Genomic DNA, 57,671 nt, shown 5'->3' on the forward strand with positions numbered 1-57,671 from the left:
CCGTCGGCGTTGAGGCGGGCGATGCGGGACACGCCCGTGGCCGTGCCGTTATAAGAGGTGAAGGCCCCGCCCACCAGCACCTTGCCGTCGGGCTGCAAGGCCAGCGCGCTCACCGTGGAGTTGAAGCCCGCGCCCGTCGCGAAGCTCGCATCCAGGCTGCCGTCGGCGTTGAGGCGGGCGATGCGGGACACGCCCGTGGCCGTGCCGTTATAAGAGGTGAAGGCCCCGCCCACCAGCACCTTGCCGTCGGGCTGCACAACCAGCGCGCTCACCGTGGAGTTGAAGCCCGTACCGGTGGTCAGGCCGGCCAGCACGGCGGCGGCCGTGAGCGTGACGCGCCCCCCGGCCGGAATGGTCGTGGGGCCGTTGGCCGTCAGCGTTACCTTGCCCGCCGCGCATACCGGCGCGGTGAAGTAGCCCAAGCTGGTGCCCGTGCCCGCAAGTGTGGTAACCGAAACCGGCGCCTGCACCACCCCGGCCGGCACGGATACCGTAATCTGGGTGGGCGAGTTCAGTAAGAAGCCCGGCGCGGCAGTGTTGCCGAAGGCCACGCCCGTGGCATTGGTAAAGTTGGTACCCGTGATGGTGACCACGGTGCCCGCCGCCCCGCTGGTGGGCGTGAAGCTGCTCACGACCGGCACCGGCACCGCAAAGCTGGTGGCACTGGCGGCCGTGCCTGAGGGCGTGGTCACCCGAATCAGGCCGGTGCTGGCCGCGGTGGGCACGCTCACCGTAATCTGGGTGGCCGAGTTCACCACGAAGCCCGGCGCGTTTGCATTGTTGAAGGTCACGGCCGTGGCCCCCGTGAAGTCGGTGCCCGTGATGGTGACCACGGTGCCCGCCGCCCCGCTGGTGGGCGTGAAGCTGGTGATGACCGGCACCGGCGGCAGGTTCAGCCGCAGATACAGGCCGCCGGTGCCGTTCGGGTTGGCCCCGGCCAGGTCCAGGTCTCCGTCGTTGTCGAGGTCGGCCATCGCGAAGTAGAACACGGAGGTAGGCGCCGCGATGATGGTGGCGGCACCGAACGTACCCGTGCCGTTGTTCAGGCGCAGGAAGAAGCCCGTGGTGCCGCGGCTGCTGGCCACCAGGTCCAGGTCGCCGTCGGCATCCACGTCGCCCGCGGCCGCGCCCGAAGTGCTGGTGGGCATGCCCACGTTCACGACCGGGCCAAAGCCGCCGGTACCGTCGTTGAGGTTGGTGCGCAGCGAGAACTGAGTCGTGTTTTCGCCCCCCGTGCCCAGGTCGAGGGCCCCGTCGCCGGTAAAGTCGGCCAGCACCACGGAGTTGGGCTGGCTGTTCATGGTCAGCACGCTGGTCGTGAAGGCCAGGCCGGTGCCATCGTTCCGGCCCACCACCACGCTGCCGTTGGCGTAGTCGCTCACGGCAAAGTCCAGGTCGCCGTCGTTATCCACGTCGCCCAGCACGGCAAACACGGCATTGGCCGCAACGCCATTGATGGCAACGGCCAGCGTGAAGGCCCCGCTGCCGTTGTTGGTGTACACCGTGATGGTGCCGCCGCCCGCCGAGCTGGGCACCACCATATCCAGGTCGCCGTCGCCGTCGAGGTCGCCCAGGGCGGCCTTGCGCGGGTCGCCGCTGCTCACGGGAGCCGGGGCCAGCAGCGTGAAGGCGCCCGTGCCATCGTTTTGCAGCACCGATACTGTGCCGCTGGTGGTGCCGTTAGTGCCATTAGTGGGCACCACCAGGTCGAGGTCGCCGTCGTTGTCGAGGTCGCCGGCCGTGAGGGAAAAGAAGCCGCCCGCGCTGGCATACGCCGTGGGGGCGGCGTAGGTGCCGCCACCCGTGCCCAGCCGCACCTGCAGGCCCCCGCCGGTATCGGCCAGGTCCAGGATGCCGTCGTTGTTAAAGTCGGCGGCCACTACCTCGCCCGCAGTGGGATTGGTCAGCGTGGCACCGGGCAGGAAAAGGCCCCGCCCGGTGCCCCCCGTGGCGGCCGTAAACTGCGATACCCGCGCCGTGGCCAGCGCGCCCCCGGCGCTGGCGGCCGCCGTGGTCACGGTGCTGCTCACAGTTTCGCCCGGCAAAAAGCTATAGGCTGAAGGCGTGAACGTGAGCGTGCTGCCGCTCACCACGGCCGGGGCGGCCACGGTGCGCAGGCCCCCGCGCTGAGCCGAATGCACCTTTAGCGCCGGGGCCGAGCCGGCCGTCAGGGCCTGGTCGAAGGTGATGGCCACGGGGCTGGTGCGGGCCGCCGCGCGGGCATTGGCCAGCGGGGCCACCGCCGTGATGGTGGGGGCCTGCGCTCCGGCCGTCCAGGGCAGCAGCGACAGCAGCAGCCCTAGCAGCGGCCGGCAGACGGAGGGTACGGACGTGGGCCAGCCCATGCGGGCCACCCGCCCGGCGGCAGTGTAGGAGTTTTCCATAAGCAAGAAAGAGAGTCAGTCGGGTAATTATTGGGGGTCCGCTTCCTGACCAGGAAAGCCTGCCGTAATTAATTAGTGATATATAGACACTACCACAAAGGTAGCGGCCTCCAATACGCCCCGATATGACATGAACATGTCATATTTGAGCCAGGCAGCGCCGTACTACCGGCTACCATGCAGCCCCCGCGCCGGGAGGCACGGGGGCTGCATGGCGACTATGGACGCAGCTTCTTACTCCACCGTCAGGCGTAGCACGCTGGCCCCGACGCGCACCACGTACACGCCCGTGGGCAGCCCGGCCGGCAGCATCAGCGCGGCCGTACCGGTGGCATCGGCCGGGGCCGTGGTGACCAGCCGGCCCTGCGCGTCGAACACCGTGACCACCGTGCCGGGCTGCGCGCCCGTGAAGGTGGCTGCGCCCGCGTGGGCCGGGTTGGGGTACAGGGCCAGACCGGCAGCCGCGCCCGTCAGGGGCACGGTACGCACCGGCGAGTAGGCAAACGTGCCGTCCAGGTCCACCTGCCTGAGACGGTAGTAGAGCCGGGCCGCACCAGCGGGCAGCTTGGCGTCCAGCAGCTCGTAGCGGCGGGTGCAGCTGCTGCTGCCGGCCGCCGCTACCGTGCCGATATGGTCGAAGGCGATGCCGTCGGCGCTGCGCTCCACCTCAAAGGCCTGGCTGTTCTTTTCCGAGGCGGTGGCCCAGGCCAGGCGCACGGCGGCCGGGCCTTCGGCCGTGGCCGTGAAGGCGGCCAGCTCCACCGGCAGCGGGGCGGCGTTGTTGCCCAAGGTCCAGATGGAGAAGTCGGTGATGCCGGTTTTGGTGATGACGCTGCCAACCGCCGTGGTGCCGCGTTGCGGTATCCAGGGCGTGCCGCCGCTCACCGACTTGAACAAGCGCAGGCTGGCCACCGCGATGCCGTTGAGCTCGTGGGGGAAATAGGCGAAGTCCATGGTCACGCTCAGGCCCGTGTTCACGGCGGGCTGGATGTTGAAGCTGCGCAGGATGCTCTGGCTGGTGCCGGCCCCGGCCAGGGCCGTGCCGGTGGTGCGCGTGAGCACCGTGGCGCCGGGGGCGGTAGAGCCGGCCGCCGGCGTCAGGGTCAGGCCCAGGCCGCTGAAGCTTTGGGCCGCGCCGGGGGCCAGCGGGCGGTTCACCACCACTTTGCCAATGACGTAGCTGGCATCGGACTCGCTGATGGTGGCCGAGCCGCCCAGGTTCACCTGGTAGCTGGCCGTGGTGGTAAGTGTGCCGCTGCTCAGGGTCAGGCCGGAGTTGATGGTCAGGTTCTGGGCCAGCTGCACGGTGCCGGCGGCTTTGTTCACCGTCAGGGTGGTCACGCCCGAGGCGATGCTCAGCGTCTGGGTGGCGGCGCTGCCCACGAAGGCGACGGTGCCGTTCAGCGTGGCCGTGCCGTTGTTGGTGCAGTTGCCGTTCACTTGCAGCGTGGCCCCGCTGGCCTCCGTGAGGGTGCCGCCGGCGTCGATGGTCAGGCTCAGCACGGGGTAGGTGCCGGCGGGCAGGCTGGGGTAGGTGGTCTTGCCGGTGGGGATAATCACGCTGGTGGCCGCGTCGGGCACTTGGCCGAAGCTCCAGTTGGCGCAGCTGGTCCAGTCGGTGCTGGTGCCGAGCCAGGTGGTGGTGGGCGTGACCGGAACGCTCACCGTTACAATGGCCGTCCGGCTGGTGGTATTGCCGTAGCCGTCGCTCAGAGTCACGGTTACGGGGTTGTCGCCCAGGTTGGCGCAGGTGAAGGTATTGGGACTGATGCTGGCTGTCACCGTGCCGCAGTTGTCGGTGGCATTGCCCCGGTACACCTGCGCGGGACTTACGGTAACGGTACCGCCGGCCCCGAGGGCTACCGTGGCCGACTGGATGGAAGCCGACGGGTCGGGCACCAGGATGTAGAGGCTCTTGACGGTGTAGTTGCCCACGTTGTTACCAAAGGTCCAGTCGGTGTCGCCCGTGCCGGGCGCATTCTGATTGCCGATGCCCACGCCGTCAGCGGCGGCCGAGGAGCCCCAGCCGTTGTAGCCGAACACGGTCTGGGGCGTGGTCAGGTTGTGCACCTGGAACGAGCCGTGGCCGGCGGCGGTGTTCTGGCCCCCGTCGCTCATATCGAAATAGCTGCCGTTGGCCACTGCCACGTTGTCGGTGTTGGTCTGGGTGTAGTTGCTGGGCCACATCTCCACGCGGCCGGTGCCCAGGCTGCTGCCCGTGACGAGGGTGCCGCCGGCGTTGCTGTACACGTTCAGGTTGCTTACGCTCTGGTGCCAGTTCACGGGGTTGGCCGTGGGGTGCGGCAGACCCAGCTGGGTGAGGTTGGCCGCGAAGTTGTCCATCGAGGCCCACACCCACCTGGTGGTGCCGCCGCTGGTTAGCTCCACGTAGTAGGCTACCCGCGCCGGGTTGGCGGGCAGCACCGTAGCCGATTTATCGACGGCGTAGGCCACTGCACCCAGGCTCCCAAAATTAGCGTTAGCGGGCATGTCTACCTGGTAGAGCACGCCGTAGCCGGCCGCTTCGGGCACGTTGGCCAGGGCCAGGGCCGGAGCATCGGGCAGCAGGTTGGCCACGGCGGGGGCGGTGTTGTCGAGCACCGTCACGATGGCCGGGGCCGTGGCGGTGTTGCCGCCGGTATCGGTCACGGTCAGGGTTACGGGGGTGCCGTTGGTTACCGGGGCGGCATCGGTGGTCCAGGCCGGGCCGTTCACAAACGTAGCCAGGTTGGCGGCAGTGCCGGTGGCGTCGGCGGTGGTGGTGCCGCTGCCTTCGTTGAGGCGGTAGTAGGCCAGCAGGCCGGCGGTGCCGCCGGGCAGGCCAGTGCCCTTGGTAATGCTGAGCTGCGCGGCCGTGCGGGCCACGCTCCACACCCGCACCTCGTCGATGCGGCCATTGAAGTATTCGTTGCCATTGGTGGTGCCGATGGTCAGGTTGTTGGCATTGGGTACGGCGTGGGGGCCGGGGTTGTCCGAGCTGATGGCCACCCCGTCAAGATAGAGTGTCCGCGTGTTGGTGGCCGCGTTGTAGGTAGCGGCTACGTGGTGCCAGCTTCCGCTCAGGTTGGCGGTGTTCGTAACGAGGTCGGGGCCCCACCAGTAGTTTTCGAGGCCAATGCCCCGCCCGTCGTTGAACAGCCGCAAGGCATTCACCTGCGGCCCGGTGCCGTAGTTGCCCCAGCCAATGATGCCGTAGGCCCCCATGGCCGTGGGCTTAATCCAGGCTTCGAGGGTGTAGGAGCCGTTGCCGATGGGCAGGCTGTTGCCGGCGGCCACGGCCAGGTACTGGCTGCTGCCATTGAAGCTCAGGCCGCTGGCCACCGTGGCCGGCACCACGTTGGCGCAGCTGAAGGCGCTGGCCGACACACTCAGCGCTCCGGCGGGGGCCGGGCCGCAGTCGGCGGTGCTGCCGTTGTTCACGGCCGTGGCGGCCAGCGGGGCGTTGCCGCCCGCGTCCAGGGTCAGGGACACGTTTCGGGCCGTGGCCACCGGGGCCGCGCACAGCGTGAACGGCTGGCTGCTGGCTGCGCTGGTGCCGTTGGGCGTGGTCACCGTCAGGGTGCCGGTGGTGGCCCCGGCCGGTACGGCCAGCACAATCTGCGTGGCGCTGCCGGTAAAGCTGGTCTGGGCTGTGCCGTTGAAGCGCACGCTCGTGGCCCCGCTCAGGTTCGTGCCCGTTATCGTCACGCTCGTGCCCACCGGCCCGCTCAGGGGTGTGAAGCTGCTGATGACCGGCGCGAGCACTACCGTGAACGTGCTGGTGGCCGAGCTGGCGCTCACGGGCTGGCCGCTGGCCTGGGCCGTGGCAGCTACCGAGTGGCTGCCCTGCGTCAGGGCCGTGGGCTGCGCCAGCGAGTAGGTGCCGCCCGCCGTGGCCGTGGTGGTGGTGCCCAGCAGGGTGCCATCCACGTACAGGCGCACCGTGCTGCCGGCCGCGGCCGTGCCGCTGTAGGTGGGCGTGGCGGTGGTCACGGTGCCGCCGTTGGCGGGCGCGGCCACGGTGGGGGTGGCCGTGGGGCTGGGGGCAATGGCCGTGATGGTCATGGCCCCGTTGCTGAGCACCCCGCTGGGGCTGTAGCTGATGGCGGTGCTGCCCGCCATCACCCACGACGAGCCGCCGCCCCCGCCGCCGCCGGAGACATTGCTGCCGCTGCCGCTCTGGCCGCCGCCGCCACCCCCGTAGTAGCCGCCGCCTCCGCTGCCGCCAAACCCGGCATTAGCCCCGCCGACATTGGCAGCTCCGGCCGAGGCCCCCGTTGCCCCCGCCCCCGCGGCGGTGGCCGTAGCGCCGGCTCCCGCGTATCCTCCCACCGCCGCAGTGCCGTTGCCCCCGGGCGGGGTGCCCCCGCTGCCGCCGGCGTAGTACGAATCAGATTGAAGATTATAGCCCTCGGCTCCGCCGCCGCCGGCCACCAGCAGCGCGTTGCGGCTGGTGAGGTAGTCGCCGGTACTGGTGCCCGTGCGCCGCAGGTCGGTAGCGCCGCCGCCCCGGCCACTGCTGCCACTGCCGCCCCCGCCATTGTAGCCGAACGGAATCATGTTGCCGCCGCCGCTGGGGCCGTTCGGACTGCCCGTGCCGCCCACTTCCACGCGCAGGCTTTCGCCGGGCGTTACCGTTACGGTGGCCTGCACCACGGCTCCGTTGTAGGCCCCCGTGGCTACTACGGTCAGCCTGGTAGCCCCCGCCGGCACTGCGTAGCTCTGGGTGCCGCCGGTGCAGGCAAAGGAGGTGGTCTGGGCCCGGGCCAGCCCCGGCAGGGCCAGCAGCAGGGCCAGCAGCAGCCGGGTAATGAAGGCGGCGGGCGCGGGCGCGCCCGCCGGTTGCCCGGTAGCAGTGCAGAAGTTTTTCATAAGCAGGGAAGAGAACCAGTCGGATGCATCCTTCGGGTTCGCCTCCTGACCAGGAAAGCCTGCCGCAATCAATTAGCGCTATATAGATACTGCCGTAAAGGTAGCGGCTACGTTTGCGTAGTAGTATGGCACGGACCCAACATAGTTGCCTTTTTTGGCCGCTGGCTGCCAGCCACCAAAAAGCCCCCGCGCCGGGAGGCAAGGGGGCGGTGGCTTGTCGCACAGGCTATAGCTCGTGCCGCGGGGCGCGGGGCCGGAACCCGCCGAAGTAGTTGCTGCGGGGTGGCCGGGGCGGGCGCTTGGCCTTGGCGCAGAGCATGCCGGGCTGGGGGCTCGGTGAGTTCACGAAACTCATCCCCTCGGCGCGTTTCGTAAACTTTCATCCGTAGACGAGTTTCTTAAACTCGCTTGGCCCTGCAGCGGTCTGTTGGCATTTGGCACCGGCCAACTGCCATCCGTTCACCGAAACGAGCATTAATTTGGCCAGTCTTGTTAACGGCCTGGTTGGGTGGCCTCGTTGCGTGGAGCCCTTACCGGCAAGTACTCGTTCGGGTTGGGGATGAAAGCCCGGAGGAGGGTTTTTAACTCGTTGTCTAGCCGATAGAGTCTCCCGCGGGAAAGCAAGGTGCTGCCTTGTGCCACGTAAATGGCCCGGGTGGTTCCGCCCTGGTAGAAAACGTTGAAACGGAAACGCACGAAACGGGATTTGAAGCGCCCCACTGGGATGCTGTCCTTTGCGGCGAGCATTTCGTCCAGCCGGCGGACAAACACCTGTCCCTGTTTTAGCGTGACCTTGGTCGGGGCGGACTGCTGAATGTCCGCGGAATCCACCCCGATAAGCGTGGAACTGGACAGGGGATACGCGTTGAGGCGCACGCTGCGCACGCGCGGGGCTTGCGCTCGGGCTGACCAGGCACTTAAGCACGCCACCAGCACCAAACTAAATTTCTTCATCGTTCACGCTTTACAAGGGGGAAGGGCCGCCCAAATTAAGCACGCTTGAACGCACAGCTAGGGTCGCTTCGGGCTGTGCGGCTACTGGCCTTCGTTCGTGTTCATTCAAACGGTCGGAATAATAAAGGCTGCTTCATTGAGTCAATTAGGAGCTCATTCCCCGGTGGTTCTCACCAAAATGGTTCCGTTGCCGAGGTAGACCACCAGCCATTCGACGTGGTGAGGCAACAGAAACACGTTCATTCCCGGAACCGTCGTCGCAGTAGAGCGGTGGGCTAGCCACGCGTGCACGTCGGCGCCCTCGGCATCGTAAACCCGGTGCAAAAAGGCATGGACTGGGTGTTCGTACACCAGGTAATAGGCCGGGTCGGTCAACTGTTCGAAGAGCAAAGGGTCCGCCGCGAACAGTGTGTCGGTGCGCACGCCCTCGTCGACCATGTGCTGCACTTGGGTCAGCAGCTTGCCTGCGTCCTCCGGGGGCAGGCGGCGTCCGGGGAAGGGCCTTTGCGTGGCGTCCCAGTGCTGGAGGTGTGCCACCACCCGGTCTTTAAACCCTCGTTGGTCCTGCAAATCGGTGGTGAGGCGAATCGTTGTATGGGCCGAGCGGACCTCGTAGGCGCCCAGGTTCTCGACCAAGCCGTCAATGTCCGCCAGCGGCAGGTATTTGGTACGGAAGCCGTATTGCCACAGGCCCGTATCCGTCAACTCCAGCCGGTGTCGCAGGGCGTAAACCAGGCCGGCGGCGCAGCCGAGTAATAAGGGCAGGCTGACGACCCACAGCTGGCCGTAGTCTCGGGCGCGCACGGCCTCAACAGCGCTCCAGGCGGCCACGACGCCAAAGCCCACGGTGGCGCCGTAAATCAGCACTTTTGTCCCCAGCGTAAAATCAGTGCGGGCTAGGATGGGCATGGCGTGTCACGGGAGCTAATGCGACCGAAAGTAAGGAATTGGCCGATTGCTGGTAATAGTGGCCACAAATCTACCGTTCAGGAAAACGGTACTGCCCTAAACTTAGGCCCGTTCAAAAATAGGAGCCTATCTGTGAAGCTTAGAATATAAAACCCAGGACCGCGTACCCAAACGCAGTCAAGGCCGTGTACTGGTATAACCTCACGCTATGCTCGTTAGACAAGGCAAAATACGTGCGCACCGCCGGGGTCGTCAGCAAATACAAAGCCGCTGTCATCACCGCGATGCTAAGCCAGTTCTCGACCACTAGGGCCCGCGGCCTGTGCGTACGAATAACCAAGGAGATAATGGGAACGACCCAGAAAAGCAGGTGGAAAAACAAGATGCCCGCGTAGGCCAGCGGGCGGCGTCCAAAAGCCGCCAATGCCGCGAGCACAGTTCCCACAAAAGGCAGCAGCATGTACCCTAAGGCTAGAAGTTGAGCGTCAAGAAAAGGAATATTGTACGGCCCGATATGGTCCGGCTGAAACTCATAAAACGCACTGATTTTTATGAGAATGCCGCCGGCGGCAAATAGAACAAGTAGCCCCAAGTAACTACGAAGTGCTGTTTCAATCAATCGCAGGGAAGGAATAAACATCGAACAAGGCTGTGAGCGGCCGGGAAAAGTACGAAAAGGCAAAGCTCCGTCTGCGCTGGTTCAGCGAAAGGGTGGCAAGGTAAACGGGCTCTGTTTAAATTAAGGAGCGTTCAAATTCAACACATATTATGTGCGAAATAGCCATTAACATTAGCACGCAGGAGGAGTACTCCGAAATCGATATTTCGGGCACTGAGGCTGATTTCGCCAGCGCTGCGAAGCAATTGGCTGAACGTTCAACAGGCGTATTCGCTCTCAACCTCAAGCCCAATATTTATTTTCCATTGCCAATGAAGCATTTGTCAATGGAAACGGTGGGCCAATCGAAGGGGGTAATTTCGGCTCTGATACATGGTGCCGAGTTTAAGCTTGTAGGGGACTCACAAGCGTTCCGAAAGTTGACTGATTTTGTCGAAAGCCTAGTCAATGTGCCCCCTGGTGGGCACTTTCATCTAGATTGGTTTGCCAATGCAGACTTACTAGCACCAGCCACGGCTGATATGTCCTTTATATTTTCCATAAAAGCATAAGCTTGATTAAACAGCTTTGCTCATGGACAGATAGCTCCTACTCGTTCACGCAAACGGTCCCAAGGTAAACGCCTCGTTCAAAGTAAGGAGCGAAATAGTTAACCTGGGTCTTCCGAACTGTAATAGCCGGGGGAAAAAGCAATGACGCTTTCGGCCCGCTGGGAATCTTCGTAGTAGGCCCCGATGCCCTGCTGGTAACAGGTATAGCCGGCCTCGTCCTGTTCCAACGCGGGGTCGGCGGCAAAGAGAGCCAGTGCCTTCTTTTTCGACAAGGGCAGGAGCGACGTGCCGTCCAGCAGCACGCGGGCCGGCCGGGTGAACTCCAGGGCCACGCACGTTTCGGCGTCGTTGTAGAGGACGAACAAGCCCAGCGATGGATACGAATCGGTGTCCTCTACTTCGCCCCTGAAAAAGCGTTCGGGCGTCTCGGGTAATTGTGCTCGGAAGGCTGCCCGGCTCATGCCGAAACGCAACGCGCCTGCGCCAATGTGCGGCGTAACGGAAAAAATCATGGAGCAAGATAGGGCAGCCCAATGGGGTTGGCTCGTTCAGCGAAACGGTGATTTCGGTCATCAGGGCCAAATTATGCCCAGCGCAAACTACTCCTGTCGTCAGTGTGCTAGGGCCGGTATCGCCTTCGCTTGAAAGAACTCGTCCACCTTTTGGTTGAACTCGTCGGCATGCTCCCGGAGCGTGGCGTGGCCGCTGTTGGGCACTATCCACAGCCAGGCGCGGCGTAAGTTGCGGTAAATAGCCACCGTATGGGCGTGTGTGATAATGTCCCGGTCGCCAGCGATGATGAAGGCGGGGGTCGCAATCTGCCGCAGCGTCGCCAGCGGAATGTTGGGCTGCAACACATCCAGCGTGAATACCTTCCATTTATTGCGCTTCCCCGGGTCGGGAAAGGCCGTGCCTTTATTCGCCTGGTAGGCCCGCTGTTGCGCTTTCCACACCGCCGGTACTAGGGCCGCCGAGTCGGGCGAGAGGTTGGCCCCCGTGGATGCTAGGCGCCGCACTTTGCTGGGATGCCGAAGCGCGAGCAACAGTGCGTTGATGCCACCGTCACTCCAGCCCAGCACGTTCACTGAGTCCAGGTGCAAGGCGGTGAGCAGGCCGGCAAAGTCATCGGCCATCATCTCAAAGCTCAGCGAGTCGCCCGGGTCCACCGACTTGCCGTGCGCCCGGCTGTCCACGGCAATCACCTGGTAGCGTTGGGCGAAGTAGGGGATGTTGGCCTTGAACTTCTCGATGCTCCCGCCATTGCCGTGAATCAACAGCAGGGGGTGGCCGTTGCCGTGCACCTCGTAGTAGAGCTTGACGCCCCGCACCAGTTGGTAGTGGCCCGCGGCCGCGTTATTGCCGTACGGCACGGGTTGGCCCACGGCGAGCAGCCCGGGCAATAGCAAACAGAGGAGGAGTAGGAAAGGGCGCACGGGTGAGGTGGTAAGAGCAGGTTCACGTTTGGCACCCCAAATATGACTGGAGAATACGGTGACTAAGCCCTGCGTTGCTTTGTTCACGAAAAAGGTGGCAAGGTAGAAGCACCTCGTTTCAAAAAAAGGAGGGTATCTTGTTCACTTAACAGCCCGCACTTCAGCCCCAGCAGCCAAATTTCTAGCGGACAGTTCGGTAGCCATTCTTTACATCCCGTCTATGTGGCACAATCTGTTCGATATTCTCCTATTCACCTTGGTTTATCCGGCCTCGCTGCTGCTGGCGGTGGGCGTGGGCTACGTGTTTGCCGAAGTGAACTACCGCCGCCGCGGTCGGATTTGGAAACCATCGGGCATTGAAAACGCGCTTATCACCATTTTCGGGCTCCTGCTTTCCTTCACCCTCCTCTCGTCCAACAACACGCTCAAGGAGCGTACCGTGTTGATTCACCAGTCGTCGGATGCCGTGGCCGAGCTGTACCGGGAAGGCCAGCTGCTGCCCGCCCCCGGTCCGGCCATCGTCCGGGGCTTGCTGCTGCGGTTTTTGGCGCTAGAGCTCGCCGAGCACCGCCCCAAGCCCCGGCCCGACCCGGCGCACGCCCGCAAAATCGCGGCGCTCGACCACCAGGCTTGGCAGCAGCTGCGCGGTGCCGTCCGGCCCGACGACGTGCGCCGGCTGCTGCCGGCCCTCCACAAGCTGAGCGCCGCCACGTCCCGGCTGCACTACTCCTACCAGGAAGGCACGCCGAGTTCCATCATCGCGCTGCTGCTGATTTCGTCCTGGGCGATTGGGGTGCTGGTGGGTTTCAGCAACAGCGCTCAGGAAACCCGCCATTACCTGGTGCCCGCCCTGTTTGTGGTTATTTCGGTGCTCACCGTGCAGGCCATCCGTGACCTCGACAACCCCGGGCTGGGCTTCATCCGACCCAACTACGGCAACCTGCAGAATTTGCAGCGCCTCATCGCGCAGGACCAACCTGCCGCGCCCCCCCGGCCCGGCAACTGAGCGCACCGGGCTACTGGTCGCAGACGACTTTGCCCAGCACGTACTCATAGCCCTGGTCGGGCTTCACCAACACCCATTTGCCGTTTTTTTCGATGCGTGCCCCCTCGCGCCACCGCAGCGAGTCGCCGGCCAGCGTAAACCGCACCTCGTGCACCTGCGTCACGCCCTCGCCGGCCCGCTGCCAGTCGGCCACGATTTGCTGGCCAGTCAGCGTGCCCGTTAAGGAGCCGCGGGCCTTGTCCTTCTCAGCGGGCAGCACGGCCAGCTCGCCCGTCACGGCCGCGCCGCTAATGCGCAGTCGCACCAGCGTGGTGTCGCGCCCCCGCACCTGCCGGTAGCAGACCGGTTGGGCTTGGTCGGCCGGAGCCGAAGCGCCCTTTTCGGCCGGCGAGGAAGCCGTGGTAGAGGCCGAGCGGTTGTCGCAGCCGCCGAGCAGGACCAGCATGGTGGCTGCCAGTACTGATTTACTCAGGTTGTTTGTGTTCATAGTGTTGTTGTTGAGGGTAAAGGTTTGCTTGGAAGCTGCCGGCTGAATGGCCCGGTTATTTCTCCGGGCTGGCCGGGGTGGCGCGGAACCGGGCCACGACGGCCGTGCCGTCGCGCAGCTCCAGCGCCGCGTCGGTTACGGAATAGGTTTTCACGGTGCCCAAGGCCTGCACGAAGCGGGTTTCATTGGCCGCCGCCGGCTCGGGGCACATCATACGGGTGGTAGCCAGCGGGGAGAATTTTAGTTGGCCGCCGCCCGTCAGCTCGAAGGTGCCAGTGAGGCGGTTGCAGCCCGTGGAGCCGCCCACGCGGTTGGGCGGAAAGAAAAGCAGGTGCGCTTCCTTTGCGTCGCCGGTGGGCGCTACCGGCTGGCTGGCGGCCTCGGATAAGGCCCAGCGGTGCGCAAACAGCTTCTCGCTGCCCCCGCCCGCCGGTTCGGCCGGTGCTGGGTTGGCGGCCGCGCCGGTGGCCGGGTCAGCGGTGGCGTTGGCGGCCGGGTTGGTGGCCTGGCAGGCGGCGGCCAGCAGCGCGGCCCCGAGCAGGAGGGTTTTGGTGAGCATGAGAAAGGAGTGGTTGGGTTTCAATGCAGTAGCGCGTCAGTCAAATTTTCTAAAAACCAGTGTGCTGACTCGATTTTTCAGCGTGAGCCGCAGGTTTTCAATTTGATAGGTGAAGGACTGCCCGGACAGGGCTTTCAGGAATTTCTGCTCGAAGGACAGCGCCGGGCAGGCCAGCATGGTGCCGCGCAAGGTGCCGAACCGCAGGCCGGCCCGCTCCGGCGTGAGGGAGCCGCCGAGGCCGTTGCAGCCGCCGAAGCCCAGCACCTCCCCGCGGGTCAGGTTCAGCTCCAGGTACGGCTTCTGCGGGCCAAACTGCGCGGCGGCCACGGCCTGCCCGTCCATGGATTCCAGGGCCCAGAGGTCGTGCAGGCGGGAGTCGCCGAGGTAGCGGCCGCAGCCGGCAAAGTCGCGGGCGGCGGCCTGGGCGCTGGTTTGGGCCCGCACCATGACGGTATAAGGCAGCACCTCGCCCGACATGCTGTTCGTGCAGGTTCGCTGCGCAATGGTCACGGTCAGTTCTCCGGCCCCGGTCAAGGCACGGTAGCGCAGCACGGGGGCATCCTGCGCCTGGTTGGGAGCGGGCAGCGGCAGGAGCAGGGAGTCGCCGGCGACCACCGTGCGGAATCGCATTTGCCCCCGGCTGGTTAGCTCCAGCGACCAGAACGGCTCGCTGCCCGACGCCACGAAGTCCACGCCGCGGCGGCGCAACTCGTCCCAGCGGTTGGTGGGGGCGGCCGGCATGGGCGGCGCAACGGGCGGCGGCGTACTGGCGGTGGGGCTGGTGGCTGGTGGCAGGGCGTTATTCTGGCGAACCGGCGCGCAGGCAGCCAGCAACAGCAGCAACAGGAAAAGCGCGTGAGGGCTCATGGGGCGGGTTTTCTGGCGAACTCGAAACAAGCGCGGGGCAGCGCGGCTGGTTGGCGCTGCGCAGGGGGGCACTCACTCCAGCAGTGCGTCGAGGTCAATCTGGTCGAGGTAGGGCTGGAGGTAAATGGGGTCGTGAAAGGCCCGCAGGATTTCGAAATCGGAAGGGGTGTGAAAGTTAATTTCCACGAAAAAGGCCCCAACCTGATAGATGCGCACCAGGCCCGTTGGGCCGGCTGGGCGGGCCGCCAGGCAGTAGCCCTGCTCCCAGACGCAGGTGAGCTGCGCGGCCGGCGGCAGCTGATTGAACGCCGCGAGGGCGCACCCGATGTCATCCGCTGGGTTCATCTGCCGCTGTCTGATTGCCTGGTGAAATACCCTGGCCACAAACGTAGCGGGCCCGCCGGGCGCTGACAAGGGCAGGACGGTCCTACCGCGTTACACTTTCTAATATGTGACAGCAAAAGGAGCCGCCGCCGTGTCCTTCAGCTGAATAAACTACTTGTAATTAGGCCGTTGGCGCAACCTGGGCCAGGTACTCGGTGGGCGTGCAGCCGGCGAGTTTCACGAAGGCGCGGGCGAACGTGGTGCGGTTGCTGAAGCCCGCTTCCAGCGCGAGGCCTTCCAGGGTGAGGTGCCGCCAACCCAGCTGCCCCATGCGTGCTTTCATGTACTCGACCCGGTAGCGGTTGATGAAATCGCTGAAATTCATGCGGTATTCCTGGTTGATAAGCGCCGACAGGTGGTGGGGCGGAATGGCCGTCTCCGCCGCCAGGTCCTTGATGCCGTAGCCCTTGCGCCGGAACGGCTGCTCCTGCCCGATGTGCGCCTCCAGCCGGGTGCGGTACTCGCATTTCCGCTCGTCGCTCAGCGAATACGCCCGCACCGCATCGTCCGGCTTTTCGGCCGCGGCGGAATCCGAAGCAGGCCCGGCCTCACCGACGGGCCGCGAGCCGAGCATTCCATAGAGCACCTGCGGCCGCAGAAACAGCAGCGTGGACGTCACCAGCAGGTAGCTGCCCAGCGCGCCGACGGCGAAAATAGTGGCTGCCGTGCCCCCGACCGGCAGCACCGTGGCGAGCAGCAGGGGCGGGTAGAGTAGGGTGTTGAGCACGGTGAAAAGCCGCAGCCAGCGCAGCAGCGCCTGGTTTTCGCAGCCGCTGGCGGAGTTCGTCTGGCGGCTAAACTGACGTAGCAGCCGCCACTGCAGCCCGGCGTAGGCAGTGCCCGCCGCAAACTTGAGCACCGGGTGGTAGTAGGCCGGCAGCAGCCCTTCCTGCTGCTTGGTCACGCCGGCAATGTCGACCAGCAGCCGTTCCAGGTACTGAAACTTGTAGGCGGCGCTGTGCAGCAGAAACGGCAGCAGCTCCAGCGTATGCAGCCCGAACGGGATAAAAAACAGCCAGTCGTAGCGCCGAAACCGGATTTCCTGGTACAGCACCGCCCGCACGTAGAGGTAGGCGCAGGGCGCGACCAGGTAGTGCAGCGGCATGTTCAGCCGGAACAGGTGCGGCACCAGGAAAATGGAGTGGTTGATGAGCAGCCCGCTGGTCAGGGCAAACAGTGCCACGCTGAACAAGGACACGCCCAGCAGCCGGTTGGCGTGGCGCTGCACCGTGTTCACGAAGGCGAGAATAACGCTGACGAGCGTTCCGATGAAGGCGCTCAGGAACATGAGCAGCGTCAGCGGCTCGGCGTAAGGCATCAGGGGTAGGGCTGGAATCATACGGGCCGGCTGGGTGGAAGCGACAGTCTTTTTCCGGGCAGTTCACATGCCGCAACTCTATACCGTGCGGCATCACTGCGAGTATTAGAATACAGCAATATAAAGCCAATGTTTTAAGGCATCCCGTCAGCCACCCCTCGGCTTGGAGAGGAGCCAACAGCATTTCTTACACCCCGAACCAAGTCCGTCGTGAATCGAAACAGTGCGCATACAGCTGAATTTCGGCGATTCTGTGTTACATTTTACAAAGTGTAACAGGCCTAAGCCCGCGCTTCTTGCTTCCCGGAAACGGTCATTTTACTATTGTGAACCGATGCCTGTGCCCCCCGTGCCGGCCGCCGCGGTCAGGCCCCGCCGACCCTCACAGGCGGCCACTTCCGCGCCGCCGTCCAAGGCCATTATTCCCCACCTGCTGTTTTTCCCCCCGCTCTTCATCCCCCTCACGCTATGACCAAACGACTCCTTCAATTCGGGCTGGCCACGCTCGTTTTCCTGCTGGGCTGGAATGCCCCGGCCGCCCAGGCCCAAACCCGCGACTCGCTGCGCCGGGTCTACGACACCCGCACGATTTACGGCTACGGCGACAAGTACATCATGGGTGGTCAGCAGTTGCCGTTTCGCAAGCTCAAGACCGAGTTTGGCCCCGGCGTCACCAGCGACCTGTACTTGCAAGGCCGGCACGACCGGGCCGTATCCCGCCTGCTGGGCGTGGGGGCCGTGGCGGCGCTGGTGGGCAGCGCGGTGCTTCGCAAAAACCAGCAGTTCGGCGGCATTGCCCTGCTCGTGGCCGGCGTGGGCCTCAACCTGGGCAGCCGGCGCTTCAGCAAAAAATCGACCGAGCTGGTGGACCGCGCCCTGTGGCTGCGCAACAAGGACGTGCTGTTCGGCCCCGGCCGCTAAGGCGGACTTTCGGTGATTCGCAGCCAAGCCCTACCGGGTACCACCCCGCACCCTACTTCTAACCCCCCATGAAAACATCATTCCCTCTACTCTCATTCCTCGGCCTGCTGCTGGCCGGCCCGCCCACGGCCCGCGCCCAGACCGACGACGGATTGGTGGCCACCACCGAAGCCGGGCAAGTGCGCGGGCAGCGCGTGGGCGAGGTGCTCGTGTTTAAGAGCATTCCCTACGCGGCCCCGCCGGTGGGGGAGTTGCGCTTTGCGGCCCCGGCCCCGCACCAGCCCTGGACGGGCGTGCGCAACGCCACCGCCGCCGGCCCCACTGCGCCGTACAACCGCCCGCCGGCCGGTGACATCGACGACCAACCCGTATTCGGGAAGGGCTGGGTGAAGGGCGACGACTACCTGACCACCAACATCTGGACCCCCGCCCTCAGTGGTCCCCCCCGGCCCGTGCTGGTGTACATCCACGGCGGGGCGTTTGCGGTGGGGGCCAGCGACGTACCGCTGTTCGACGGCACCGGTTTCGCCCAAAAAGGAGCCGTGCTGGTCTCGCTGAATTACCGGCTGGGCATCGAGGGCTTCCTGAAAATCAAGGGTGCACCGTCCAACCGGGGCACCCGCGACCAGCTGGCGGCCCTGCGCTGGGTGCAGGCCAACATTGCCCGCTTCGGCGGCGACCCGGCCAACGTAACCGTCTTCGGCGAGTCGGCCGGGGCGATGAGCGTGGCCACGCTGCTGGCCAGCCCGGCCGCCAAGGGCCTGTTTCGGCGGGCCATTCTGATGAGCGGCTCGGGGCAATCGGTGCTCAGCGGCGAGCAGGCCGACCGCATCGCCGCCAAGTACGCCCAGGTGCTCCGCATCAAAAACACCGCCGAGGCCTTCCGGCGCCTCAGCCCCGAGCAGGTGCTGGATGCTCAGAAAAAAGTCACCCCCAAAATGGTGAAGCTCGACACCGACGAGTACCGCGACCCCGGCTCGGGCACGGCGCTGTTCTTTCCGGTGCTCGACGGCGACATCGTGCCCGCCGTGCCCCTGGCCGCCGTGCAGCAAGGGGCCGGCCGCGACGTGGACGTGCTGGTGGGCTACAACTCCGACGAGGCCAACTACTTCCTGGTTCCCACCGGACTGCTCAAGAAAGTCAAGTCCAACTTCGTGCTGACGCTGGCCGTGAAGCGCCTCCTCCACCCCGCGCCCGCCGCCCTGATTACGGTGTACAAGCAGGCCTACCCCGCCAAAAGCCCGGGCGAGCTGCTCTCGGCCATGGCCACGGCCTACCAGTTTCAGGTGCCCTCGGTGCACCTCGCCGATGCCCACGCCCGCCAGCCCGGCCGCACCTACATGTACGAGTTTGCCTGGCCCTCCTCGGTGGCGGCCAGCAGCTACGGGGCCTACCACGGGCTGGCGCTGCCCTTCGTGTTCAACCAGCGGGCGCTGGTCACGGGCGCGCGCGGGATGCTGGGCCCCAGCGGCGGCCCCGCCGAGCTGGCCGAGCAGATGCAAAGCGCCTGGGTAGAATTTGCCCGCACCGGCAGCCCCGGCTGGGCCCCTTACACCCCCGCCGAGCATCAGACCATGTTGTTCAACACCCGCTCGCAGCTCCAAGCCAACCCGCACGCCAAGGAGCTCCGGGCCTGGGAAGGCGTGCGCTAAGCGCGGGCTTTGCCCGGACCTTATTACTGGTTACATCCTAAACGGCTTTCACCCGCCGCTATTCTATGAAAACCACGCTGTTTCTCGCCGCCTTGCTGGGAGCCGGGCTCGCGGCCCTGCCCGCCCCAGCCCAGCAGCCGATGCCTTCGGTGCCCCAGCCGCCGCAGCCGGGGGGCGTGCAGCCGCCGCGCCCGCCGCAGCCGGTGGTAGGGCAGCCGCGCCCGCCCCGGCCCCCGCAACCCCAAATTCAGCCGCCCCGGCCGCCGCAGCCGGTGGTGGTGCAGCCGCAGCCGCCGCGCCCGCCCCAGCCCCAAATTCAGCCGCCCCGGCCGCCCCAGCCGGTAATCCAGCCGCCGCGGCCGTCCTACAGCGAGTGGTTGCCCGTCATCACCCTGGCGGTACGGCGGCCGGTCGGGCAGGTCGGCGCGGTGCTGGACGGGGCCTACCATAACTTCCGCTACCTCAAGCTGCGCGTTCGCAACATGCCCCTGACCCTCGACCACCTGCTGGTGAGCTACGACTACGGGCCGGCGAGCAGCGTGCCGCTGCGCTACCGCCTGCGGCCGGGCCAGGACAGCGCCCCGCTCAACCTGCAACGCCTGGGCGGGCGTCGCATTCGCCGTCTCGACCTCTGGTACAGCAGCAGCGGCAATCTGTTCAACCCGGCCGTCGTCACCGTCCTCGGCTTGCGTTAGCGTGGCGGGCCACAACAGCCCGGTCCCGAGCAAGAAGAAAAAAATCCTGAAAAAGAAAGCCTGAATCGCAACCCGCCGCCATGACCATAAGCAAGTCCCTGCTTCTGCTGCCGCTTCTGCTGCTCGGCCCTTGGGCGGCCGAAGCCCAAACGTCCGCCGCTCGCCCCCGCATCGGCCTGACGCTGAGCGGGGGCGGGGCCCGCGGCCTGGCCCACATTGGCTTGCTCAAAGCCCTGGATTCGGCGCGGGTGAAGGTGGACTACGTGACGGGCACGAGCATGGGGGCCGTGGTCGGGTCGCTGTACGCGGCGGGGTATTCGGGGGTGGAGATTGAGCGGGTGGCCGGCCAGCTCGATTGGGATGCCCTGCTGACGAACGCCGCTCAGCTGCGCACCATCACGCTGCCCGAAAAGGACGACTTCGGGCGCTACCTCGTGGAGCTGCCCTTCGTGAAAGGCAAATTTCAGCTCGCCAGCGGGGTCATCGAGTCGGAAGAGCTGTGGCTGAAGCTGAGCGAGCTGTTCTTTCCGTATTACAGGACCAAGAATTTCAGTCAGTTCGAGCGCGAGTTCCGGTGCGTGGCCACCGACGTCATTTCCGGCGAGCCCGTCGTGCTGCGGCAGGGCGAAATCGTGGCGGCTATCCGGGCGAGCATGGCCATTCCGTCGGTTTTTACGCCCGTGCAGTACCAGGGGCACCGGTTGGTGGACGGCGGCATCGTGCGCAACTTCCCGGTGTCGGAGGTGAAAGCCATGGGCGCGGACGTGATTATCGGCAGCAACGTGTCGGCCGGAGCCTACACCGATGCCAACCTGCGCAGCCCCATCGACGTGCTGCTGCAAATCTCCTCCTTCAAGGACAACGCCGACTTCATCACCCAAAAAAAGCTCTGCACGGTGTTCGTCGACTACCCGTTGGGCGACTACGGCAGCGGCAGCTTCTCGGCCGCCGCACCCATCACGCAGCTGGGCCTGAAGCAGGGCCGGGCCATTTTTCCGCGCCTCAAGGCCCTGAACGATTCGCTCAACGCCCGCTACGGCCCGCCGCCGCCCGCCGCGCCGGCCCCGCGGGCCGACTCCGTGTACCTCACCGGGTACGAGGTGCGGGGGTTAGCGCCTGAACTGGTGCCGTCGCTCATGCAGCAGATGCAGTTTCGGGCCAACCGCTACTACACGGCCCCGCAGCTTTCGGCGGCCATCCGCAACGCGTTTGGCACGCGCTACTTCCGCAAAATCACGTACTCGCTCCAGGCTGCCTCCGCCACCGATTCGTCGGCCCGCGTGGTGTTCGACGTGGAGCCCAGCGCCCGGACCCGGGTGGGGCTGGGCTTGCACTACAATTCCTTCACGGGCATCGGCTTGATTGCCAGCGTAGCGGCCCACGACCTGCTGCTGCCTTTTTCGACCAGCCAGGCGGCGGTGAACATCGGCGAGAACCCGCGCCTGCGCCTCAAGCACACCCAGTACCTGGGGGCCAGCAAAACCGTGGTGGCCCGCCTGCTGGCCCAGGGCGAGCGGGTCAGCATCACCACCTACACGCCCGACTTCGACAAAGCCGGCCTCTACACCCAAACCTACGCGACGGCCAATGCGCAGCTGCTCCAGCTGCTGGGCCGCAACCGGGGCCTGGGGCTGGGCACGCGCTACGAGTACGGCCGCTTCAGTCCCGAAATTACCTCGCGGCTGCAGATAGACGGCCGGCTGCACCTGCTCAACAGCTACCTGTTGTTCGAGGAAAACACCCTGAATGCCGTGGCCTACCCCCGCAGCGGGCGCAAGGTGGAGGCCGAAGCCGGGGCCGTGTACGGCCAGCGGCCGGACTTCAAGGTCCTGCAGGGCGACGTGGTGGTGGGCACCGAGGCGTCGCCCAACTTCTCGTTCCGGCCCTACGGCCGCTACCGGCTGAACGCGGAGCAGTACCTCCCCCTGACCAAGCGTGCCACCCTGCTCCTGCAGCTGCAAGCCGGGGTAAACCAGCGCTACCGACAAGCCATTGCCAACGACTTCGTGGTGGGCGGCCTCAACGGGGTCATCCGCAACCAGCTCACGTTTGCCGGCCTGCCCGAAGCGTCCCTGTTCGTGAGCAGCGCCGCCGCCGGCCTGGTGGGCTACCAATACGCCCTCACCCCGCGCATCAACCTCACGGGAAAAGCCAACGTGCTCTACCACGGCTTCCTCGACGGCAACACCAACATCCAGCCAGCCGCAGTGATTTACGGGGGCGCGCTCACCCTGGGCATCAACTCATTCCTGGGCCCCATCGACACGAGCCTGATGTACTCGAGCGTATCGAAAAAGCTCCTGCCGTACTTCAACATCGGCTTTCCCTTCGGCTACCGCTAAGCAGCACCCTAGCTCACCGTTGCCCGTGCGTATGCGTACACGGGCGTAATCAGCCTTTAAGTTACTGGTTGGGTGGACACTTTATAATCACCAGCAGCCGAACTAACTTGCGTCTATGTCTCGTCCTTTCGCTCTCTGCTGGCTGCTCTGCCTCGCCGCATGCACAAAAAAAGACCCCGCCCCGCAACTACCGGCCGAAACCACGACCGGGGCGAACATGGTGGGTTGCAGAGTGGACGGGAGAATCTTGATTGCTCGCACTAAGTGGCCGAAGCAAGGGCTCCAGTTTGCTTATGCTTTCCCGAGTGCCACCCAGGTGCAAGGCCTACAATTTTACTTCGTGGATGCGCAAGACGCGGCGTACCCCACCGTGAGCATTGAGGTCCCCGCCACTGTCTTGGAACAGGGGCGTACGTATCCCCTGGGCACGTACCAAGGGGAATCCCAGGCAATATGTTTTCTGGGCAGCGATTACCGCTCCCAGGACCTCAACCCGGGCGAGCTAACCATTACACGCATCGACAGCGCGCAACACATTGTGGCAGGTCGGTTTCAGTTCACGGGCACCCAAAAAGCCAGCGGCCAGCAGGTTCGCGTCACCGAGGGCCGATTCGACTTTCGCTACCAATAAGCCCGTAGTTCAGCAAAATGGTCGGATGCCTTAACGTGCTATTTATTCCGTTTTCTGAGAGGCCCCCTTAAAGCATCAAGTGCCAGATGAATATGATTGACTTCGCTACCGTTGATTTCGCCTTCGAAGCAGCAGCTTCAGCGTTGGTGTTACTGCATGATGGGGTCAATAAACCTTCTGGCAAAAGTTTAGATTTCAAATAATTGCTTAACGTGCCGAGGCTTTCACCAGCGGGGCACCCACTAGGCCGTCGGGCAGCTACTCTCCCCTCACTCCTGAACCTGAGGCGTAGCGAACAGAATCAACCGCAGGAAAACCGACCTTTATCAATACCGGTCTGAATAGCTGCCAAAAAGAAACAGCATCTTCACCAGCTGCCCGGGCTTAGTCCAGGAAATGGAGTCCGAGCATGCCGATGGGGGCGCCGGGCGGCATGGTGGCCGTGGGCGGGGGAATAAACTTGCCCGGTTCAGACCAGAACTGGTCAATCTGGGCGAGGCCGAACAGCAGGTTGGCTTTTTGCGTGGGGGTGGCGTTTTTGGTCTGGCTGCGCATCCACCGCTGCAGGTCGTCGATTTGCAGCAGGGCTTCGCCGCGTACGCTGGCGGCGGCGCGGGGACTGGCGGCCAGCTGCAGCAGGTATTTCAGGGTCAGGTTGTTCACCACGGTTTGCAGGGCGCCGGCGTAGCCGGGGGCCGGGGCGGCCTGCCAGGTGCGGGCCAGCAGCTGCTTCACCACCGGTCCGAAGCCGGGCTGCCGGCCATCGCGGGCCCGGTACTCCATCAGCCGAGCGGCGCGCTCGGCGTTCAGCAGCGCGGCAATGGGCGGGCCGGCGGCGGCTTCGGCGGCGGCCAGTGGGTCGAACGTGGGGCCGGTATAGCCCGCAAAGGTTTCAACGGAGCCGGGATAGCCCGTGGGCCGGGGCGGAATCAGGGCAATCAGCGCCTCGGGCAGCTGCAGCGCGGCCGGGCTGATGGTGGCCAGCAGGGCATCCAGGGCCCGCTGCTGCACGGCCGGGTCCACGAGCTGGGTGGGCACCTGGCCGTCGCCTTTTATAGCCGGGGTGAAATACATGCCGCCCAGCGACTTGGCCACGGCCTCTACCTGGTAGCGGTGCAGCAGGTACACGGGCACCAGCACTTCCTCAAGGGTGGCGAGCGGCGCGCCGGCCCGAATGGCCTTCTCCGAAAAGCCATCGAGCACGTGCCGCCGTAGGGTCATCAGGTTGGTTAGCTGAGCGATGGGGTCGGGGCCATCGTCCCACTGGTTGGCGTTGGGGTGGGCGTAGCCGCCGATGTCGGGGATGAAGCGGTGGCCCTGGCGCAGGGTTTCCTGCATGATGGCACTCAGCGCCGAGGTTTCGTCGGTGCCGGGGGCAAAATCGGAGTAGCCCCACATGATGGCGCGCTTGTCCCAGGCCCCGATGCCGGTGGCGTAGGCATCGGCCACATCCACGCGGCCATCGGGCAGCAGGCGAAAGCGCGGAAATGGGTAGTCCATCACCGAGGCCCGCTCCATGGTGCTGGCCGTGAAGTTGTGGTAGAGGCCCAGCGTGTGGCCTATTTCGTGCGCCGACAGCTGGCGGATGCGCGCCAGGGCCAGCTGCTGCATCTGCTCGGGCACGGGCTGGCCAGTGGTGTAGGGTTGCAGCATGCCTTCGGCGATGAGGTAGTCCTGCCGGTGCCGGTCGGCCCCGAGCGAAACCACGCCCTTGATGATTTCGCCCGTGCGCGGGTCGGTATAAGCATTGCCGTACGAAAACGCGCGCGGCGAGCCCGAGCGGTTTATCCAGTTCACCACGTTGTAGCGAATGTCCATCGGGTCGGCGCCCTCGGGCAGTTCCCGCACCTGAAAGGCGTTGGTGTAGCCGGCGGCCTCAAAGGCCTGGTTCCACCAGGAGCCCCCTTCAATGAGGGCTTTTTTGATGTCGGCCGGCGCGCCGCGGTCCACGTAGTACACAATGGGTTTCACCGGCTCGCTCAGGGCGGCGGTGGGGTCCTTTTTTTGCAGCCGGTGGCGGGCAATGAAGCGCTGGGCCAGCGGCTGGCTCATGGGCACCGAAAAATCGAGGTAGCTGAAGGGGAAGAAACCGGAGCGTGGGTCAAACGGCCGCCGCCGGAACCCGTTGTCGGGCAGCTCCACGAACGCCTGATGCAGCTGCACCGTCACGGCACCCGGGTCGGGGGCCAGACCCGCGCCGCCGTCCTCGCTCCCGCCGGTATTGCCCGAGGTAGTCAGGGTTACCATCGCCTCAAACTCGGTGTTTTTGGGGAAATTACGGGTGTTTTCGAGGTACACCGCCGACCGCGACTCGTCGAGCTTGTAGGTGGCCGCCGGGCGGGCGCCAGCCCCGGGCGTCAGCAGGCTCGCACCCGGCCCCGAGAACCCGCCGCTGCTCAGCCGCTCGCCGATTTTCTGGCTGTCGCGCACCAGAAAAGGCGTTAGGTCGATGAGGACTTTGGTGCCCTCGCTGGCCAGCGGCACAAATCCCCAGATAACCGACTTCGCGAAGGCGTTGTCGACGGCGCGGCGCTCGTCGGCGCTGCCGGTGGTGGCGCGGTAGTCGTAGTTGGGTTCCAGCAGCAGTACCTTGCCGCCCACCCGCACGAACTTGGCAATGGCCGAGATGCTTTGGCCTCGCTCGATGCCATTGCCCACGCCATTGGCCAGCGAGCCGAAATAAAGGAATTCTTCCTCCAGCCGGCTAATTTCCAACAGGATTTTGCCGGTTTTCGCATCGTAGTAGAAGGGGAAGTAGCCGTCGAATTTTTGCAGCCCTTTGGTGATGGCGGTCAGCGAAGTAGCCGGAGCCACCGCGGGCTGCTTGCCGGCCTGGGCCCGGCTCAGTGCCGGGGCCGCCAGCAGGGCCGCCAATAGCAGAGTAGAAAGCTTCATAGGTACGGTGTTGTGCTGAAAATTGATTACCGTAAGGTTACAATGAAATCAACCAACTAACCACGCGCTATGCAGCCCGCCTCCACCGGCTGGGTGACATCGGTTACTTTATCGGGCCTTTCCGGGGCAAGGCTGGGAAGCGGGCCGGCGCAATGCGATGGTGCGTGGCCTACTCGTAGGCGCAGGTATATTTTATGAGCACGTGTTCACCAAACGAATGGCCCAGCGACTGGAGCAGGGGGGGTATGCCGGTTCGCATGAGCCAGGACAGCGGCTGGGAAACACTCGGCCCAAGTTGCAGAGTGTGTTTTGAAGCTAGCATGGTCAGGCAGCATCACTGCGCAGGAAGCTCCCTGGCAGTTGCCCAATCCACGTTACGATTATTCAATTCAACCACCAAGCGCTTGTTATTAAGAATCTCGATAACAGGCGCTTGGCATACAGGCAACGGGTTCTCAACCTTGAACCAAAGCTTCGCGAATGCCACCCAACCCACTGTTGATATTCTCCAGCTGCGTGAGCACGCTTTGCAGCTGCCCGCCACTACTGGTGCGCAGATTGCGGGTGAAAGTGGCCTTGATTTCGTTCCAGCGGGTGGTTTCGGCAGGTTGGAGCCAGCCCAGCAGCTCGCGCAGCTTGAGCAGGTTGGCCTCGGTGCCGCTGGTCAGGGTTTGGGCTTCGTTGTCGTAGTGGGTGGCGAGGAGGGTACGCACTTCTTCGTCGTTCATCACGGGGCGCACCTTTTCGGCCAGCTTGGCCATGTTGCGGTAGGAGCCCTGCAGCTTGAACGGCGGCTCGGTGCGGTACTCGTTGGCCTGGGCCGCCGAGCGGATGTACTCCTCGTTGACGCGGGCCACCACGTCGCGGATGCGCAGCAGCTTTTGCAGCACGGCTACGTACTCGTTGATTTCCTCGGGCGAGTGGTTGGCCTCGAAGGTGAGGCCGGTGCTGTCGCCCGTTTCGGCCAGGTGGATAAGCGGATAAACATCGGCCTGGCTTTTGGCGGCGAGGCGGCTGAGCACGGGGTTGGCCACCAGGGAGTTTTCGAGGTAGCTGAGCAGGAACGTGGCGGCCGTATCGCCGATGATGTCGCCGAGATTGTAGATGTCGGCCCGGTTGGCCAGCATGTCGGGGATGCGGAACTGCTCGCCCGATTCGGTGTAGGGGTTGCCGGCCATTACCACGGCCACTTTGCGCCCGCGGAAGTCGTAGGTGCGGGCGCGGCCTTGGTACACGCCCTCAATCTTGCGCTGAGCATCGCAGAGCGAGATAAATTTCTGCAGGAACTCGGGGTTGCAGTGCTGAATGTCGTCGAGGTAAATCATGACGTTGTCGCCCATCTCGAAGGCCAGGTTCAGCTTCAGCAGCTCCTCACGGGCGCCGGAGTTGGGCGCTTGAGCGGGGTCCACGCTGGTCACGGCGTGGCCGATGGCCGGGCCGTTGATTTTCATAAAAATCAGCCCCAGGCGGTTGGCCACGTACTCCATGAGCGTGGTTTTGCCGTAGCCGGGCGGCGACACCAGCAGCAGCAGGCCCATGAGGTCGGTGCGCTTGTCGGCCCCCGCCGTGCCGATTTGCTTGGCCAGGTTGGCTCCGATGAGCGGCAGATACACTTCGTCAATCAGCTTGTTGCGCACAAAGGAGGAGAGCACGCGCGGCCGGAACTCACTCAGGCGCAACTCTTCGCTGAAACGGGCCAGCAGCTCCTTTTTCAACGTGCCGAAGGCTTCGAACAGCGGCACCACCGTGCGGGTGTAGTGGTGCAGCCGGCGCCGGAACTCCGGGAAATTCAGCTGGTAGCTCCGCTCGTGCAGGCGGGCGTGGGTGCCCTGCAGGCCGGCAAGTGTTTCGCGCACCGGCGTGCGGATAATGCGGGCGGGGTCGAAAGAATTAGTCAGCAGGAGCACCGCAACCTCGTTGACCCCATCCCCCGGCCCCTTCCCCTCTGGGGGAAGGGGAGCCACGGCGGCGCTGTTTTCGCTCAACTTACTTTTTTCGCTTGCGTTTTCAATCGTCAGGCTCCCCTTCTCCCGGAGGGGAAGGGGCCGGGGGATGGGGTGAACAGGCTGCGCCGCCCGCACCCACTGCCGCACCAGCTGAAACTGCGCGGCCGGCTGGTCGGCCAGCGCCGCTACCGAAGCCTCATATTGTGCGGTAGCATTCCGGTCCTTCAACGCCTGCTGAAACTGCCGATACAGGTCGGCGGCTTCACTGGAAATGATGAACGTCTCGCCCCGGGTCAGCTCGTGGAACAGATACTCGCCCGCCTCGGCAACCTCCTGAACGGCGAACAGCCCGGTGCCGGCCGCGAATTCGGCTACGGCCAGCTGCAGCTCGGCCTTCAGCCCATCAAACTCGCGCGAGTCGGGGAACACCTGCAGCAGCGTGCCGATGCCCTGCAGTTGGTGCTGCCAGGCGGATTTCTTCTTGCGGCCGGTGAAGCCGTGCCAGTAGAGCGCGGCGGCGGCGCGCGTATCGGTGGGGTAGCGCAGCAGGTCGGCGGTGCGGCTCAGGCGGACCAGGGCTTCTAGCAGCAGGGCCGCGTCGTAGTCATGCACGCCTTTGAGGTAGCCTTCGGCGTAGCGCGGGGCCATGAACTGCTGCACGTGCGTGGTCAGCTCGGCCAGGGTAAGGTGCGAGAGTTCGGCCAGTGAAAGGACGGCGGGTGCGCCGTCGTGGGCCGGGGTGGGGTGCTGGGCGGCTTCCAGCACCAGCCAGGCCAGGTATTCGGCGCGGTACACGTCGGCGTTTTCCGAGGCGGCCGTTTGGTCCCACACGGCGCGGGCGGCCAGCACAGCAGGGTCGGTTATTTTCTGGAAGAAATTGGTGCCCGTGAGGTGATAGTGCAGGTCGCCGTCGCGTAGCACCACGGTCAGCTCCAGCGGCTGGGTGTTCACGGTGAAGGCGTAGGGGCCAAATTTGAGAGCCTGGCCGCCGTCGGTAAACAGCTCGGCGCGGTCTTTTAGCTGGCGCACGGCCTCTTCCTTCACCGTTTTGAGGCGGCTCTGGATGTCGTCGGCCTTCACCGGGTCGCCGAGGTGGAGGAGGTCCTGCACGGTCTGGCGCACCTTTTCCACCATCAGGTCAGAAACGAAGTAGCCATTTATTTCGGCTACCGTAGCGAAGCGGCCCAGGCGGTTCTGCACCGCTTTCAGGATGCGCTCGGCCGACTGCAGCAAGGCCGAGGCGCGCTGGTTGCGGGCAGCTACCAGACTCACCTTGCGCGACTCGAACGCCTCCGATACTTCCTCGCGCTTGCCCGCCAGCTGGCTTAGGAACTGGTCAAATTCGGGGAATTTGCCTTCTAGCTCTTCCAGCTGCACCAGGAGCTTGGTGCTGTATTCGTCGCACTTGGCCGGCACGTCGCACAGGTCCAGGTAGTTCACCAGCGCCTGGTCGAGCAGCTTTATCTGGGCCGTAAATTCGGCCTGGGCCTCGGTGCCGGCCAGGGCCTGCCGTCGCCGCTTCAGCGCCGCCCGAATCTGGTTAAAGCTGGCGTAAATCGTCGATATGTTGTCGATGATGCGCGTGGTCTGCGTGGGGTCGGCCATGGGCAGGCTGCTCACCACCTCAATCAGCAGCTCCAACTCGCCCGATACGCCATTGACCTGCTTATCCAGCTCGTTGGCCCCGGCCACCTTCTGCACCTGCTCAATGGCCTCGGCAATGGCCTGCACGCGGGCGGCGTAGGGTTGCAGCGCGTCGTCTTTCAACAGAAAGTCCACGGTCTGACCGGCCACGTCCCTGCTGGTTTGCTCCAGGTCGGCGGCGGCTTTTTCCACGGTGGACAGCTCTACGTAGCGCAGCTCTTTCAGCGAAATCACCTCGCCGCGTATGGCACGCAGCTCGGCCAGCAGCTGCACGTACTCGTTGACGTCGGTGGCCGTGGTGCGCCGGATGCGCCCGGTCAGCTCGTCGGCCCGGGCCAGCACGCGCTGGGTTTCCGCGCCTGTGCTTTTGCGAATGCTCAGCACCTTGTCGAATTCCTCCACGGCCGCATTGGCCGCCTGCCGAATGTCGCGTAGCGGCTCGGCCAGGGCCTGGGCGGCCGGTTCGCGCAGCCAGTGGTAGGTATCGGTGAGGGTGCCCGTGAGGCGAATCAAATCGAGGTAGAGGCCGGCGTAGCTGTCGTCCTTGCCCAGCAGCGTCAGCACTTCCTGGGCCTCCGACATGGCCCGCACAATCTCCTTGTTACCTAATTTGTAGAGGTAGGAATCGGAGGTAACCGGCAGCTCAAAATTGGGGGCCACGTAGGGCGTCTGCCAGATTTGCACGGCGTGGTGCTTCTTGGGCTCGTCGTCCTTGCGGAAGTAGCACAGCTCGCCGTTCTCAAACAGTGCGTAGCCGTGGCAGCTGATGGGGTTATCAACCCGCTGGGCGATAATATTATACGAAAGCAGCAGGTAGGCGCCCTGCTCTTTGTGGTAGAAAACGTACAAAAAATCCTCGCCGTTGGGCGACACAATCCGCTTCTCAAACAGCATGTCGCGCAGCCCTTTTTCAAACAGCTTGCCCTCGCCGGTTTGCAGGTAAAACCCGTGCGGAAATATCAGGCCTTGGTTATCGGGCAGCAGCACGCACGCTTCGGCCAGCGCATCGAGGCGCTGGGCAGTTTGCAGCTTGGCGTTGTAGATAAAATAGCGGTAGTCCTGCTCCTGATAGGGCCGGATTTTCAGCAGAATGATATTGCCCACCACGGCATAGTAAATCTCTGAGTCGTCGAGCGTCTGGTCTTTATCCGCTACCGGCTCGAAGTAGATGCCGCGGCCCGTCGCCGTGTTATCCTCAATCTTGATGGTGAGGTCGCCGTGAATGGTTTCCACGAAAACCCTGTCCTCGATGCTGATGTGCGGGTGTTTGCCGGCCCGCTGCATATCGCGCGTTGTGCGTTTCCAGGCAAACTCATGCTGGGGCGGAAACCCGTACTCGTGGTCGCTGCGGTTGTCGATGTACGTGAGTGTCTCGCCCTGCAGCAGCCACTTAAACGTCTTGATATCGTTCGCGCTTTTGCCCACCCGGAACACCATAAACAAATGGCTGCCGAGCACCGCAAATTTTATGAATTGCGTGTTCTTATAATACTTGTAAAGGTTGCGGAATTCCTCGGCGAACTGCGCGTTGGAAATCAGCTCCAGCGGTAGCGGATGAAACTCGTGACTGGCATAGGAATACGCCCCGAAAACGTCCGACAATTCCACCTCGGTTTTCAGGCCGATAAGGACGTTGTAGCCGAACAGGAATTTGCTGCCTATCGGCACCATGTCCCACGGCACGCAATTATGCTCCGTGTTGACGCGGCCAGTACCAATCAGCTTGGTGTCGATGGCCCCGAACACGGTTTTACGCTCGGCGTTGAGCTTGTCGAGGCGGTACTTTAGGTCTGCGCCGCTTTTTTGCAGGCGGTTGCGCAGGATTTCGTAGGTGCCGCCTTCTAGTTTGACCCCGGGCCCGGTGACCCCATCCCCCGGCCCCTTCCCCTCCGGGGGAAGGGGAGCCACGGCGGCGCTATCGAGTGGTTTTTTGGAAGTGGTAGTAGTGTTATCGGAGCTCATAATTGGGGTAGAGCGCGGTTAGATGCTCAGAAATAGTCTCTAACACTTTTGACGTGTTGTGCACGACTTCTTCGTTGGTGAAGCGCAGGACCAGGAAGCCGTCTTCCTGTAGTTCGTGGGTGCGGCCGCCGTCGTATTCGGCCTGGCTCTCGTCGCCGTGGATGCTGCCGTCGACTTCGATGATGAGCCACGCGGCCAGGCACACAAAATCGACAATAAATGAGCCGATGGCGTGCTGGCGGCGAAACGGCGCGCCCAGCTTATTGCCGCGCAGCGCCTGCCAGAGGTGGTTTTCGGCCGGCGTGGGGTTCTTGCGGTTGTGCCGGGCGTAGTCCTTTAGCGAAGTCATCCAGCGCTTGGCATCGGTGGTATACATGCCGAAGAGGTGGGGCGAGTTCACCCCATCCCCCGGCCCCTTCCCCTCTCGGGGAAGGGGAGCCTGACGACTCTTTTTTGGATTTTCGTCGGGGTTCATATTCCTGTTAACTGTGCTTGGCTATAGTGGAGGCAAGTGCTAGTCCGTCCGCGCCTCCATGGCCCCCCTTCCCCCGGAGGATTCCGCGCATCAAGCGGCGAGGGGGCCGGGGGATGGGGTCACCGGGGGATGGCCTTACAGCTGCAACGTCTTCACCGGCTTATCCCCAATGCCCAGCGCCGCCGCCGTGCTTGTGAGCTGCGCAATGGTGCCGCGCGTAGCGTCGTCCCCCGCCTTGTTCATCATTTGCAGCAGCAGGGCCGAGATGCTCAGGTTCTTCATATCGTCGGAGCTCAGCCCGAACTGGTCCACAAACCGGCGCAGGTTGGTTTTGAAGTCCCCGCCGCCATTGCCTTCGTGGCCAAAAAAGGCGTCTTTCACCGTGCCCAGCACTTCGGAATTGTGCACCGCCCGGTCCAGCATCTTGCCCTTGGTGATGGAGCCGATAATCTGGTCGAAGAACATGGTTTCGCCGCCCACAATGTCGATTTTGGCCGACTTGAGGGCCTCAGAAATAACGCCGGCCTGGGCGCTGGCAATGTCTTTCTGAATATTGATTTGGGCCAGCTCCACGGCCTTGTCCTTGTCGAGGCGCAGCTTGAATTCTTCGTGGTCTTTGCCCACCCCGTCGAGCTTTTTCATGGCGTCGGCCTTGGCTTCGATGCCTTTGGCTTCCACGGCGAAGCGCTGCTCGTTCACCGTCACTTCGGCCAGGCCCTTTTTCTGGTCGGCATCAGCTTTGGCTTCGATGACGCTGGCTTCGGCCAGGCCTTTTTCGCGGCTCACTTTTGCTGCCACCACGCCGAGCTTCTCGTCGGCTTCGGCCTGGGCTGTGGCACGCACCTGGATGGACTGCGCTTCGGCGGTGGCCGTGAGCTGTAGCACGTTTGCTTCCGACTCGCCCTCTTTCTGGCGGGCGGCGGCTTTGGCCTGCATTACCTGGGCTTCGGCCAGGCCCACGGCGCTGGCTTTGCTGGCGTCGGCCTCGGCCATGATGCGGATGGCCTGCGAGCGGTGCTCAGCCGATGCCTTCTCCGCCTCGGCATCAATCAGCGACTGCTTGGCGCGGAATTCGGCCCCCTGCTTCTCCATGTCGGCGTTGCCCACGAAGGTGATGGTAGCCTGCTCCGTTTCCTGCTTGGCCCGGGTGATGGCCACCAGCTTATCGCGGTCGGCCAGGGCCTGGGCGCGGGTGTCCTTGATGCGCTCTTCCTCGATAACCGTGGCTTTTTCCACCGTTATCCGCTCGCGGATGATGCCCTGAATGTTCTTGCGCTCCTCTTCCAGTGCCTTTTCCTTTTCAATCTGGGCCAGGGCCACGATGCGCTCCCGCTCGTTCACTTCCAGGGCGCGGGCCTGCTCCACGCGCTCGGTCTCGATGGCGTCGGTGCGCTGCTTGTTGCGCTCGGCTACTATAATTTGGCGGTCGCGGTTCTGCTCCGAAACCTTGATTTCCTCATCGGCCGAGATGCGGGCCTTCTCGCCTTTCTGGCGTTCTTCCTGGCGCACCTTCTCGGTTTCGGAAGCCTCGCGGGCCTTGATGTTGGCAATTTCGCGGTACTGCTTTTCTTGGGTTTCGGCCAGCTGCTTTTCGAGCTGCAGAATGGTTTCCTGCGCCTCCACGTCCTGCTTCTTGATGGTTTTCTGCTGGTCGCGCTGCAGCTGGTTGGCCTGGATTTTTTGCTCCGACGTCAGGGCAATGATTTTCTTGATGCCTTCCGCATCTAGGATATTGTCCTGGTTAAGGGCGTGCAGCGGGGTTTGCTCCAGGTAATCGATGGCGCAGTCGTCGAGCACGTAGCCGTTCAAATCCGTACCGATAATGCGCAGGATTTCCTGCTTGAACTGCTCGCGGGAGTTGTAGAGCTCGATAAAATCGAAGTGCTTGCCCACCGTTTTCAGGGCTTCCGAAAACTTGGCGTCGAACAAGCCTTCCAGCGCCACGGGGTCGGAGGCGCGGTGCGCCCCGATGCTCTGGGCTACGTTCACCACATCCTCGTGGGTCTTGTTCACCCGAATGAAGAAGTTGACTTTCACGTCGGCGCGCATGTTGTCCTTGCACACCAGTCCTTCGGCCCCGGCCCGGGCAATAACGATGGTTTTCAGCTTGATGTCCATCACCTCCATAATGTGGAGGATGGGCACCACGATGATGCCGGAAAACGATACTTTGGCGTCGCCCATGCCCGTGCGCAACAGGGCTTCCCCCTGCACGGCTTTTTTATACATTTTGGCAACAACCGCCAGGAATCCAAGCAGAAACAAGCCGACGATAATCAGGACGGCCCAGGAAAGAGAAGCTAACATGCGAGTAGGGTTGTGGAAATAGGAGTGGTTGTGGTTTTACCCCACCCCCGGCCCCTCCCCTCCGGGGGAGGGGAGCCAGACGTATCGGAGGGGTGTTAATAGTATTCTGACAAAGGAAACAGGGCCTTCTTAGTAAGTCGGCTGGCTCCCCTTCCCCCGGAGGGGAAGGGGCCGGGGGATGGGGTCACGTAGCAAAGGGCTCAATCAGGTAGCAGCGGTTTTGCGGGTCAAAGTCGATGACCAATGCTGTTTCGCCCCTGGCCAACGGTGTGCTGAGGCTGCGCACATTGAGCATGAGCGGCGCGCCATCGGTCTGCACCGCGGCCTGGCCGAGCTTATCGGCCGTGGCGGGCAGCAGCACCGTGCACACTTTGCCCACCACCACCGCGCCGCTGTCGTGGTCTTTTTCGAGGGCCGAAAACAGCTTCACGAACGGCAGCGTCAGGAATTTGGCCACGAAGAGGCTGCCAATGAACAAGGGCAGCAGAAAGGCCAGCCCCAGCAGCAGCGAGGTATTACCGGTGTAGTAGTTAGCCAGAATGCTGCCTGCCCAGAGCGGCAAAAACACGAAGCTGAGGAAAATCATCAGCGGAATGCGGCCCAGGTTGAAGAAGGCTAGGGCACCGTTGAGCCAGCCGGTACCCATGCCTTCGTGAGACCCGTCGCTGTCGAAGTGCAGGTGGCCGTGGTCGCCAATGCTCAGGTCCACGGTCTTCATATCCAGCAGGCCCAGCAGCACCGTGAGCCAGTACAGCAGCACAAATACCAGCAAGCCCGTGGGCACCAGATTGGGCGGCGAAACGGCCGCTTGTAAAAGTTCGGTCATAGGCATTGGTAGGGCAGCTTAAAGGTAGGCGTATTGCGCTGATTCCAACGCCCACCCACCTGGTTTTGACTACTCGCTGTAGCCAAGCTTTGCTTTCAAGGCCTGGAGTTCTTCACTGGCCTTGCCGGCCCCCGTTGCCCCCAGGGCCTGGTCGATTTCCGCATCAATGCTCTTGCCCGCCTGGGCTATTTCACCGTAGGACTCGGCCAGGGCTTCCTGCACGGCAATCTTTTCCTTCATGCGCTCCAGCAAAGCCACGGTGCCCGAGGAGTCGAGCTGCGCCAGCTGCTTGTTGATGGCAATGGTAGCCGTGCTCACCGTCACGCGGGCCTTCAGGGTCCGAAGCTCGTTTTCCCACTGGCCGATGGTCGCCTTCAGCGTGCTCACGTTCTGGTCCATCTGGGCCGCCGATTGCTCGAACGTTGACTGGTCGTGGGCGGTGCGGGCCGCCTGGGCGTCATTTTCGGCCTTCTTCAGCAGGGCTTCGCCGGCGAGGCGGTCGGCTTCGGCTGGTGCCAGGTCGCCCTTATGGGCGCGCTGGAGCAGGAGCACGGCCTTGCTTTCGTAGTCTGTGGCTTTGGTGCGGAAGCTTTCGCCTTCGTTGCGCGCCCGGATGGCCAGGGCTTTCACCTCGGCCAGGCCGTGCAGGCTTTTATCGAGGTCCAGGCGCAGGTCGCGCAGGCCCTGCTCAGTCATTTTAATGGGGTCTTCGAGCTGGTTGACGGCGGCGTGGGCTTCGGACTGGCCTATTTTGAAAAGGCGGTTGAGGATGTTCATGGCGCGGAAGGTTAGGCGGTGAGGGGCTTGGAAAACTGAATCAGCTCATCGGCAAACTCGCTGAGCAGCAAGCCCAGAGAATTAACGCAGGCATCCAGCTCGGCCAGGCTGAGGGAGTCGATTTGCAGCGTATCGCGGAAGATGAGCTTGCGGCCGCTTTCATCAAGGGCGAAGGCCCCGTGGATGATGTCGCGATTCTTTTGGAGCAGGCGCTGGTACACTTCGAGCGAAGGGGCGGGCAGGTCGAGCAGGTATTGCTCCAGTATCAGCAGCGGCTCGCCACAGCCGATAACGAGGTTCTTGATGGCCAGCTCCGGCTTGTCCACCACAAATACGCCTTCCTGTTCGTCGGCGTGGCAGATATCAAAGCCCAGGTCCAGCAGGTAGCCGTGAATGGTAGCAAAGTAAGGGTTGGTCATAGGGAAGGAAAGTCAGGAAAGAACATATGCTCAAAAAAGTAGCGGCAGTTGGTTAAGCTTTGCCTTGTTTGCGGTAGATTTACGATGCAATGATAAGCAAAGTTTTGAATATGCTCAAAGTTTGAGCGAAATAAAATTGTGTTAATATGTCAAACGTTGGAAAGAATATCCGTAAGCTTCGCACGGTTAAAAAGCTGAGCCAAGCCGCTTTTGCCGAATTATTTGGCCTGGCACGGCCCAGCGTTGGCGCTTACGAGGAAGGACGTTCGGAACCAAAAATGGAGACGCTGATTCAGATTGCTCAACATTTTGGCTTGTCGGTCGACTTGCTACTTACAAAAGAGTTGACGGTTAACGAGCTGTATCATTTCGATATTTTCAAGGAGCAGCTTCAGCCGCCGGCCCCTGTTCCCAAGGCCGCATCCCTGGCCGATAACCAGCAACGCGTGACTCCCTTGGTGTACCGCAACCGGGCCCTGGAATACATCGTGCGCCACCACGACCCCGCTTTCATCGACTCGCTGCCCGTGCTGCAGCTACCCCATCAGCTCAGCGGGCCAACGCGGGCCTTCGAAGTATCGGGGGCCGACATGCTGCTGCACCGGCAGGGGCTGCGCCACCAGGATATTGTGCTGTGCAGCCGGGTAGATAAAGCCAGGCCCCGCCTGAAATCAGGCAGCGTATATGTATTCGTAACGCCGGGCAAGGTCCTTATCCGGCGCTTGACAGAATGGCTCGAAATCGACCAATTACTCAAGCTCCGCGCCGACAACCCCGACTACGGCAGCCAGGAACTCGCGATGAGCCAGGCCCTGGAAGTGTGGGAAGTTCGTGGGGTATTCACCACGCATTTGCGCGCCCCCGCCTTGCTGGATGAACGGGTAGCAGAGCTCGAACGAAAAATGGAGGAGTTGCTGGAGCGCGGCTTGAGTTGAGCCAAGCCGCTACTCAATTCCTGAAACCAATGTCATGGTGAGCCAACAGGTTCCTATGAGCGGAATCACGAAAGCACGCTGTGTAGCAGCTGCTTGAGTTGGCAAAGTTTGAGAATCCGTTTGACCTTGGCAAAATGCGCCAGGAAACCCGCGCCAGTAATTCGGGTGCCGGCACGGGCTTTCCGGAGCCGACCATTGGGGTCGCCTCAAGCGAGAGCAGGCCAGGCGGCGGCCGTTACTTCGGGTACTACCGCCTGGATAAAGGCGAGTAAGTCTGCTTCCAGAACTGGGGGCGGCCGCGAAAGTAGCCGCGCACTGAGGCCACGCCCGCAGTATCCGGTGCATCGACACAGTTGCTGGTAACGTGCGCGTTAGGGCTGATTGCCCCCGCGAAGAAACCGATTACCACTTCACGGCGGCCGTCAGAAAGAAGCTGCGGCCGTCGGAGGGCAGGATGCCCGGGCCGGGGTAGCCGGTGGCGCGGCGGGTAAAGTAGATGGCGTTGGCCAGGTTGTTGACGCTGCCTTCGAGCTTGAGCCAGCGCCGCTCCCAGGACATGGATGTATCCAGAATGTGGTAGGCCGGAATCACGCCCACCACGGCCGAGTTGCGCTCCGGATTGGCCACGTACGGGCTGTTGGGGGAGTTGGTGGCTTCGGAAAACTGGTTGGCCAGGTACGTGAACTGCACCGATGCCTTGAAGGGGCCGTAGCCCGCCTGCATGCCGGTCTTCAGGTTCACCACGGGCACAAATTCCACCTGGTTGCCAACAATGGCCTTGTCGTCGCTGGCGGTGTAGCGGCTGCGAATCAGGGCCAGGTTGCCAAAGGTGGACCAGCGCCAGCGGCCGGGGCTGGCTTCGGGGGCCAGCAGGCGCAGCACATCCGCTTCGGCATACGACTCCAGGCCCAGAATCAGGGCCCGACCAATGTTGCTGCGGTAGCGGAAGGGCACATTATTGGCATCGTAGGTCTGCACCTCGCCAATGCGGTTGTTGTAGAGCAGGGCGAATAGGCTTACGTCGTAAGTCAGCCACTGTCCTTGCTCGCCGCGCAGGCCCAGGTCGGCAGAGTAGCCGCGCTCGTCCTGCAGGTTGGGGTCGATGACCAGCGAGTTGTTGACAATCTGCATGTCGGAGAACGTGATGGAGCGGTAGTTCTGCGACACGTTGGCGTATAGCTCCCGCTGCTCCGTCGGCTTGTAGCTCACGCCGAGGCCCCCAATCACAAATCCGCGCGGGCTGGTACGCACCTGGCTGTACTGCCGGGTGGTATCAATATTGCCGGCCAAATCCCGGTCGATGACTTTGTAGGAGCCTTCGGCGCGGGTGCGGATGTACTCCACGCGCACACCCGGCGTCACCGAGAATTTCTCACCGAAGTAGAAGATATTTTCGGCAAAGGCGGCTGCGTTGTAGTTGGGAAAGCGGTAATCAGAAGATGAATTTTGCGTGCTCAGGGCAGCCACGGGCTCCACAAAGCGAAAGTCGGCCCCGCGCCCGGTGGGCCCGAAGCCCTGCAGGCTGTGGTTGTAGCCCCGGTAGAGGCGCGTGCCCACCAGCAGCACCCCGCTTTTCGAGGGGCCCAGCTCGTAGCGGGTCAGGTAGCGGGCTTCGGCCCCGAGGTTGCGGAAGTCGCCGCTGATGAGCTCGCGCTGCTGCGCGTCGTTGTCGGTGCGCTCCACGAAGTTGGGCCGGTAGCCCAGGGACTTGCGCGAGGCAACCAGCCCGAAGGTGGTCAGGTTGAGGTTGGAGCGGGGCGTGAGCTTCCAGTCGGCCGAGGCATTAAACAGGTTCCAGTCCACAGCAAACCAGTTACGCTCCCGGTTCGACTGCCGGGCATTGCGGGCAAACTGCGCATCGGAGAGGCCGCCCGGCTGCTGGGCCAGGTAGTCCATGTGCGTCACCTGCAGGCCCACTTTCACGTTTTCCGTGAACTGGTAGCGCAGGTCGGCATAAGCGGTTTTCGACTCGAAGTGGGCGTTGGGGCGCCAGCCGTCGCCGCGCTTATACTGCGCGAAAGTGTAGTAGCTGAGCTTCTTCACCGTGCCGCTCACGCTATTGAAGGAATTGAAAAAGCCGTAGGAGCCCACGGTCTGGCGCGACACCACTGCCACCGTTTTGTCAGGTTCCGGGCCACGCAGCTCAAAGTTGAGCAGGCCCCCGAACTGGGTACCGTACTGCAGCGAAGCCGCCCCGCGCACCAGCTGAATGCGCTTAATGGCCTCTACCGGCGGCGTGTAGTAGCTTTCGGGGTAGCCCAGCGCATCGGCCGAGATATCATAATTGTTCTGGCGCACATTGAAGTTGCTGGTCCGGTTGGGGTCCAGCCCCCGGCCGCCGATGTTGAGCTGCAGGCCACCCTGGTCGCTTTCCCAGATGTTGAGGCCGGCCACGCGGGCGTACACCTGCCGGGCGTTGTTGGTGGCCAGGTTGGCCACCAGGTTGTCGGGCACGATGACGTCGGATTTCTTGGCCGCGAAGATGGCTGTGCCCTCCACCTCCCGCAGCCGTTGCGGCCCGAAGCGGCCCTGCGGTGCCCGCACCGTCACTTCCTGCAGCTGCCGGTCGCGCCGCATCAGCGTAAAATCCAGCACGCTGCCGGCGGCGGGCAGCTCGACTTCGGTTTTCAGCGGCTCGTGGCCGATGGAGGAAAACTGCAGCTGCTGGCGGCCGGGCGCGAGGCGGGACAGCATAAACAGGCCCGCCGAGTCGGTACGGGCAATTTGGCGGGAGCCGCGCACGTACACCTCGCAGCCCACCACGGGCTGGCCGGTAGTGGCTTCACGCACGCGGCCCTGCAGGCTGGCCTGCTGGGCCACGGCCGCAAATGAAGACAGCATACTCACCGCCAATACGACACTACAAACCGGAAATCTCATCGTCAAAGGGTAAAATCCAGGCCTTGGGCCGCAGGTCGTCAGCTGCCTGTGCCAGGTCCACGGTGGGGTCAATGAAGCTCTTGCCCAGGCGCCCGTTCAGGCTCACGTAGGCATCGGCATATACTTTGGGGTCGTGTACGCCGCGCCGGGCGTAATAGCCACGCAGGTAGTGGGCAAACTGCACCAGCATATCGGGCTGGGTGCTCATCATCTTTTCCTGCAGCACGCTCAGGTGCTCGTCGTTGTTCACCAACTGGGCCCGGCCGGTCCGGCCATCTACTACCTTAAACTGCACCTGACCCATCTTCTCCATCAGCATTACCCGCCACGAAAAGCGGTAGCCTTCCTCCGTCCAGAACAGTTCGTGCGGGTAGAGCAGGTAGCGAAACGGCAGGAGCAGCTGCACCGCGAAAAACACGCCCAGTACCAACAGCAGCGCCTGCCGGGTGCGCGGGGCATACACCAGCGGCCGCTCGGCAGGAGCTGCCACGGGGCTCCGGCCCCACCAGCTGCGCAGCCGGGCCAGCACCTGCTCGTGGGCACTGGCCGGGAAATACACCAGGGCGGCCACTATCATCACATAGGGAAACATGCCGATGGGAAACAGCACGGCCGTGAGCCCATGAAACACTACCACCGTGGCATAGGCCCAGGGCCGGGTGGGGCGGTAGAGCAGGAAAAACACGACCGTTAAATCGTAGAATGCCCCAAACCAGCTGAACACATAAGCAACCCAGGGGTAATTGAACAACGGGCCGATGAGCCACAAGTCGTTTTTGGCCGGCAGCCAGATGCGCAGCGGCATGGCCTGCAGCAGCCAGTCGGAGTTGAGCTTGGCTAGGCCGGCGTAGCAGTACACAATGCCCACGAGCAGGCGCAGGGCGTCCACCGTCCAGCGGGGCACCTGGTGGCGGTGGCGCGCCGGGTCGCGGTACGCATCCACCGAAAAATACCGGCCGGCCGGAAGCAGCATGAGTAGGAAGGCTGCCAGACTAACGAAGTAGTAGTGGTTGAGGTAGGTGCTCTTGTCCATGAGCTCGATGTAGGTGAAGCTCAGAAACAAGCCCACGGCCGCCGTGCGGTACCACCAGCCCAGCGCCACCAGCAGGGCGCACAGCGCACACAGCCCAAACAGGCCGTAAGTAGCGGGCCCCAGGGGCTTTATCCATTCAGACCCGTAGTAGGAAAAGAAAAAACGGGGCTTCAGGTAAAGCTCCGCAATCCACCCCTTGGCCCAGAAGCGCCCCACACTGGCCAGCACCAAAAGGCCAAAGGCCACGCGGAACGTGGCCAGTGGAGCAGCAGAGGTGTAGCCCTGAAAGTAGTGCCGCAGCCCCGCCCGCATTAGTCGCCGTCGTTGTCGACGTAGGTCACCGTGATGCCCAGCGCCGAGGTCATGTCCACCTTAATCAGGCGCACGGCCTTTTGCATCTCGTTATAAGAAGTCACGGCATCGGCGTTGCGGGCCGTGATGGTCGTGTACAGGTCGGGGCCCAGGGAGCTGAGCTGCTGCGCCGACACGCCAAACTGCGTGTTGATGATGCTGGCCAGGCCCTGGCCCGTGCGGCTGTCCTTGGCGCCCAGCGCATCGAGGTAGCTTTTGAGCGAAGGCCGACCCGTGCGGCCATTGAAAAACTGCTGCACCGTGGTGTGGGCCGTCGTGGCCAGCTGCAGCGGCAGGGCCCCCTTCAGGTAATACGCCTCAATTTTCTCGGGCCGGGGCGTGCCGCTCATGGTGCCGGCCGGAATGCCCACTTTGCCGGCGCGCAGGTAGCGCTCAAAGTACAGCGAGTAGGCGTTGATAACCCGCGAGAGCGAGGAGCTGGCATCGGTGCCGGCATTGTTAATGAACGTGTCGCGGTAGGAGCCTATCCACTGGCCGTACACCGTACCGAAAGTCTGGTCCATCTTGGCCACCACGTCGGTGAGGTAGCGGCGGTGGTTGGCCGACGCCACGTACTGCTGCACGATGGCCGCGTCGCTGGTTGCCAGGCCGTTCAGCAGGTAGTCCAGCGTGGGGAAGCCCTGCTGGGGAATAGCAGTGGCTACCTCAAAGTCGTAGGTGCCGGTCGTGATGTTGCGGTTGATGCCGGTCACGTCGGCCGGGTAGATGTTGAAGTGGTTGCGCAGGCTCACCGATTCGGCGGGGCCGAACTCAAACAGCTCAACTTTCTGCCACTCCAGGTAGGCCGCCTGCCAGGCCTGGCGCGCATCCAGCAAGCTGGCCGTAGTAGGGGCCGCCGTGAAGGCCGTGGTTTTGGTTTTGAGGGCGCTCAGCTTGTCGTTGAAGCGCTGGTAGCCAGGCTTCACCAGGCTGTCGGCCCACTGCGTGAGCAGGGCCTTGCGGTCCAGGGACGTATCCGCCGGGGCCGGCGCATCGGAACCGGTGCTTTTCTGGCAGCTGAAGATGCCCACCGTGGTGAGCAGCAGCAACAGGGCAAACAAAACAGTCTTTTTCATCGGAATCGATTTTTGGTGGCAAAGGCCCACGCACCCCGCCGCCGCAGCGGCCCGGTGCGTGGGCTTGGGTCCGCGGCTGGCGCGGGCCAAAAGCTATTGAATGCTGAACTTCGACTTGATGGCGTTGATGGCCACATCGGCCTGCGCGTTGGTCAGGCTCCAGGTGCCGTTGGTACCGGAAGTCAGGCCCGCGAGCAGGTTATCGGAGAAAGCGGCATCGGCTCCGTACTTGGTGCTGAAGCGCAGCGAGTAGATAAAGCCGAGCCCTTCGCCCAGCGCGTGGGCTTTCACGTCCAGCGTGGAGGCCGATTTCCAGCTGCTCAGGTAGGACACTGCCGACAGGGCAATGGTCTTTTCCAGCTCCGTGCGGATAATGTCGGCCTGGGTTTTCACGCCGGCCGCGTCGTTGTTAACAATGGCCGCGCGGCCCTTCAAAAAGGCCAGGTACACGCCGGGCGAAGCCGCGCCGTTTTTCTCGTTCAGGTAACCGGCCAGAAACCGCTCGCGGGGCGTCAGGTTGATGTCCGTGGTCATGATGGCGTTGGAGGTCAGGTAGCCGTAGGCCAGGTCCCAGTTGTGCTCCAACTCGGAGTAGGCTTTGCCGTCCACTACCTTGCTGTTGTTTGCTTTTAGGGCGTTGTCGGTGAGCAGCACGTTATCAATCTGGTCAAGTAGCAGGGCGCCAATCAGGGCCTTCTGAATCACCTGGTTCACTTCAATGCCTTTCTCGTCCACGAGATAGCGGCCCAGGCGGCCGGCGCTGCCGGGCGTGGCCACGCTGTTCACCGACTGGCTGGTGGTGGCCAGCTTGGTCAGCTGCTGGTCGAGGTAGACGCGCACCGTTTCGGCGTTGGTGGCCGGGAACGAGGCCGCAGTGGTAGCGCGCAGCGACAGGCCCGAGCTGTTCAGGCCGGTGCCGGTGAAGTAGTTGCCGGTATTGGTATAGTAGCCGCGCAGCTTGGCCGCGTCCAGGGTAGCCGGCGTGGCCGGGGCCGCCGCCGCCACCAGGGCCATGTAGGCGTTCAGCTCCGAAAACATGTCGAGGCGCTGGTTCGCGGTCGTCAAATCCACCGTGGACTGCCCGCTGGCATCTTTGAACGATTCGGTGTACTTCGAGGTAGCCGTCAGCGTGCTGGCATCCAGCTTAGCGCGCAGAGCCGGGGCCGAATCGGTGTCATTCTTGTCGCAGGAAGTGATACCAAAAGCGAGGGCAACCAGCGCGGCGGGAACGAACTTAAACGTCATAAGAAACAGGTTTAGCAGAAGGAGCAGTAAACGATGCCTCAAAGGTATTACCCTTATTTGGAATTATTCCAAATAAGGGTAAAGTTTTTTATAAAAGGTCTAAATAGCATAATATCATATATTATATGTTTACCCTTCGAGACCCAAACTATCATCGTGGATGCTCCCGGCGGGCGCTTTGGCCTGCTGCCCGGCCCGCTGCCGCGAGCCACGCTGCAAGGCGATGGGCATTATAGGCTATTCGGGAGGCGTTACCGCAAAACTGCGCACTGCTTCATTGCCATTTACGCCCCTACCGCCCGGCCAACGACCAGGTGCAGGCCCGCCAAAAACAATTTCGGCCCGAAAACAGCCGGCCATACGCCTGTTCTTCGGGCCGAAGCTCCTGCCAAAATACGGGTACCTATTCCGCTTCGGGCTTTTCCTTTTGAAAGAGGGTTTTGCCGCGCGAGAGCACCCGCAAGCCCTTGCGCTTGAGCAGGATGTTGGGCGCGATGGGGCCGTGGTCTTCCAGCCGGGTTTTGTAGGCGGCCAGAATGTCGCGGTAGGAGATAACGCCCATCACCACCGGTTTCGGGCCAGGGGCTACCACGGGCAGCGCGTCCACGCTTTCGCGGGCCATGTATTCTACGGCCGTGCGGAGCGTGTCGGTGAGTAGCAGGGCTGAAGTGCGCGGCTGCAGCAGGGCGCTGATGGGGGCCTGCGCGTCGGCCGTGTAGCTGGCCAGCGCCACGGTGCTCACCAGGCCGGCGAAGTCGCCAGCGGGGTTGAGCACGATGAGGTGCGCGCCCACCTGCGCGGGCTCGCGGCTGGTCCATTCGCGCACATCGTGGATGCTGTTGTCGGTGCTGATGGCTACCACGCTGTTTTGCAGCACCTGGCTCACCGGCGTTGCGTCCAGGGCGTTTGGCTCGTAGTCCACCGGCGTTTTCACGCCCCGGCGGGCTATTTTCTCGGTCATAATGGTATTGCCCATCAGCAGAAACGACACTAGGTAAGCGCCCGTGCAGGCGCCCAGCAGCGGCAGCAACGCCTGCGCCTGGCCCGTGCTTTCCACTGCAAACACGATGGAGGTGAGCAGCGCCCGCGAAGCTCCGGCAAACATGGCGGCCATGCCCACCAGCGCCGCCAGCGGCAGCGCGATATCCGAAGCCGGAAAGAAGTGGCGAATGGCCAGGCCCAGCAACGCGCCAGCCGCCCCCCCAATGGTGAGCAACGGGGCCAGCGTGCCGCCCGAGGTGCCGCTACCCAGCGAAATAGCCCACGAGGCAAACTTCAGGAAACAAAGGGCCAGCAGTAAGCTAAGTGGGGCCGTGCCCGACAGTACGCTGGTGATATTCTCGTAGCCCACACCCAGGGTGCGCGGCGCGAAATACCCGATGCCGCCCACCGCCAGCCCGCCCAGCGCCGGCCACCACGCCCAGTGAATGGGCAGTTTCTCGAAGCTGTCCTCAACAAAATACACCAGCTTGGTCACGCCCACCGACAGCAGCCCAATCAGCACGCCGATGGCGCTGTACGTGGCCAGGGCCGCGTTGCTGGGGGCCGCCAGCGCCGGCATCTCAAACACGGGTCCTTGCTCGAACAGTACGTGGTGGCCCGCCGCCCCGGTGATGCACGCCAGCGCTACCGGCAGCAAGGAGCGCGGCGAGAACTCAAACAGCAGCAGCTCAATCGCCAGAAAAACCGCCGCGATGGGCGTGCCGAAAATGGCCGACATACCCGCCGTAGCACCCGCCGCCAGCAGCACCTTGCGCTCGTGGTGGGTGATGCGGATGAGCTGCCCCAGCGTGGAGCCCAGCGCCCCGCCGGTGGCGATAATCGGCCCCTCGGCCCCAAACGGCCCGCCCGTGCCGATGGAAATGGCCGCCGACAGCGGCTTGAGGTACATAATGGAGGGCTTGATGCGGCTCTGGTTGGTCAGAATCTGCTCCATGGCCTCGGGAATGCCGTGGCCCCGAATGGCCTTGGAGCCGTAAATGGCCATCAGGCTGACGACCAGACCACCCAGCGCGGGCATCAGAATTACCCACAGGCCCAGCTGGTTATCGGCCGGGCTGTGGTAGGCGATGGAGGCATCACCGTGAAAAACCAGGTTGGTGACCAGGTTAATCAGGTACACCAGCAGGCGGGCCACCAGGCTGATGGTAACGGCCACCAGCACGGCCAGCAGCGAAATGCGAATCAGGCGCCGCTTGTCGGGCGCAATACGCGGCTGCACGTCATCGTCGGCCAACGTGGGCTCCAGCGACGGAGCAATGGGAATACCGGCCTGCGCCAGCGAAGAATGTTTCATAGGGCAAAGGTAAAAAGCACCGCAAAAGCCTGCCTGCAAGCCTGCCCCGGCTATACGCACCGTGCCAAATGCCGGCGAATACCGCCCACGCAAAAGCCCGGGCCGGGGAGTTTCCTCCCTGGTCCGGGCTGGCAGGCTGACAGGCCGAAGCAGGTCTGCCCCCGGGCTGGCGCTGGCCTACACGCTCAGCGTGGCCGGGCCGAACTCCTCAAAGTGAATGGCTTCGCGGGGCACGCCCAGCGCGGCCAGGTCCTGCACCTGCTTGCGGATAAAAGGCGCGGGGCCGCAGATGTAATAGTCGGCTCCGGCGGGCAGCAGGGTGCCACCGTTCAGGCTGTTCAAATCCACGATGCCGGCGTAGTGGCCGGCCTGCCCGGGGCCGGTGGCCAGCGTGTCATAAAAAATGTGCTGCTGCACCTGCGCGTGGCGGGCGGCCAGCGCCGCCACCGGCTCGCGGAAGGCGTGCATCTGCGGGTTGCGGCTGCCGTGCACCCACACCACTTCGCGGCGGCTGTCGGTACCCACGAGGTGTTCGAGCATGCTCAGCAGCGGGGTCTGGCCCACACCACCGCTCACCAGCACCACGGGCGTGGGCTTGTTGGTGGCCAGGGTGAAATCGCCGGCCGGGGCGGCCAGCTCCACGATGCCGCCTTCGGCTACGAAGTCGTGCAGATGGTTGCTAATCATGCCGTTCGGGTGTTGCGGGTTGCCGGCTTCCTTCTTCACCGAAATACGGTAGTATTCCCCGTTGGGGGCGCTGGAAAGGCTGTACTGCCGGGGCTGAAACAGGTTGAGCGCGGGCAGAAACAGGCGCAGACTCACGTACTGGCCGGGCTGGAAACCGGCCACCCGGCCGCCATCGGTGGGGTAGAGGTAGAAAGAGGTGATTTCGTCGGATTCGGCCACTTTCTGCTTCACCGTGAAGGGCCGCCAGCCGGTCCAGCCGCCTTCCTGATTGGCCGCGTGCTGGTAGAGGCCGCTTTCCAGGCCGCTCATCAGGGCGGCCAGCTCGCCGTAGGCGGTGGCCCAGGCCTCGAGCAGGGCGGGCGTGGCCGCCTCGCCCAGCACCTCGCCGATGCTGGCAATCAGGTGCCGGCCCACAATGGCGTAGTGCTCGGGCCGAATGTCGAGGCTGACGTGCTTATGGCCGATTTTGGTCACGGCGTGCACCAGCACCGAGGGGTCTTCAATGTTCTCGGCGTAGGCCAGTACGGCCAGGGCCAGGGCCGTTTGCTGCTTGCCGTTCTGCTGGTTGCCCATGTTGAAAACGTTCTTCAGCTCGGGGTTGTGCTCGAACAGGCGGCGGTAGAAGTGGGTGGTCAGGGCTACGCCATGCGCCCGCAAAGTGCTTACGGTGGCCGTCACGAGGGCTTTCTGCTCAGTATTCATAATAATAAAGGGTTGATTACCGGATATATTTGTCCGGTATTTGGGTAAAAAAAGGGGTTAGCTGAATTGCTTTAAAAAGCCCAGGCCATCGTGCACCTTGCCGGCCAGCTCGCCGATGGTGTGGGTGCGCAGCAGCTCGTTGAGCTGGTCGCGGATGGGCAGAAACTGGTAGTGCATGGGGCAGGGCTGCCGGGCCGAGCACTGCCGCAGCCCCAGGGCACAGCCCTGCAGCATCTCGCCGCCATCAATGGCCACCACAATCTCACGCAGCGTGACCGTGCGCAGCTGCTCGGCCGTCAGTTCAAAGCCGCCGGTGGGGCCCTTCACGGAGGTAACCAGGCCGGCGCGCACCAACAGCTGCAGCACCTTGGCCGTGAAGGCTTCCGGCGAGCCTATTTCCGTGGCAATGTCGCGCAGGCCCACCCGCCGGCCCTGGTCGGCCGACTGCTGCCCGATGTAAATTGAAGCCCGAATACCATACTCGCACGCCTTGGAGAACATTGCCATGATAGCACAAAGGTAAGCGCAAAATTGATAACGGACAAGTTTGTCCGTTATAGAGCTCGGTTGTTTGAAGATGTTTCGCAAGTAGTGGCGCAGATGTCACCATATTCCATGTAGCCAGTCCTGCTGAGCGTAGCCCAAGCATCACGACCGCGTAAGCAATTCATTCTTATAGGGGTGAAGCGGGCCCATTCGGTGGGGGTGCAGCCGTTGTTCCAGTACAGGCGCGGGTGGTCGGGCAGGATAGACAAGCCGCTGCGAGTGAGCAGTACCAGAAAAAACAGTTGACCCAGTGGCTCAAGTTGGCCCACCACAAGAAACCGGCCGGGTCGCGGCCCGCCGTGGCGGCGGTGGCCAGCTAGAGGCCGGTGGGCAGGCCCACCGCGCAGGTATTGGCCCCAGGCCAGGAACGACCGCCGGTCGTCGGGGTAATGAACGGCTTTTTCGGCGGCAATGAATGCGGAATCATGCGGGCGGGAATGAGGGAGGCGGGAGCGGCAACCGGCTTTTTCCCTTGGGCCGGCCGATTCGGAAAGAACTGTACCCGGCGGGCGGGTTAGCCTCAGCAACCTTAAAAAACGCGGCTGTTCGAGCACAGCGCGGGTTACTTGCCGGCGGCGGGTGAGGTCGGGCCTGTGCTCAGGGCCTGCACCATGGCGGCCCCCATGGCCTCGCTCGAAATGCCGTAGCCATTCACCAGGGTGCCTTTCAAGCCGTGCTGGGGCGAAGAAATAGCGTACACCACGGCCTCATCGCCGGGGTCCGACATGCCTTCAAACCGGTAGTGGCGGTCCACCTGAAACTCGTCCGGGGACAGCTGCAGCGCGTTGCCGTGGCAAATCAGGCAGTTATCCTGCAAATTGAAATCAACGGTGTAGCCTTCCTTTTTCAGGTGGTTCAATACCTCGGAAACAGTGGTCATGGGGTTCATAGCAAACGCGGAAAAAGGCAGGAATTAAGTAGTGCTAAGCGGTGCGGGCCGCCGAGCACGCGTGGCGCTTTCTGATAGTAGCCGCTACCACACCAATAGTACGGTTTTTACAGTACAGACAGGCCGCCATTGGCGCGGGCCGAAGCAATTTTGGCCTGAAACATCTCGCCCATTCTCAGGGTCCGCACCTTCATTTCGGCGACGTTCTCGCCCGCGAACAGGGCGTCCACGGTTTGGCCGAACAGGGCCAGCCAACGCGTGAAATGAGCTTTTTCGATGGGCAGGTACAGGTGCTTGGCCCCGGGATTACCGCGGTAGCCGGCGGCCTGGCCGAGCAGGGCGGCCGTCCAGAAGCGCGTCATCGTGTCCAAATGCTCGGGCCAGTGGCCGGCGGGAATGCGGGCGGCAAAGACGGGCCCGAGCAAGTCATCGCGGCGCACCTCGGCGTAGAACTCATCGATGAGCCGGCGAATGTCGTCGGGCGTAAGAATGTCGGTTTTTACGATTTCTGCGGAAGTTTCCATCAGGCCAAAAGTAGCTTGGAGGGTAGGGAAGCCCACGACTAGCCGGTGGGCTGGGCCAGGGCCGTGAGCAGGTAATAAGCGCCCCAGCCAATAAATACCAGCACGCTGGCCCACACCCAGGCCGGCACGCCCTGCGGCGTTTCCGAGGCCGTGATGACGAACGAATCGGTGCGCTCGCTGCCGTAGGCCGATACGGTGAGGGGCACGATGTCCGACACCGTGTCGTGGTCGCGCAGGCCCAACACGGTGATGGCCGGGCCGTTGCGCACCACAAACGGGATGTGCTGCACGCCTTCCTGCCCGTTGGAGGAGCGGGCCACCACGCGCAGCTCGTGCGGGCCGTCTACCAGCTTGGTAGTGTCGAGGTCGAACTTGACCGGCGGCGCGTAGCTGGCGAACGGCACGGGGTTGTCGTCGAGGAAGAGCAGCACCTGCTGTTCCGGATGGGAAACCGGCAGGGGGTTATCGGGCCCCGTGGGGGAATTGTCGGCGGTGGGCATGAGGCGGAAAGCTTAGGTGAAGGAAAGGTGCTTGCGCCGCGCCTGATTCCGGTGGCCCTCGGGCCGCAGCAGGAAGCGCACAAAAAGCCCCATGGTGAGGACCACCACGACAATCGACCCGTAGAGCATCACGTAATCGAAGGGCCCGCCCGGCCCGGCGCCGTGGGTGATGTTGGCAAAGCCTTTGGGCTGGTTTTTCGCACACAGCGGGCACGCCAGGGCCGGCAGCGCAGTTAGCAGGGCAGCCAGGAGCGCAAACAGGTTCTTTTTCATCAGCAGAGTGTTAGGGTCATCACGAAGAAAAAAGGAGTAGGGGGGCGGGGCTTGCCCCCGCCCGTCGTTGCCGGTGGTTGTTAGCAGGTTAAAGCGCCGCGACGGGCTTGACCAGCGCCCGCAGCTTCTTCACGAAATCGGCCGTGACGGGCTTACCGGTGTTGCCCCAGCTGCTACGCTCGTGGCTGACGATGGCCGCGATTTCCGCATCGGTGAGCCGGGTGGCGAAGGGCGGCATCACGCCGTACTCGGCGCGCGCGTCGTAGCCCTGCAAAATGATGTTGACCATTAGCGTAGCATCGGTATTGTTTACCACCGGGCTGCCTTTCAGGGGCGGAAAGGCTCCCTTCAGGCCCTCGCCGCTGGCTTGGTGGCAGGCCTGGCAATTGCTGGCGTACAGGGCGTTGCCATCGAGGGCAAGGCCCGCGTCATCGGCCACCAGCCCGGCGGCCACGGCGGCCTTAGGGGGCTGCACATACAGGAAAGCGGGTGCCGCCTCCCCAGTGGGCAGCTCGGCTTGCTTCAACGACATTAGATAAGCGACCAGCTGCTGGGCGCGGCGGGTGGGTACCACCGTGTGGCCGCCCGGCTCGCGGTAGGCCGCCGGAATGTGCAGCGCCAGTCCGGCGGGCGTGCCGGCCACGCTATCGCGAAACAGCCACGGGAAGGCGGGCATAATGGACTCCTTCACCACGCTGCGGGGCTGGTAGAGGTGCAGCAGGTGCCACAGGTCGCTGGGCTGGCGCTCGCCTACTTCGGTCAGGTCGGGGCCGGTGCGCTCCGAGCCGAGGGTGGAGGGCGTGGCCCGCCACACGTCCAGGCGCTGGCGCCAGGCGTAGTCGGCCGCCACGGCCGGGCGGCCGCCCCAGGCCTTGTCCATCTCAATGTTGCGTACCTGCTGGGTGTGGCAGGCCACGCAACCCTCGCCGATGAACACGCGCAGGCCGGCCTGCTGCTCATCAGTCAGGGCTACGGCGGTGGGCAGCGGGGCGTTGTCGTTCTGAATGCGGGCCGCCGGTTGCACGGCAATGAGCACGCTCAGAAAGACAAAGACCCCAAACACGATGCCCACGAACAGGCGGTGGTTGCTATATACGTTCCAGGACATCATGCGCTTGGGAAATAGCTTGTTTGACAGGAGCTTGCGTTAGTGGCGCTTGCGGCGCGGCCTTGCCACCCAGCAGCATATCGACGAGATTATAGAAAAACACGAAGTGGGCCAGCAGCATGAATGTGCCACCAATGGCCCGCCACAGCCAGTAAGGCGCCATCAATACCACCGATTTCATGAAGGGCTCGCCGGCCATCCAGCTCATGCCCTTCAGGGTGCCGCCAATCATGAGGGCCATCACGTAGGCCAGCAGCCCCACCAGCGCAAACCAGAAGTGCACGCCCACCAGGGCCTGCCGGGGCTCGCGGCCGCGCAGCTTCGGGGCCAGCGTGTAGATGCAGCCCCAGAGCATGAACGACACGATGCCGTACATGGTGATGTGGGAGTGGGCCACGTTGAAATCGGTGAAGTGCCAGACCAGGTTGGTGTAGCGCAGGGCCTGCAGCGAGCCCTGAAACGAGCCCACGAAATAGAACAGCACCCCCATCAGCAGGAAGGGCAGCGAGTAGGAGTCGCCCACGCGCTTGCGGCTGCCCCGGAAAGTCATCAGGAAGTTGATGGTGCCAGCCAGCACCGGAATAATCATGCCCACGCTGAACACGATGGCCACCGTTTGCAGCCACCACGGCAGGGGGCTGAAAATGTAGTGGTGCGTGCCAATAAGGGAGTAGAACAGCAGCTGCGTCCAGAAGGCCAGCACGCCCAGCGAGTAGGAGTAGATGGGCTTGTTCAGCGACATGGGCAGGAAGTAGTACATCAGCCCCAGCGTGAAGGTCATGAACCACATGCCCACGCCCATGTGCATGTAGTAGCCCTGTGTGATGGTTTCGCCCAACCCGTTCTGATACCACGGCAGGTAGGCGATGACCGTGAGCACAATGCCCCAGATGGTGGCCCCCAGAATGTACCAGTTCGAAATGTAAAACTCCTCGGTGGTGCGGTGGGCCACGGTCTGGTAGAAATTGGCGAATGCCACGATAACGCCCAGGGCAAACAGCAGCGCCACCGGCCAGATATACTCGCGGTACTCGCCGCCGCCGTTGTTGATGCCCGCCATCAGACAGACCGTGCCGAGGATGACGCTGGCGTTTATCAGCCCCAGCGACCACCAGCCCCACTTCAGGCTGAATAATGGCGTATTGTTGGTGCGGGGCACCACGAAATAGCCCAGCCCAATCATGGCCAGCGACGTCCAGCCCCAGAACACCATGTTGGTGTGAATGGGCCGCAGCCGCCCAAAGGAGAGCGCCGCCACGTGGTCCACATCGGGGCTCACAAACTTGACGCCCGCGTACCAGCCCACCGTGGTGCCGAGCACCAGCCAGAAGGCCGCGCACAGCAAAAACGCCGATATCAGCATGGTCAGCTTCGGGTCGAGGTCGGTGAAGGGGGCGGTACGCCGCTTCTCGTGAAACCATTGCGAATGCACGTTCAGGGCCACGTGCTGCACCAGGCCCTGGGTGTCGTGGGCGGGACTGGCCCCGCTCAGCTCGGCCCCGCCCAGCGCAAACTCCCGGCCCTGCTGCCGCGCCAGAATGGCGGCCAGCTGCGGGTCGGTCAGGTTGGTAACGGTTTCGTCGAAGCGCCCGGCTTCGTTTTCGGTAGAGGGCTTTTGGGTGCCGCGAATCAGCGAAGCCACCCGGCCCACCAGCAGGACCGCCGCCCCCAGCACAATGATGAGCAGCAGGGCTATCATGCCCAGCACGGCCGGCTGCGTGAGCATCGGGCCTTCGGCCGGGGTGGTGGCCTGCGCCCGCAGGACGGCCGGCGAGCCAAGCAGCAGGGCCAGCAGCAGCCAGCTACAACGCCTGAAAGGGAAGTTTCTCATAAGAAGCGAAGGCTGAAGGAGCCGCTAGGCGTGGTGCAGGGCGCGGTTTGGATACAGGAAGCAGGTTCACTACCCCCTAGCGGTAAATCACGATGCGGGCGGCTTGCCGGCAGGCCAGCGAATGCGGGGCCCCGGCCGGGAAGATGACGTAGTCGCCGGCCTGCACTTCCACGCTGGTTTCTTCCTGCGTGATGGTTAGCTCGCCCACAAGCACTACCACTAAAACATCGCCTCCATCGTGGTGGTGCGTGGGCATATTTTCGCCCGCCTCAAGCGTTTTGAAAATGATGTTCTGGCTGTCTTTTTTCAGCAGGACCAGGCCTTTTTGCGGGCCAATAGCCGTGTGGGCGCCATCGAGCAGGCTGCCACATTTTAGGGGAGGGTGCATAGGAATTCGAAAGGAAGTGCCGGCGCTGAGCAATTTACCGGGCAAGCATGGGGGGAATGCTGCAAAGGTTCGGGGGCGGGCGGCGGCGGCGCTATGATTAAACGCAAGCCTAGCCATGACCTTTATCATGTCGGACAGGTAGTTGTGCCAAGGCACTTTGGCCGGTTTCTTAATGACCGGGCGAAACCGTGCTTACTTCGGCCGGTCAGACCGCCTGGGGCGGTCTGACCGGAGCAACGGCCCCGGATTTGGGCACATTCGTTATATTCATTAACATGAATAAACCGGACACTTTGGAAGCACGGCAGCAGCACGCGGCCCAGCGGCCGCCAAAGCCACCGTCGGACCTGACGCGGCCGGCCTACGCGGCCGATTTTGCCGAGTGGCTGGCTTATCGGTTCACGCAGGTAGCCGTGGCGCAGGTGCCGGCGGTGCTACACGCGCATTTCCCTGCGCCCGACCCGGTCGATTGTGCCTATCTACAAGCCGTGCTGCGGGAAATTGAGGCTGCGCGGCACTGCGAGCAGCAGGTAGGGTGCGGCGTGGAATTCGTATTTGGGGGAATTGAATTTTCGGCCCCGCACCTGGCTGCCGCCCGGCAGTGGCTGGCTGATAGCGGGCCGCTCTAGCACAGCGTGCCGGAGCTGACGATGAGAAAAGCATCCCGGCGCCTGAATCCCGTTTTTTATTCTTATTTTCAGGTAGTTGAGCCTACCCGAAGTTGTAGCCACTTTGTACCTGCGCCATGAATATGCTGTCCCGGATTCACGATAAGGCCAGGCCCATTGGGCTGTTTCTGCTGGTAATGCTCGTCATTTTGGGCAGTAGCATGGTCGAAAGGCGGCTGATGAATAACGTCACCACCTCGCTTTCATCGCTGTACCAGGACCGGCTCCTGCCTGCCACGGGCTTGTTCGAGCTCAATAACCTGCTCTACACCAAGCAGCAGCTGTTGACAACGTATGAGGCCGCGCCGGCGATGGAGCGCCGCCGGACCCTCAAGCTGTTGGCCGGCTACAATCAGCAGCTGGCCGCCATCATCAAGCAGCACCAGGCCACCTATCTGGTAAGGCAGGAAAAGGAGGTGCTACAGGCATTCCAGGTGCGGCTGAACCGCTACAACGCCCTCGAAGCGCAGCTGCTGGCCACGGATGCGCCACCAACAGCTGGGCAGGTAGCCGAAGCGGCTCGGCAAATTCAGCAGCTACACGCCGGGCTGAGCCAGCTCAACCAGATTCAGCAGCGGGTGGGCCAGCAGCTTTCGCAAAGCTCCCAAGTAACGGAAGGCAACTCGCAGCTGCTTAGCAATGTCACCATCGCCATGCTGCTGGTTTTCACACTAGCTATTCAGCATGCGTTGCTTTCGTCCCGGCATCCATTGGTGCCCAAAAACCTGCAGAATTTTCGCCTGAACTAAAGCAGCGGGGCGAGTTCCAGCTAATCCAAGTTGGGAAGGACCTCAACAGCCGCGTAGCGGCGAAAGGTTTGTAGCAGGGCGGTTGACAAAGGAGGGAAAGCCGCGTAGCGGCGACCGAAAAACGGGGCGATTCGGTCACCGCTACGCGGCTTGCCTTCTTGTTCTACAAACCTGTCACGACGCGGCGGCTCTTCCGCAACCTGGGGTAGTTCAACAATAAGTTGCGCCCATTTTTCTGGCTTTTGCTTCCTAAACCCCTTGGTAAACAGGAGAATTTGCGTTGGGGGAGCGTGGGCAACCTGGCGCTGGCTTAGTCGAACTGCGGGTCGCGCAGCTGCACGGGCGGGGCCTTTGTGCGCAGGCGCATATTGAGCAGCTCCACCAGTAGCGAGAAGCCCATGGCGAAGTAGAGGTAGCCTTTTTCGATTTCCTGGTGCGCGGCCTCCATCACCAGCAGCAGGCCAATCATGATGAGGAAAGAGAGAGCCAGCATCTTGATGGTGGGGTTCTTGTTCACGAAGTCGGCCACCACGCCGCTGAAGGCCAGCATGAGGCCCATGGCCCCCATCACGGCCAGAATCATCACCAGCACGTTATCGACCAGGCCCACGGCCGTGAGCACGGAATCGAAGCTGAACACCAGGTCGATGACGCCGATTTGCAGCACCACGCGCAGCAGTGTGGCCCGGCCCGTGGTACTGGCGCTGGCTTCTTCCTCGCCCTGCAGCCTGGTGTGGATTTCGGTGGTGCTCTTGTACATCAGAAACAGGCCACCACCCAGCAGAATCAGGTCGCGCCCGCTCACCGGCCACGGCGTGCTCAGCGGCAGCGTGAACAGCGCCGTGCGCAGCCCCACCACCCACGAAATGCTCAGCAGCAGCAGCACCCGGAACACCAGCGCCAGCCCCAGCCCGATGACGCGGCCCCGCGCCTGCAGCGCCACCGGCAGCCGCCCTACAAGTATGGAGATGAAGATGATGTTATCGATGCCCAGCACGATTTCCATCAGCGTGAGGGTCAGCAGGCTCACCCAGGTTTCGGGCTGAGAAAAAGCAGCGAAGTCGTACAAGGTTAGGGGAGGGTTTTTTGAGGGTTATTTTCCAGAACGTCATGCTTCGGCTACGCTCAGCATGACGTTCTTTTTGCCCTGAAATCAGCAGACTAGCTCACCCAGTCGCCGGCGGCTTCGGGCTGGTGCAGGATGGCCTCAATCCAGTAAGTAGAAACGCCTTTGATTTGGGGCAGCCGCACCTTGTCGCCCAGGCGGCAGCCGAGCACGGCCATTCCCACGGGATTCAGAATGGAAACCCGGTGCTGGCCATCGTCCGCATCGTGCGGGTACACCAGCGTGAAATGGAGCTCTTCGCCGTTGTTCATGGCCCGCAGCCTGAGACGCGAGTTCATGGTGATGACGTCCGGCAGAATGTCGTAGGAATCGACCAGATGCGCGCGCGACAGCTCCTGTTCCAGGGTGGCTACCAGGCGGTTGGTGGCACTCGTGTGTTCCCGGCGAACCAGGTGCGTGAGGCGCTGGTGGTCGAGCTTCGTCACGTAAATATCATTGGGAGAATGTTGCATCGTCATGGCGATTAGGTCATTAAAATAGGGGGTTTGCAACGGTGCCGCAGCAGCATTTACCAAAAGTGCGGCCTGGACTTAAGAACGAGATGAGAAGGAAATGAGAACTTATGAGAGTCCCGTCAAGCCAACTCATTCGGCCCGCTCCTTACTCCCAGCCGCCGCCCAGCGCCCGGTACAACTGCACGCTTTGCAGCAGCTGCGCCTGCCGCGCGTCGGCCAGGCTCAGTTCGGCTTCCAGCACGCTGCGCTGGGCGGTAATCACTTCCAGATAAGTAGCGTAGCCGGCCACGAACAACTCGTTGGATGTGGCCACGGCCGTCGTGAGCACGGCTACTTCGCGCTGGCGGGCGGCGGCGGCGGCGCGGTAGTTTTCCAGCCCCCGCAGGCCCGTGACCACCTCGCGGAAGCCGGTTTGCAGGGCCTGCTGGTAGCGGAAGTAGTTCTCGTAGCTGCCGGCCACGGCCAGGCGATAGTCGGCGCGGTACTGCGCCCGGTTCAGGAGCGGGCCGGTGAGGCCGGCCAGCGCGCCGTAGGCCAGGGAGGCGGGGTCGAGCAGCGCACTGGCCCGGAAGGAGCTGAGGCCCACGTAGGGCGTGAGGGTGAGGGCGGGCAGGAAGGCGGCGCGGGCGGCATCCACATCGGCGCGGCCGGCCTGCAGCTCCAGCTCGGCCTGGCGCACGTCGGGCCGGCGCAGCAGGGCGGTGGCAGGCATGCCGGCCCCGAGGCGGACGGGCAGCACCTGGCGCGGCAGCGGCCGTCCCCGCGTGATGGCCCCATCGTAGCGCCCCAGCAGCTGGTTGAGGCCGGCTTCGGCTTCGGCCACGCGCTGACGGGCCTCGTACGCGAGGCTTTCGGTGCGCAGGGCCTGGGCCTCAAACTGCTGCACGGCCAGCGAATTGGCGCGGCCGTTCTGCTGCAGCACGCGCATGAGCCGGAGCGCCTCCCGCTGCAGGGCACGGTTGCGCTCCAAGGTAGCGAGCTGGCTATCAGCGGTCAGCAGCTGGTAGTAGAAGCGGGCTACTTCCGAAACGACGGTGGTCGTGACCAGATGGCGGCCCTGCTCCGTGGCCATTACCCGCAGGTAGGCGGCTTGGCGGCGGCTGCGCAATTTGCCCCACAGGTCGATTTCCCAGGAGCTGCGCAGGCCCACGAAAAAGTCGGGCGTCATGCTTTCCGGAATGCGCCGCTGCCCGTCGATGTTGGGCGAGAAGTTGGTGTCGTAGTTGCCCACGCCGTTGAGGGTATAGCGCCCGTAGTGGTCGGCCCCAGCCGAGGCGGTGGCAGCCACAGTGGGCAGCAGGGCCCCGCGCCGGGCCAGCAACGTGGCGCGGGCGGCTTCTACGCGCTGCAAGGCCACCTGCAAATCGAGGTTCTGGCGCAGCGCCGTATCCACCAGCGCCGTCAGGGCCGAATCCTGGAAAAAATGCCGCCACGGCTGCCGGCCGGCATTGAGGGTATCGACGATGGCACGGGCTTGGGTGAACTGCGCTGGCAGGGCGGGGCCGGCGGTGGGGCCGGCGGGCGCGGCTACGCGGCAGCCGGTGGCGAGAAGGAGGGAGGTTAAGAAGAGAGCAGGAAAGCGCATTTTGGGGAAT

46 protein-coding genes are annotated in these 57,671 nt (G+C 63.4%); 10 read left to right on the top strand and 36 right to left on the bottom strand.

Features of this window, described 5'->3' with window-relative positions:
- From HBN54_RS17260 to HBN54_RS17280, 5 genes are all read right to left on the bottom strand, one after another.
- Positions 1–2,384: beta strand repeat-containing protein (locus HBN54_RS17260; protein WP_168674479.1), on the bottom strand; the 2,384-nt coding region annotated here is incomplete at its 3' end.
- Between the two features lie 234 nt (positions 2,385–2,618).
- Positions 2,619–7,235 (bottom strand): LamG-like jellyroll fold domain-containing protein, encoded by a 4,617-nt coding sequence (locus tag HBN54_RS23880; RefSeq protein WP_168674480.1) that lies wholly within the window; start codon positions 7,233–7,235, stop codon positions 2,619–2,621.
- Between the two features lie 492 nt (positions 7,236–7,727).
- Positions 7,728–8,189, bottom strand: coding sequence for a hypothetical protein (locus HBN54_RS17270; protein WP_168674481.1), 462 nt, complete (start codon positions 8,187–8,189; stop codon positions 7,728–7,730).
- Between the two features lie 153 nt (positions 8,190–8,342).
- Positions 8,343–9,098 carry a hypothetical protein gene (locus HBN54_RS17275; protein ID WP_168674482.1) on the bottom strand — a complete coding sequence of 252 codons (756 nt, stop codon included), beginning with the start codon at positions 9,096–9,098 and terminating at the stop codon, positions 8,343–8,345.
- A 139-nt stretch (positions 9,099–9,237) separates the two neighbouring features.
- Positions 9,238–9,738, bottom strand: a complete 501-nt coding sequence (locus HBN54_RS17280; RefSeq protein ID WP_168674483.1) for a hypothetical protein — start codon at positions 9,736–9,738, stop codon at positions 9,238–9,240.
- A gap of 128 nt (positions 9,739–9,866) precedes the next feature.
- Here HBN54_RS17280 and HBN54_RS17285 point away from each other — a divergent pair, with 128 nt between their 5' ends.
- Positions 9,867–10,268 carry a hypothetical protein gene (locus HBN54_RS17285; RefSeq protein WP_168674484.1) on the top strand — a complete coding sequence of 134 codons (402 nt, stop codon included), beginning with the start codon at positions 9,867–9,869 and terminating at the stop codon, positions 10,266–10,268.
- Positions 10,269–10,366: 98 nt separating this feature from the next.
- On the opposite strand, the gene HBN54_RS17290 is transcribed toward HBN54_RS17285, so the two are convergent.
- Entirely contained in the window at positions 10,367–10,780 is a 414-nt protein-coding gene (locus HBN54_RS17290; protein WP_168674485.1) for a hypothetical protein, read from the bottom strand.
- 99 nt (positions 10,781–10,879) lie between these two features.
- Positions 10,880–11,701, bottom strand: a complete 822-nt coding sequence (locus HBN54_RS17295; protein ID WP_168674486.1) for an alpha/beta fold hydrolase — start codon at positions 11,699–11,701, stop codon at positions 10,880–10,882.
- 220 nt (positions 11,702–11,921) lie between these two features.
- Between HBN54_RS17295 and HBN54_RS17300 the strand changes: the two genes are divergently transcribed.
- Entirely contained in the window at positions 11,922–12,707 is a 786-nt protein-coding gene (locus HBN54_RS17300; protein WP_168674487.1) for a bestrophin-like domain, read from the top strand.
- A gap of 10 nt (positions 12,708–12,717) precedes the next feature.
- On the opposite strand, the gene HBN54_RS17305 is transcribed toward HBN54_RS17300, so the two are convergent.
- From HBN54_RS17305 to HBN54_RS17325, 5 genes are all read right to left on the bottom strand, one after another.
- Positions 12,718–13,194 (bottom strand): hypothetical protein, encoded by a 477-nt coding sequence (locus HBN54_RS17305; protein ID WP_168674488.1) that lies wholly within the window; start codon positions 13,192–13,194, stop codon positions 12,718–12,720.
- 55 nt (positions 13,195–13,249) lie between these two features.
- Positions 13,250–13,753, bottom strand: coding sequence for an META domain-containing protein (locus HBN54_RS17310; RefSeq protein WP_168674489.1), 504 nt, complete (start codon positions 13,751–13,753; stop codon positions 13,250–13,252).
- Between the two features lie 36 nt (positions 13,754–13,789).
- The gene (locus HBN54_RS17315) at positions 13,790–14,620 is read right to left on the bottom strand and encodes an META domain-containing protein (RefSeq protein ID WP_168674490.1); all 831 of its coding nucleotides are present in this window, start codon (positions 14,618–14,620) and stop codon (positions 13,790–13,792) included.
- A gap of 72 nt (positions 14,621–14,692) precedes the next feature.
- Positions 14,693–14,965 (bottom strand): hypothetical protein, encoded by a 273-nt coding sequence (locus HBN54_RS17320; RefSeq protein ID WP_168674491.1) that lies wholly within the window; start codon positions 14,963–14,965, stop codon positions 14,693–14,695.
- 160 nt (positions 14,966–15,125) lie between these two features.
- Positions 15,126–16,343, bottom strand: coding sequence for an AraC family transcriptional regulator (locus HBN54_RS17325; RefSeq protein WP_168674492.1), 1,218 nt, complete (start codon positions 16,341–16,343; stop codon positions 15,126–15,128).
- A gap of 447 nt (positions 16,344–16,790) precedes the next feature.
- On the opposite strand from HBN54_RS17325, the gene HBN54_RS17330 reads away from it, so the two are divergent.
- The 5 genes from HBN54_RS17330 to HBN54_RS17350 all read left to right on the top strand — a co-directional run bounded on the left by HBN54_RS17330 (position 16,791) and on the right by HBN54_RS17350 (position 22,563).
- Positions 16,791–17,243: a hypothetical protein gene (locus tag HBN54_RS17330; RefSeq protein WP_168674493.1), complete on the top strand. Its 453-nt coding sequence runs from the start codon at positions 16,791–16,793 to the stop codon at positions 17,241–17,243.
- A 68-nt stretch (positions 17,244–17,311) separates the two neighbouring features.
- Positions 17,312–18,895, top strand: a complete 1,584-nt coding sequence (locus HBN54_RS17335; RefSeq protein ID WP_168674494.1) for a carboxylesterase/lipase family protein — start codon at positions 17,312–17,314, stop codon at positions 18,893–18,895.
- 65 nt (positions 18,896–18,960) lie between these two features.
- On the top strand, positions 18,961–19,590 hold the full coding sequence (locus HBN54_RS17340; protein WP_168674476.1) for a hypothetical protein: 630 nt from the start codon (positions 18,961–18,963) through the stop codon (positions 19,588–19,590).
- A gap of 80 nt (positions 19,591–19,670) precedes the next feature.
- Positions 19,671–21,932, top strand: a complete 2,262-nt coding sequence (locus tag HBN54_RS17345; protein WP_168674495.1) for a patatin-like phospholipase family protein — start codon at positions 19,671–19,673, stop codon at positions 21,930–21,932.
- Positions 21,933–22,272: 340 nt separating this feature from the next.
- Positions 22,273–22,563: a DUF6252 family protein gene (locus HBN54_RS17350; RefSeq protein ID WP_168674496.1), complete on the top strand. Its 291-nt coding sequence runs from the start codon at positions 22,273–22,275 to the stop codon at positions 22,561–22,563.
- Between the two features lie 384 nt (positions 22,564–22,947).
- Here HBN54_RS17350 and HBN54_RS17355 read toward each other — a convergent pair whose 3' ends face one another.
- The 7 genes from HBN54_RS17355 to HBN54_RS17385 all read right to left on the bottom strand — a co-directional run bounded on the left by HBN54_RS17355 (position 22,948) and on the right by HBN54_RS17385 (position 35,814).
- Positions 22,948–25,458 (bottom strand): zinc-dependent metalloprotease, encoded by a 2,511-nt coding sequence (locus tag HBN54_RS17355; protein ID WP_168674497.1) that lies wholly within the window; start codon positions 25,456–25,458, stop codon positions 22,948–22,950.
- 455 nt (positions 25,459–25,913) lie between these two features.
- Positions 25,914–31,010, bottom strand: coding sequence for a DNA repair ATPase (locus tag HBN54_RS17360; protein WP_168674498.1), 5,097 nt, complete (start codon positions 31,008–31,010; stop codon positions 25,914–25,916).
- Positions 30,997–31,386 carry an endonuclease domain-containing protein gene (locus HBN54_RS17365; protein ID WP_168674499.1) on the bottom strand — a complete coding sequence of 130 codons (390 nt, stop codon included), beginning with the start codon at positions 31,384–31,386 and terminating at the stop codon, positions 30,997–30,999. Before HBN54_RS17365 ends, HBN54_RS17360 begins: the two co-directional genes overlap by 14 nt.
- 234 nt (positions 31,387–31,620) lie before the next feature.
- Positions 31,621–33,792: a flotillin family protein gene (locus HBN54_RS17370; RefSeq protein ID WP_168674500.1), complete on the bottom strand. Its 2,172-nt coding sequence runs from the start codon at positions 33,790–33,792 to the stop codon at positions 31,621–31,623.
- A gap of 184 nt (positions 33,793–33,976) precedes the next feature.
- A complete protein-coding gene (locus HBN54_RS17375; RefSeq protein WP_168674501.1) occupies positions 33,977–34,618 on the bottom strand; it encodes a hypothetical protein in 642 nt (213 codons plus the stop codon).
- 69 nt (positions 34,619–34,687) lie between these two features.
- Entirely contained in the window at positions 34,688–35,395 is a 708-nt protein-coding gene (locus tag HBN54_RS17380; RefSeq protein ID WP_168674502.1) for a PspA/IM30 family protein, read from the bottom strand.
- Positions 35,396–35,406: 11 nt separating this feature from the next.
- Positions 35,407–35,814, bottom strand: coding sequence for a YbjN domain-containing protein (locus HBN54_RS17385; RefSeq protein ID WP_168674503.1), 408 nt, complete (start codon positions 35,812–35,814; stop codon positions 35,407–35,409).
- Positions 35,815–35,960: 146 nt separating this feature from the next.
- Between HBN54_RS17385 and HBN54_RS17390 the strand changes: the two genes are divergently transcribed.
- Positions 35,961–36,749 carry an XRE family transcriptional regulator gene (locus tag HBN54_RS17390; protein WP_168674504.1) on the top strand — a complete coding sequence of 263 codons (789 nt, stop codon included), beginning with the start codon at positions 35,961–35,963 and terminating at the stop codon, positions 36,747–36,749.
- Between the two features lie 402 nt (positions 36,750–37,151).
- Here HBN54_RS17390 and HBN54_RS17395 read toward each other — a convergent pair whose 3' ends face one another.
- The 14 genes from HBN54_RS17395 to HBN54_RS17460 all read right to left on the bottom strand — a co-directional run bounded on the left by HBN54_RS17395 (position 37,152) and on the right by HBN54_RS17460 (position 53,078).
- A complete protein-coding gene (locus HBN54_RS17395) occupies positions 37,152–39,590 on the bottom strand; it encodes a TonB-dependent receptor (protein ID WP_235955579.1) in 2,439 nt (812 codons plus the stop codon).
- Positions 39,591–39,609: 19 nt separating this feature from the next.
- A complete protein-coding gene (locus HBN54_RS17400) occupies positions 39,610–40,974 on the bottom strand; it encodes an HTTM domain-containing protein (protein WP_168674506.1) in 1,365 nt (454 codons plus the stop codon).
- On the bottom strand, positions 40,974–42,089 hold the full coding sequence (locus HBN54_RS17405; RefSeq protein WP_168674507.1) for an imelysin family protein: 1,116 nt from the start codon (positions 42,087–42,089) through the stop codon (positions 40,974–40,976). Before HBN54_RS17405 ends, HBN54_RS17400 begins: the two co-directional genes overlap by 1 nt.
- Positions 42,090–42,182: 93 nt before the next feature.
- Positions 42,183–43,334, bottom strand: coding sequence for a DUF4856 domain-containing protein (locus HBN54_RS17410; protein ID WP_168674508.1), 1,152 nt, complete (start codon positions 43,332–43,334; stop codon positions 42,183–42,185).
- 403 nt (positions 43,335–43,737) lie between these two features.
- Positions 43,738–45,630 carry a chloride channel protein gene (locus HBN54_RS17415; protein WP_168674509.1) on the bottom strand — a complete coding sequence of 631 codons (1,893 nt, stop codon included), beginning with the start codon at positions 45,628–45,630 and terminating at the stop codon, positions 43,738–43,740.
- A gap of 177 nt (positions 45,631–45,807) precedes the next feature.
- Positions 45,808–47,019 (bottom strand): NO-inducible flavohemoprotein, encoded by a 1,212-nt coding sequence (gene hmpA / locus HBN54_RS17420; RefSeq protein WP_168674510.1) that lies wholly within the window; start codon positions 47,017–47,019, stop codon positions 45,808–45,810.
- A gap of 57 nt (positions 47,020–47,076) precedes the next feature.
- Positions 47,077–47,526 (bottom strand): RrF2 family transcriptional regulator, encoded by a 450-nt coding sequence (locus HBN54_RS17425; protein ID WP_317170243.1) that lies wholly within the window; start codon positions 47,524–47,526, stop codon positions 47,077–47,079.
- Between the two features lie 601 nt (positions 47,527–48,127).
- Positions 48,128–48,445: a phosphoribosylpyrophosphate synthetase gene (locus HBN54_RS17430; protein ID WP_168674511.1), complete on the bottom strand. Its 318-nt coding sequence runs from the start codon at positions 48,443–48,445 to the stop codon at positions 48,128–48,130.
- A gap of 116 nt (positions 48,446–48,561) precedes the next feature.
- Positions 48,562–48,978 (bottom strand): group III truncated hemoglobin, encoded by a 417-nt coding sequence (locus HBN54_RS17435; protein ID WP_210428098.1) that lies wholly within the window; start codon positions 48,976–48,978, stop codon positions 48,562–48,564.
- A gap of 38 nt (positions 48,979–49,016) precedes the next feature.
- Positions 49,017–49,478 carry a cytochrome C gene (locus tag HBN54_RS17440; protein WP_235955580.1) on the bottom strand — a complete coding sequence of 154 codons (462 nt, stop codon included), beginning with the start codon at positions 49,476–49,478 and terminating at the stop codon, positions 49,017–49,019.
- Between the two features lie 12 nt (positions 49,479–49,490).
- Positions 49,491–49,751 carry a hypothetical protein gene (locus tag HBN54_RS17445; RefSeq protein WP_168674512.1) on the bottom strand — a complete coding sequence of 87 codons (261 nt, stop codon included), beginning with the start codon at positions 49,749–49,751 and terminating at the stop codon, positions 49,491–49,493.
- Positions 49,752–49,839: 88 nt separating this feature from the next.
- Positions 49,840–50,862, bottom strand: a complete 1,023-nt coding sequence (locus tag HBN54_RS17450; protein ID WP_168674513.1) for a cbb3-type cytochrome c oxidase subunit II — start codon at positions 50,860–50,862, stop codon at positions 49,840–49,842.
- Positions 50,840–52,690 carry a cbb3-type cytochrome c oxidase subunit I gene (locus HBN54_RS17455; protein ID WP_210428099.1) on the bottom strand — a complete coding sequence of 617 codons (1,851 nt, stop codon included), beginning with the start codon at positions 52,688–52,690 and terminating at the stop codon, positions 50,840–50,842. The genes HBN54_RS17450 and HBN54_RS17455 overlap by 23 nt, the downstream gene beginning before the upstream one ends.
- Positions 52,691–52,766: 76 nt before the next feature.
- Positions 52,767–53,078 carry a cupin domain-containing protein gene (locus tag HBN54_RS17460; protein WP_168674514.1) on the bottom strand — a complete coding sequence of 104 codons (312 nt, stop codon included), beginning with the start codon at positions 53,076–53,078 and terminating at the stop codon, positions 52,767–52,769.
- Between the two features lie 275 nt (positions 53,079–53,353).
- Between HBN54_RS17460 and HBN54_RS17465 the strand changes: the two genes are divergently transcribed.
- Both HBN54_RS17465 and HBN54_RS17470 read left to right on the top strand, forming a co-directional pair.
- Positions 53,354–53,707, top strand: a complete 354-nt coding sequence (locus tag HBN54_RS17465) for a hypothetical protein (RefSeq protein ID WP_168674515.1) — start codon at positions 53,354–53,356, stop codon at positions 53,705–53,707.
- Positions 53,708–53,823: 116 nt separating this feature from the next.
- Positions 53,824–54,495, top strand: coding sequence for an MCP four helix bundle domain-containing protein (locus HBN54_RS17470; RefSeq protein WP_168674516.1), 672 nt, complete (start codon positions 53,824–53,826; stop codon positions 54,493–54,495).
- Between the two features lie 310 nt (positions 54,496–54,805).
- On the opposite strand, the gene HBN54_RS17475 is transcribed toward HBN54_RS17470, so the two are convergent.
- The 3 genes from HBN54_RS17475 to HBN54_RS17485 form a co-directional block, all read right to left on the bottom strand.
- Positions 54,806–55,564 (bottom strand): TerC family protein, encoded by a 759-nt coding sequence (locus HBN54_RS17475; RefSeq protein WP_235955581.1) that lies wholly within the window; start codon positions 55,562–55,564, stop codon positions 54,806–54,808.
- 92 nt (positions 55,565–55,656) lie between these two features.
- On the bottom strand, positions 55,657–56,073 hold the full coding sequence (locus tag HBN54_RS17480) for a GreA/GreB family elongation factor (RefSeq protein WP_168674517.1): 417 nt from the start codon (positions 56,071–56,073) through the stop codon (positions 55,657–55,659).
- A gap of 148 nt (positions 56,074–56,221) precedes the next feature.
- Complete coding sequence (locus HBN54_RS17485; protein ID WP_168674518.1) at positions 56,222–57,661, bottom strand: efflux transporter outer membrane subunit; 1,440 nt, start codon at positions 57,659–57,661, stop codon at positions 56,222–56,224.
- Positions 57,662–57,671 lie beyond the last annotated feature (10 nt).

It is taken from the genome of Hymenobacter artigasi, from assembly GCF_012275535.1.
In the GTDB taxonomy this organism is placed as follows: Bacteria; Bacteroidota; Bacteroidia; order Cytophagales; family Hymenobacteraceae; genus Hymenobacter; species Hymenobacter artigasi.

Coding starts and splice junctions, on each gene's coding strand:
- HBN54_RS17395 (WP_235955579.1), bottom strand. CDS start 39,590: ATGCTGTCTTCATTTGCGGCCGTGGCCCAGCAGGCCAGCCTGCAGGGC.
- HBN54_RS17325 (WP_168674492.1), bottom strand. CDS start 16,343: ATGATTCCAGCCCTACCCCTGATGCCTTACGCCGAGCCGCTGACGCTG.
- HBN54_RS17435 (WP_210428098.1), bottom strand. CDS start 48,978: ATGGAAACTTCCGCAGAAATCGTAAAAACCGACATTCTTACGCCCGAC.
- HBN54_RS17450 (WP_168674513.1), bottom strand. CDS start 50,862: ATGATGTCCTGGAACGTATATAGCAACCACCGCCTGTTCGTGGGCATC.
- HBN54_RS17460 (WP_168674514.1), bottom strand. CDS start 53,078: ATGCACCCTCCCCTAAAATGTGGCAGCCTGCTCGATGGCGCCCACACG.
- HBN54_RS17300 (WP_168674487.1), top strand. CDS start 11,922: ATGTGGCACAATCTGTTCGATATTCTCCTATTCACCTTGGTTTATCCG.
- HBN54_RS17385 (WP_168674503.1), bottom strand. CDS start 35,814: ATGACCAACCCTTACTTTGCTACCATTCACGGCTACCTGCTGGACCTG.
- HBN54_RS17440 (WP_235955580.1), bottom strand. CDS start 49,478: ATGCCCACCGCCGACAATTCCCCCACGGGGCCCGATAACCCCCTGCCG.
- HBN54_RS17290 (WP_168674485.1), bottom strand. CDS start 10,780: ATGATTTTTTCCGTTACGCCGCACATTGGCGCAGGCGCGTTGCGTTTC.
- HBN54_RS17280 (WP_168674483.1), bottom strand. CDS start 9,738: ATGTTTATTCCTTCCCTGCGATTGATTGAAACAGCACTTCGTAGTTAC.
- HBN54_RS17480 (WP_168674517.1), bottom strand. CDS start 56,073: ATGCAACATTCTCCCAATGATATTTACGTGACGAAGCTCGACCACCAG.
- HBN54_RS17330 (WP_168674493.1), top strand. CDS start 16,791: ATGACCAAACGACTCCTTCAATTCGGGCTGGCCACGCTCGTTTTCCTG.
- HBN54_RS17360 (WP_168674498.1), bottom strand. CDS start 31,010: ATGAGCTCCGATAACACTACTACCACTTCCAAAAAACCACTCGATAGC.
- HBN54_RS17410 (WP_168674508.1), bottom strand. CDS start 43,334: ATGACGTTTAAGTTCGTTCCCGCCGCGCTGGTTGCCCTCGCTTTTGGT.
- HBN54_RS17380 (WP_168674502.1), bottom strand. CDS start 35,395: ATGAACATCCTCAACCGCCTTTTCAAAATAGGCCAGTCCGAAGCCCAC.
- HBN54_RS17415 (WP_168674509.1), bottom strand. CDS start 45,630: ATGAAACATTCTTCGCTGGCGCAGGCCGGTATTCCCATTGCTCCGTCG.
- HBN54_RS17465 (WP_168674515.1), top strand. CDS start 53,354: ATGAATAAACCGGACACTTTGGAAGCACGGCAGCAGCACGCGGCCCAG.
- HBN54_RS17270 (WP_168674481.1), bottom strand. CDS start 8,189: ATGAAGAAATTTAGTTTGGTGCTGGTGGCGTGCTTAAGTGCCTGGTCA.
- HBN54_RS17335 (WP_168674494.1), top strand. CDS start 17,312: ATGAAAACATCATTCCCTCTACTCTCATTCCTCGGCCTGCTGCTGGCC.
- HBN54_RS17400 (WP_168674506.1), bottom strand. CDS start 40,974: ATGCGGGCGGGGCTGCGGCACTACTTTCAGGGCTACACCTCTGCTGCT.
- HBN54_RS17355 (WP_168674497.1), bottom strand. CDS start 25,458: ATGAAGCTTTCTACTCTGCTATTGGCGGCCCTGCTGGCGGCCCCGGCA.
- HBN54_RS17315 (WP_168674490.1), bottom strand. CDS start 14,620: ATGAGCCCTCACGCGCTTTTCCTGTTGCTGCTGTTGCTGGCTGCCTGC.
- HBN54_RS17340 (WP_168674476.1), top strand. CDS start 18,961: ATGAAAACCACGCTGTTTCTCGCCGCCTTGCTGGGAGCCGGGCTCGCG.
- HBN54_RS17305 (WP_168674488.1), bottom strand. CDS start 13,194: ATGAACACAAACAACCTGAGTAAATCAGTACTGGCAGCCACCATGCTG.
- HBN54_RS17275 (WP_168674482.1), bottom strand. CDS start 9,098: ATGCCCATCCTAGCCCGCACTGATTTTACGCTGGGGACAAAAGTGCTG.
- hmpA (WP_168674510.1), bottom strand. CDS start 47,019: ATGAATACTGAGCAGAAAGCCCTCGTGACGGCCACCGTAAGCACTTTG.
- HBN54_RS17455 (WP_210428099.1), bottom strand. CDS start 52,690: ATGAGAAACTTCCCTTTCAGGCGTTGTAGCTGGCTGCTGCTGGCCCTG.
- HBN54_RS17365 (WP_168674499.1), bottom strand. CDS start 31,386: ATGTATACCACCGATGCCAAGCGCTGGATGACTTCGCTAAAGGACTAC.
- HBN54_RS17445 (WP_168674512.1), bottom strand. CDS start 49,751: ATGAAAAAGAACCTGTTTGCGCTCCTGGCTGCCCTGCTAACTGCGCTG.
- HBN54_RS17405 (WP_168674507.1), bottom strand. CDS start 42,089: ATGAAAAAGACTGTTTTGTTTGCCCTGTTGCTGCTGCTCACCACGGTG.
- HBN54_RS17390 (WP_168674504.1), top strand. CDS start 35,961: ATGTCAAACGTTGGAAAGAATATCCGTAAGCTTCGCACGGTTAAAAAG.
- HBN54_RS17310 (WP_168674489.1), bottom strand. CDS start 13,753: ATGCTCACCAAAACCCTCCTGCTCGGGGCCGCGCTGCTGGCCGCCGCC.
- HBN54_RS17285 (WP_168674484.1), top strand. CDS start 9,867: ATGTGCGAAATAGCCATTAACATTAGCACGCAGGAGGAGTACTCCGAA.
- HBN54_RS17345 (WP_168674495.1), top strand. CDS start 19,671: ATGACCATAAGCAAGTCCCTGCTTCTGCTGCCGCTTCTGCTGCTCGGC.
- HBN54_RS17375 (WP_168674501.1), bottom strand. CDS start 34,618: ATGACCGAACTTTTACAAGCGGCCGTTTCGCCGCCCAATCTGGTGCCC.
- HBN54_RS17485 (WP_168674518.1), bottom strand. CDS start 57,661: ATGCGCTTTCCTGCTCTCTTCTTAACCTCCCTCCTTCTCGCCACCGGC.
- HBN54_RS17425 (WP_317170243.1), bottom strand. CDS start 47,526: ATGGCAATGTTCTCCAAGGCGTGCGAGTATGGTATTCGGGCTTCAATT.
- HBN54_RS23880 (WP_168674480.1), bottom strand. CDS start 7,235: ATGAAAAACTTCTGCACTGCTACCGGGCAACCGGCGGGCGCGCCCGCG.
- HBN54_RS17470 (WP_168674516.1), top strand. CDS start 53,824: ATGAATATGCTGTCCCGGATTCACGATAAGGCCAGGCCCATTGGGCTG.
- HBN54_RS17370 (WP_168674500.1), bottom strand. CDS start 33,792: ATGTTAGCTTCTCTTTCCTGGGCCGTCCTGATTATCGTCGGCTTGTTT.
- HBN54_RS17430 (WP_168674511.1), bottom strand. CDS start 48,445: ATGACCACTGTTTCCGAGGTATTGAACCACCTGAAAAAGGAAGGCTAC.
- HBN54_RS17320 (WP_168674491.1), bottom strand. CDS start 14,965: ATGAACCCAGCGGATGACATCGGGTGCGCCCTCGCGGCGTTCAATCAG.